The organism is Microbacterium sp. SORGH_AS_0888 (genome assembly GCF_030818905.1).
In the GTDB taxonomy this organism is placed as follows: domain Bacteria; phylum Actinomycetota; class Actinomycetes; order Actinomycetales; family Microbacteriaceae; genus Microbacterium.
In genome coordinates this window covers 1,248,567-1,304,427 of the sequence record NZ_JAUTAZ010000001.1, presented here as the reverse complement: position 1 = coordinate 1,304,427, position 55,861 = coordinate 1,248,567, and the positions used below count along the sequence as shown (strand labels likewise).

General features: G+C 72.0%; 53 protein-coding genes and 2 pseudogenes (2 of these 55 only partly in view). 33 read left to right on the top strand and 22 right to left on the bottom strand.

What is annotated here, in order from left to right; genetic code table 11:
- Both metG and QE381_RS06450 read left to right on the top strand, forming a co-directional pair.
- On the top strand, positions 1-1,163 hold the 3' portion of the coding sequence (gene metG / locus QE381_RS06455) for a methionine--tRNA ligase (RefSeq protein WP_307216521.1). It extends 409 nt beyond the left edge of the window; only the last 1,163 of its 1,572 coding nucleotides appear in the window; the start codon falls outside the window, past its left edge; its stop codon occupies positions 1,161-1,163.
- 101 nt (positions 1,164-1,264) lie between these two features.
- Positions 1,265-2,143, top strand: a complete 879-nt coding sequence (locus tag QE381_RS06450) for a TatD family hydrolase (protein WP_307216519.1) — start codon at positions 1,265-1,267, stop codon at positions 2,141-2,143.
- Positions 2,144-2,271: 128 nt separating this feature from the next.
- On the opposite strand, the gene QE381_RS06445 is transcribed toward QE381_RS06450, so the two are convergent.
- Positions 2,272-3,138, bottom strand: coding sequence for an A/G-specific adenine glycosylase (locus tag QE381_RS06445; protein WP_307216517.1), 867 nt, complete (start codon positions 3,136-3,138; stop codon positions 2,272-2,274).
- Positions 3,139-3,178: 40 nt separating this feature from the next.
- Here QE381_RS06445 and truB point away from each other — a divergent pair, with 40 nt between their 5' ends.
- From truB to QE381_RS06425, 4 genes are read left to right on the top strand one after another with little or no spacing between them, the layout of a single operon-like run.
- Positions 3,179-4,078, top strand: coding sequence for a tRNA pseudouridine(55) synthase TruB (gene truB / locus QE381_RS06440; RefSeq protein ID WP_307216515.1), 900 nt, complete (start codon positions 3,179-3,181; stop codon positions 4,076-4,078).
- The gene (locus tag QE381_RS06435) at positions 4,075-4,443 is read left to right on the top strand and encodes a hypothetical protein (protein ID WP_307216513.1); all 369 of its coding nucleotides are present in this window, start codon (positions 4,075-4,077) and stop codon (positions 4,441-4,443) included. Before truB ends, QE381_RS06435 begins: the two co-directional genes overlap by 4 nt.
- Before the next feature lie 45 nt (positions 4,444-4,488).
- Complete coding sequence (locus QE381_RS06430; RefSeq protein ID WP_307216511.1) at positions 4,489-4,947, top strand: hypothetical protein; 459 nt, start codon at positions 4,489-4,491, stop codon at positions 4,945-4,947.
- A complete protein-coding gene (locus QE381_RS06425) occupies positions 4,944-5,894 on the top strand; it encodes a bifunctional riboflavin kinase/FAD synthetase (protein WP_307220419.1) in 951 nt (316 codons plus the stop codon). Before QE381_RS06430 ends, QE381_RS06425 begins: the two co-directional genes overlap by 4 nt.
- An 85-nt stretch (positions 5,895-5,979) precedes the next feature.
- On the opposite strand, the gene deoC is transcribed toward QE381_RS06425, so the two are convergent.
- Positions 5,980-6,696, bottom strand: a complete 717-nt coding sequence (deoC, locus tag QE381_RS06420; RefSeq protein WP_307216509.1) for a deoxyribose-phosphate aldolase — start codon at positions 6,694-6,696, stop codon at positions 5,980-5,982.
- 80 nt (positions 6,697-6,776) lie between these two features.
- Between deoC and QE381_RS06415 the strand changes: the two genes are divergently transcribed.
- From QE381_RS06415 to QE381_RS06395, 5 genes are all read left to right on the top strand, one after another.
- Positions 6,777-9,065, top strand: coding sequence for a cation-translocating P-type ATPase (locus QE381_RS06415; RefSeq protein WP_307216508.1), 2,289 nt, complete (start codon positions 6,777-6,779; stop codon positions 9,063-9,065).
- A 537-nt stretch (positions 9,066-9,602) separates the two neighbouring features.
- Complete coding sequence (locus QE381_RS06410) at positions 9,603-9,731, top strand: hypothetical protein (protein WP_307216507.1); 129 nt, start codon at positions 9,603-9,605, stop codon at positions 9,729-9,731.
- 219 nt (positions 9,732-9,950) lie between these two features.
- Complete coding sequence (locus QE381_RS06405) at positions 9,951-12,116, top strand: DEAD/DEAH box helicase (RefSeq protein ID WP_307216506.1); 2,166 nt, start codon at positions 9,951-9,953, stop codon at positions 12,114-12,116.
- Positions 12,117-12,232: 116 nt separating this feature from the next.
- Positions 12,233-13,261: an ATP-dependent 6-phosphofructokinase gene (locus QE381_RS06400; protein WP_307216504.1), complete on the top strand. Its 1,029-nt coding sequence runs from the start codon at positions 12,233-12,235 to the stop codon at positions 13,259-13,261.
- Between the two features lie 190 nt (positions 13,262-13,451).
- The gene (locus QE381_RS06395; protein WP_307216503.1) at positions 13,452-14,375 is read left to right on the top strand and encodes a hypothetical protein; all 924 of its coding nucleotides are present in this window, start codon (positions 13,452-13,454) and stop codon (positions 14,373-14,375) included.
- 276 nt (positions 14,376-14,651) lie between these two features.
- Here QE381_RS06395 and QE381_RS06390 read toward each other — a convergent pair whose 3' ends face one another.
- Entirely contained in the window at positions 14,652-16,814 is a 2,163-nt protein-coding gene (locus QE381_RS06390) for a S9 family peptidase (protein WP_307216502.1), read from the bottom strand.
- A 173-nt stretch (positions 16,815-16,987) separates the two neighbouring features.
- Between QE381_RS06390 and QE381_RS06385 the strand changes: the two genes are divergently transcribed.
- From QE381_RS06385 to QE381_RS06365, 5 genes are all read left to right on the top strand, one after another.
- Positions 16,988-18,271, top strand: coding sequence for an inorganic phosphate transporter (locus QE381_RS06385; protein WP_307216501.1), 1,284 nt, complete (start codon positions 16,988-16,990; stop codon positions 18,269-18,271).
- Positions 18,268-18,603, top strand: coding sequence for a peptidase (locus tag QE381_RS06380; protein WP_307216500.1), 336 nt, complete (start codon positions 18,268-18,270; stop codon positions 18,601-18,603). Before QE381_RS06385 ends, QE381_RS06380 begins: the two co-directional genes overlap by 4 nt.
- A gap of 456 nt (positions 18,604-19,059) precedes the next feature.
- A complete protein-coding gene (locus tag QE381_RS06375; RefSeq protein WP_307216498.1) occupies positions 19,060-19,971 on the top strand; it encodes a metallophosphoesterase in 912 nt (303 codons plus the stop codon).
- A 155-nt stretch (positions 19,972-20,126) separates the two neighbouring features.
- The gene (locus QE381_RS06370; protein ID WP_307216497.1) at positions 20,127-21,590 is read left to right on the top strand and encodes an aspartate ammonia-lyase; all 1,464 of its coding nucleotides are present in this window, start codon (positions 20,127-20,129) and stop codon (positions 21,588-21,590) included.
- 85 nt (positions 21,591-21,675) lie between these two features.
- Entirely contained in the window at positions 21,676-22,050 is a 375-nt protein-coding gene (locus QE381_RS06365; protein ID WP_307216495.1) for a DUF4190 domain-containing protein, read from the top strand.
- Positions 22,051-22,135: 85 nt separating this feature from the next.
- On the opposite strand, the gene QE381_RS06360 is transcribed toward QE381_RS06365, so the two are convergent.
- Positions 22,136-22,999, bottom strand: a complete 864-nt coding sequence (locus QE381_RS06360) for a fumarylacetoacetate hydrolase family protein (protein ID WP_307216494.1) — start codon at positions 22,997-22,999, stop codon at positions 22,136-22,138.
- A 39-nt stretch (positions 23,000-23,038) separates the two neighbouring features.
- On the opposite strand from QE381_RS06360, the gene QE381_RS06355 reads away from it, so the two are divergent.
- The 3 genes from QE381_RS06355 to QE381_RS06345 all read left to right on the top strand — a co-directional run bounded on the left by QE381_RS06355 (position 23,039) and on the right by QE381_RS06345 (position 26,737).
- Positions 23,039-24,250 (top strand): PrsW family intramembrane metalloprotease, encoded by a 1,212-nt coding sequence (locus QE381_RS06355; protein WP_307216492.1) that lies wholly within the window; start codon positions 23,039-23,041, stop codon positions 24,248-24,250.
- 130 nt (positions 24,251-24,380) lie between these two features.
- On the top strand, positions 24,381-25,364 hold the full coding sequence (gene add / locus QE381_RS06350; RefSeq protein WP_307216490.1) for an adenosine deaminase: 984 nt from the start codon (positions 24,381-24,383) through the stop codon (positions 25,362-25,364).
- The gene (locus tag QE381_RS06345; RefSeq protein ID WP_307216488.1) at positions 25,361-26,737 is read left to right on the top strand and encodes an NtaA/DmoA family FMN-dependent monooxygenase; all 1,377 of its coding nucleotides are present in this window, start codon (positions 25,361-25,363) and stop codon (positions 26,735-26,737) included. Before add ends, QE381_RS06345 begins: the two co-directional genes overlap by 4 nt.
- A 29-nt stretch (positions 26,738-26,766) precedes the next feature.
- On the opposite strand, the gene QE381_RS06340 is transcribed toward QE381_RS06345, so the two are convergent.
- Complete coding sequence (locus QE381_RS06340) at positions 26,767-27,345, bottom strand: TetR/AcrR family transcriptional regulator (RefSeq protein ID WP_307216486.1); 579 nt, start codon at positions 27,343-27,345, stop codon at positions 26,767-26,769.
- Between the two features lie 174 nt (positions 27,346-27,519).
- On the opposite strand from QE381_RS06340, the gene QE381_RS06335 reads away from it, so the two are divergent.
- Both QE381_RS06335 and QE381_RS06330 read left to right on the top strand, forming a co-directional pair.
- Entirely contained in the window at positions 27,520-27,888 is a 369-nt protein-coding gene (locus tag QE381_RS06335; protein WP_307216484.1) for an FKBP-type peptidyl-prolyl cis-trans isomerase, read from the top strand.
- A gap of 90 nt (positions 27,889-27,978) precedes the next feature.
- Positions 27,979-28,533 carry a YceI family protein gene (locus tag QE381_RS06330; protein ID WP_307216482.1) on the top strand — a complete coding sequence of 185 codons (555 nt, stop codon included), beginning with the start codon at positions 27,979-27,981 and terminating at the stop codon, positions 28,531-28,533.
- A 95-nt stretch (positions 28,534-28,628) separates the two neighbouring features.
- Here QE381_RS06330 and QE381_RS06325 read toward each other — a convergent pair whose 3' ends face one another.
- The 3 genes and pseudogenes from QE381_RS06325 to QE381_RS06315 all read right to left on the bottom strand — a co-directional run bounded on the left by QE381_RS06325 (position 28,629) and on the right by QE381_RS06315 (position 30,158).
- Complete coding sequence (locus QE381_RS06325; RefSeq protein WP_307216481.1) at positions 28,629-28,862, bottom strand: hypothetical protein; 234 nt, start codon at positions 28,860-28,862, stop codon at positions 28,629-28,631.
- A 172-nt stretch (positions 28,863-29,034) separates the two neighbouring features.
- Positions 29,035-29,841, bottom strand: a pseudogene (locus QE381_RS06320) (MFS transporter); the annotation flags it as partial.
- A 95-nt stretch (positions 29,842-29,936) separates the two neighbouring features.
- Complete coding sequence (locus tag QE381_RS06315; RefSeq protein ID WP_307216479.1) at positions 29,937-30,158, bottom strand: DUF167 domain-containing protein; 222 nt, start codon at positions 30,156-30,158, stop codon at positions 29,937-29,939.
- Positions 30,159-30,302: 144 nt separating this feature from the next.
- On the opposite strand from QE381_RS06315, the gene rpsO reads away from it, so the two are divergent.
- Positions 30,303-30,572, top strand: a complete 270-nt coding sequence (gene rpsO / locus QE381_RS06310; protein ID WP_137416542.1) for a 30S ribosomal protein S15 — start codon at positions 30,303-30,305, stop codon at positions 30,570-30,572.
- A gap of 105 nt (positions 30,573-30,677) precedes the next feature.
- Here the strand turns inward: rpsO and QE381_RS06305 are convergent, their stop codons facing one another.
- From QE381_RS06305 to efeU, 4 genes are all read right to left on the bottom strand, one after another.
- Complete coding sequence (locus tag QE381_RS06305; RefSeq protein ID WP_307216475.1) at positions 30,678-31,694, bottom strand: isopenicillin N synthase family oxygenase; 1,017 nt, start codon at positions 31,692-31,694, stop codon at positions 30,678-30,680.
- A gap of 70 nt (positions 31,695-31,764) precedes the next feature.
- Positions 31,765-33,045 carry a Dyp-type peroxidase gene (locus QE381_RS06300; RefSeq protein ID WP_307216473.1) on the bottom strand — a complete coding sequence of 427 codons (1,281 nt, stop codon included), beginning with the start codon at positions 33,043-33,045 and terminating at the stop codon, positions 31,765-31,767.
- A gap of 1 nt (position 33,046) precedes the next feature.
- Complete coding sequence (gene efeO / locus QE381_RS06295) at positions 33,047-34,264, bottom strand: iron uptake system protein EfeO (protein ID WP_307216470.1); 1,218 nt, start codon at positions 34,262-34,264, stop codon at positions 33,047-33,049.
- Positions 34,251-35,858: an iron uptake transporter permease EfeU gene (gene efeU, locus QE381_RS06290; RefSeq protein ID WP_307216468.1), complete on the bottom strand. Its 1,608-nt coding sequence runs from the start codon at positions 35,856-35,858 to the stop codon at positions 34,251-34,253. The genes efeO and efeU overlap by 14 nt, the downstream gene beginning before the upstream one ends.
- A 223-nt stretch (positions 35,859-36,081) precedes the next feature.
- On the opposite strand from efeU, the gene QE381_RS06285 reads away from it, so the two are divergent.
- The 3 genes from QE381_RS06285 (at position 36,082) to QE381_RS06275 (ending at position 38,931) form a co-directional block, all read left to right on the top strand.
- Positions 36,082-36,981 (top strand): alpha/beta fold hydrolase, encoded by a 900-nt coding sequence (locus QE381_RS06285; RefSeq protein WP_307220417.1) that lies wholly within the window; start codon positions 36,082-36,084, stop codon positions 36,979-36,981.
- 82 nt (positions 36,982-37,063) lie between these two features.
- Positions 37,064-38,290 carry an LLM class flavin-dependent oxidoreductase gene (locus tag QE381_RS06280; protein ID WP_373426919.1) on the top strand — a complete coding sequence of 409 codons (1,227 nt, stop codon included), beginning with the start codon at positions 37,064-37,066 and terminating at the stop codon, positions 38,288-38,290.
- On the top strand, positions 38,287-38,931 hold the full coding sequence (locus tag QE381_RS06275) for an FMN reductase (RefSeq protein ID WP_307216464.1): 645 nt from the start codon (positions 38,287-38,289) through the stop codon (positions 38,929-38,931). The genes QE381_RS06280 and QE381_RS06275 overlap by 4 nt, the downstream gene beginning before the upstream one ends.
- Before the next feature lie 91 nt (positions 38,932-39,022).
- Here QE381_RS06275 and QE381_RS06270 read toward each other — a convergent pair whose 3' ends face one another.
- A complete protein-coding gene (locus QE381_RS06270) occupies positions 39,023-39,616 on the bottom strand; it encodes a DedA family protein (RefSeq protein WP_307216462.1) in 594 nt (197 codons plus the stop codon).
- 169 nt (positions 39,617-39,785) lie between these two features.
- Here QE381_RS06270 and QE381_RS06265 point away from each other — a divergent pair, with 169 nt between their 5' ends.
- Positions 39,786-41,738 (top strand): GDSL-type esterase/lipase family protein, encoded by a 1,953-nt coding sequence (locus tag QE381_RS06265; RefSeq protein ID WP_307216460.1) that lies wholly within the window; start codon positions 39,786-39,788, stop codon positions 41,736-41,738.
- Between the two features lie 3 nt (positions 41,739-41,741).
- On the opposite strand, the gene QE381_RS06260 is transcribed toward QE381_RS06265, so the two are convergent.
- The 3 genes from QE381_RS06260 to QE381_RS06250 form a co-directional block, all read right to left on the bottom strand.
- Positions 41,742-42,983 carry a hypothetical protein gene (locus tag QE381_RS06260; protein ID WP_307216458.1) on the bottom strand — a complete coding sequence of 414 codons (1,242 nt, stop codon included), beginning with the start codon at positions 42,981-42,983 and terminating at the stop codon, positions 41,742-41,744.
- Between the two features lie 111 nt (positions 42,984-43,094).
- On the bottom strand, positions 43,095-43,694 hold the full coding sequence (locus QE381_RS06255; protein ID WP_307216456.1) for a response regulator: 600 nt from the start codon (positions 43,692-43,694) through the stop codon (positions 43,095-43,097).
- A complete protein-coding gene (locus QE381_RS06250) occupies positions 43,691-44,956 on the bottom strand; it encodes an ATP-binding protein (protein ID WP_307216454.1) in 1,266 nt (421 codons plus the stop codon). The genes QE381_RS06255 and QE381_RS06250 overlap by 4 nt, the downstream gene beginning before the upstream one ends.
- A 180-nt stretch (positions 44,957-45,136) precedes the next feature.
- Between QE381_RS06250 and QE381_RS06245 the strand changes: the two genes are divergently transcribed.
- Positions 45,137-46,534 (top strand): cation:dicarboxylate symporter family transporter, encoded by a 1,398-nt coding sequence (locus QE381_RS06245; RefSeq protein WP_307220416.1) that lies wholly within the window; start codon positions 45,137-45,139, stop codon positions 46,532-46,534.
- 52 nt (positions 46,535-46,586) lie between these two features.
- Here the strand turns inward: QE381_RS06245 and QE381_RS06240 are convergent, their stop codons facing one another.
- A complete protein-coding gene (locus tag QE381_RS06240) occupies positions 46,587-46,760 on the bottom strand; it encodes a hypothetical protein (RefSeq protein WP_307216453.1) in 174 nt (57 codons plus the stop codon).
- A 391-nt stretch (positions 46,761-47,151) separates the two neighbouring features.
- Between QE381_RS06240 and QE381_RS06235 the strand changes: the two are divergent.
- The 3 genes and pseudogenes from QE381_RS06235 (at position 47,152) to QE381_RS06225 (ending at position 51,292) form a co-directional block, all read left to right on the top strand.
- A pseudogene (locus QE381_RS06235) lies at positions 47,152-49,432 on the top strand (polyribonucleotide nucleotidyltransferase).
- Positions 49,433-49,627: 195 nt separating this feature from the next.
- A complete protein-coding gene (locus QE381_RS06230; protein ID WP_307216451.1) occupies positions 49,628-50,629 on the top strand; it encodes an aldo/keto reductase in 1,002 nt (333 codons plus the stop codon).
- A 60-nt stretch (positions 50,630-50,689) separates the two neighbouring features.
- A complete protein-coding gene (locus QE381_RS06225; protein WP_307216449.1) occupies positions 50,690-51,292 on the top strand; it encodes a histidine phosphatase family protein in 603 nt (200 codons plus the stop codon).
- Between the two features lie 250 nt (positions 51,293-51,542).
- Here the strand turns inward: QE381_RS06225 and QE381_RS06220 are convergent, their stop codons facing one another.
- Positions 51,543-51,998 (bottom strand): GNAT family N-acetyltransferase, encoded by a 456-nt coding sequence (locus tag QE381_RS06220; protein WP_307216447.1) that lies wholly within the window; start codon positions 51,996-51,998, stop codon positions 51,543-51,545.
- A gap of 32 nt (positions 51,999-52,030) precedes the next feature.
- On the opposite strand from QE381_RS06220, the gene dapB reads away from it, so the two are divergent.
- Entirely contained in the window at positions 52,031-52,846 is an 816-nt protein-coding gene (gene dapB / locus QE381_RS06215; RefSeq protein ID WP_307216445.1) for a 4-hydroxy-tetrahydrodipicolinate reductase, read from the top strand.
- The gene (locus tag QE381_RS06210; protein WP_307216443.1) at positions 52,843-53,322 is read left to right on the top strand and encodes a hypothetical protein; all 480 of its coding nucleotides are present in this window, start codon (positions 52,843-52,845) and stop codon (positions 53,320-53,322) included. The genes dapB and QE381_RS06210 overlap by 4 nt, the downstream gene beginning before the upstream one ends.
- Here the strand turns inward: QE381_RS06210 and QE381_RS06205 are convergent.
- The 4 genes from QE381_RS06205 to QE381_RS06190 form a co-directional block, all read right to left on the bottom strand.
- Positions 53,319-54,218, bottom strand: coding sequence for a TIGR01777 family oxidoreductase (locus QE381_RS06205; protein WP_307216442.1), 900 nt, complete (start codon positions 54,216-54,218; stop codon positions 53,319-53,321). The genes QE381_RS06210 and QE381_RS06205 overlap by 4 nt on opposite strands.
- Positions 54,211-54,636, bottom strand: coding sequence for an OsmC family peroxiredoxin (locus tag QE381_RS06200; RefSeq protein ID WP_307216440.1), 426 nt, complete (start codon positions 54,634-54,636; stop codon positions 54,211-54,213). The genes QE381_RS06205 and QE381_RS06200 overlap by 8 nt, the downstream gene beginning before the upstream one ends.
- A 91-nt stretch (positions 54,637-54,727) precedes the next feature.
- Entirely contained in the window at positions 54,728-55,294 is a 567-nt protein-coding gene (locus QE381_RS06195; protein ID WP_307216437.1) for a DUF4395 domain-containing protein, read from the bottom strand.
- The gene (locus QE381_RS06190; RefSeq protein ID WP_307216435.1) at positions 55,287-55,724 is read right to left on the bottom strand and encodes a thioredoxin family protein; all 438 of its coding nucleotides are present in this window, start codon (positions 55,722-55,724) and stop codon (positions 55,287-55,289) included. Before QE381_RS06190 ends, QE381_RS06195 begins: the two co-directional genes overlap by 8 nt.
- A 104-nt stretch (positions 55,725-55,828) precedes the next feature.
- Here QE381_RS06190 and QE381_RS06185 point away from each other — a divergent pair, with 104 nt between their 5' ends.
- Positions 55,829-55,861, top strand: the beginning of a protein-coding gene (locus QE381_RS06185) for a thymidylate synthase (RefSeq protein ID WP_307216432.1). It continues 807 nt past the right edge of the window; only the first 33 of its 840 coding nucleotides appear in the window; it begins with the start codon at positions 55,829-55,831; its stop codon lies beyond the right edge, outside the window.

Below are 55,861 nucleotides of genomic sequence, written 5' to 3'. Positions count from 1 at the left end.
AGCCCGAGTCGGAGATCGTCGACGGCACGGGCGAGTTCGAGGGGCTCAAGGTCTGCGCGATCCACTCCAAGCCGCTCGAGCTGCTGCAGGAGAAGAACTACTTCTTCAAGCTCAGCGAGTTCGCCGAGCCGCTCCTGAAGCTCTACCGCGAGCGGCCCGACTTCATCCGCCCGGAGTCCGCGCGCAACGAGGTCGTGTCCTTCGTGCGCTCCGGGCTCAAGGACCTCTCGATCTCTCGCAGCGCGTTCGACTGGGGCATCAAGGTGCCGTGGGACGACACGCACGTCATCTACGTGTGGATCGACGCCCTGCTGAACTACGCGACGGCCGTCGGCTACGGCGTCGACCAGGAGCAGTGGGACCGCCGCTGGCCGGCGTACCACGTGGTGGGAAAAGACATCCTGCGCTTCCACGCCGTCATCTGGCCGGCCATGCTGATGGCCGCGGGCCTCGAGGTGCCGCGCGGCGTGTTCGCCCACGGCTGGCTGCTCGTCGGCGGCGAGAAGATGTCGAAGTCGAAGCTCACCGGCATCGCGCCCACCGAGATCACCGACGTGTTCGGATCGGACGCGTACCGCTTCTACTTCCTGTCGGCGATCGCGTTCGGGCAGGACGGCTCGTTCTCGTGGGAAGACCTGGCGGCGCGGTACCAGGCGGAGCTCGCCAACGGCTTCGGCAACCTCGCCTCGCGCACGATCGCCATGATCGAGCGCTACTTCGAGGGCATCGTGCCGCCCCCCGCGGCGTACGCCGAGGGGGACATGGCGATCCAGCGGACGGTCGCGCAGGCCGTGACGACGGCGGATGCGGCCATCGAGCGCTTCCGCATCGACGAGGCGATCGCGGTGATCTGGGAGATCGTCGACGCGCTGAACGGGTACATCACGGAGAACGAGCCGTGGGCGCTCGCGAAGGACGACGCGCAGCGCGAGCGGCTGGGAACCGTGCTGTACACGGCGGCGGAGGGGCTGCGCGCGCTCGCGACGCTGCTCTCGCCCATCACGCCGGTCGCGACCGAGAAGCTGTGGGTGGCGCTCGGGGCGGCCGAGTCGATCGGGCGGCTCGCCGACCAGCCCCTGCGTGCGGCGGGGGAGTGGGGTCAGCTGCGCCCCGGCAGCTCCGTCAACGGTCTCGCGCCTCTGTTCCCGCGCGTCGAGGCTTGAGGTCCCACCATGTCCCACTTCGCGCCGGGTGATGTCCCACTTCTGACCGCTTCGGCGCCTGCCGAGCGGTCCGAAGTGGGACACGGCGAGCGGGAGGGCGTATGACCGACCCGTCGCAGTACGTCCGGCAGCGGGAGAAGGGCTCGCGCGACACGTCGTACCCGCCGCCACCGGAGCGGCTCGACATCCCGGTCTACGACAACCACTGTCATCTCGAGATCGAGGATGGCGAGGGCCTGCCGCTGGACGAGCAGCTCGACCGCGCGCTCGCCGTCGGCATCGCCGGTGCCGTGCAGGCCGGCGGCGACGTCGAGTCGAGCCGGTGGTCGGCCTGGGCGGCCACGCAGCATCCCCGCCTCCTGGCGGCCGTCGCGATCCACCCGAACGAGGCGCCGCTGTACGCCGCGGCCGGCCGGCTCGACGCGGCGATCGCGGTGATCGACGAGCTGGCCGAACAGCCGCGCGTGCGGGCCATCGGGGAGACCGGGCTCGACTTCTTCCGCACGGGCGAGGAGGGCCACGCCGCGCAGTTCGAGAGCTTCGAAGCGCACATCGCGCTCGCCAAGAAGCATGCGATCGCGATGCAGATCCACGACCGCGACGCCCACGATGCCGTGCTCGAGACGCTCGCGCGCGTCGGGCCGCCCGACCGCACCGTGTTCCACTGCTTCTCCGGCGACGACGCGATGGCGCGCGCCGCGACCGAGCGCGGCTGCTTCCTGTCGTTCGCCGGCAACATCACCTTCAAGAACGCGCAGAACCTGCGCGATGCGCTGCGCGTGACGCCGCGTGACCGCATCCTCGTCGAGACGGATGCGCCCTTCCTCACGCCCGTGCCCTATCGCGGGCGCCCGAACGCGCCCTATCTCGTGCCGGTCACCGTGCGGTTCATGGCCGCGGAGCTCGGGGTGGAGCTCGACGAGCTGTGCGCGCAGCTCGCCGCCAACACGCTCGCCGTGTACGGGAGCTTCGAGGACTGACGCCCGGGGAGCCTGCATGTCCCACTTTCGACCGTTCGACGGCTTTGTCAGCGGGCGAAAGTGGGACATCGATAGGGGGAAAGTGGGACATCGATAGCGAGAGCGCGCTCGGCGGGGGGATGCGGCGGTCAGCGGGGGAGTCGCAGCTCGCCGTCGATCGCCTCGACCAGCCCGTCGGCGATGAGCGAGTCGATCGCGCGGTCCCGCTGGCGCGCGTCCGGCCAGTCGGCGGCCACCTCGGCCTGCGGCAGCGCGTGCCGGGGCGCGTCGCGCAGCGAGCGCAGCACGGCGCCCCGCGCCTGCCGGTCGCTGCCCTCGTACCGCGCCTGCCGACGGCGCGTATCGCCCGTGTCGGGGAAGCCCGCCGCCCGCCATGCGCAGATATGCGCGATGGGGCATGCATCGCAGCGAGGGCTGCGCGCCGTGCAGACCAGGGCGCCGAGCTCCATCGCGGCCGCGTTGAACACGGCTGCATCCCGGTCGTCCTCGGGCAGGAGCGCCGCCATCGCCGCCAGGTCCGCGCGGCTCGGCGGCCCGGGCTGGGACCGGCCCTCGACGGCGCGCGCGATCACCCGCCGCGTGTTGGTGTCCACGACGGGATGCCGCCCGCCGTACGCGAACACGGCCACGGCGCGCGCCGTGTAGTCGCCGATCCCGGTCAGCGCCAGCAGTGCGTCGACATCGTTCGGCACGACCCCCGCGTGGCGGTCGCGGATCTCGACCGCCGCCCGGTGCAGCCAGATGGCCCGCCGTGGGTAGCCGAGGTTGGCCCATCGGCGCACGGCCTCGGCAGGGGATGCCGCGGCCAGCGCCGCGGGCTCCGGCCACGCGGCGAGCCACTCCTCCAGCCGGGGGATCACTCTCGCCACGGGCGTCTGCTGCAGCATGAACTCGCTCACCAGCACACCCCATGCCCCGAACCCGGGTGCGCGCCAGGGCAGTGCTCGTGCCTCGCGACGGTACCAGTCCAGCAGCGGGGCGGTCAGGTCGGGCACCGATCCAGCGTAGGCGAGCCGTCCGCGTAGGCTGGATCGCATGCCCGCTCCAGACCCGATCGGCGTGCTGCTCGTCGACAAGCCCGGCGGCATGACCAGCCACGACGTCGTCGCACGTGCCCGTCGCGCGCTCGGGACCCGCAAGGTCGGCCATGCCGGCACGCTGGACCCCATGGCCACCGGGCTTCTCGTGCTGGGCGTCGGCGGCGCCACGCGCCTGCTCACCTTCATCACGGGCCTGGGCAAGACCTATGGCGCCACGATCCGGCTGGGCGCCTCGACCACGACCGACGATGCCGAGGGCGAGCCGGTCGAGACGGCGGATGCGGCATCCCTCGCCCTCGTCGACGACGCCGCGATCGACGCCGGGATCAGCCGGCTGACGGGCGAGATCGCGCAGGTCCCGAGCGCCGTGTCGGCGATCAAGGTCGACGGCCGCCGGGCGTACGAGCGCGTGCGGGCGGGCGAGGAGGTGCAGCTCGCCTCGCGCCGGGTCACGGTGTCGCGGTTCGAGGTCGTCGCCCGCCGCCGGGCGGAGGGCTCGATCGAGCTCGATGTCGAGGTCGAATGCTCGAGCGGCACCTACATCCGTGCCCTTGCCCGCGACCTCGGGCGCGACCTCGGTGTCGGCGGCCACCTGACGGCGCTGCGCCGCACCCGCATCGGTGCCTTCGACGTGGCGGATGCGGTGGCGATCGATGAGATCGACGCGTCTGCGCTGCGCAGCCCTGCGGATGCCGCAGCCGCCGCTCTGCCCGTGTTCGCCGTCGACGCGGACCGAGCCCGCGACCTGCGCCACGGCAAGCGGCTCACCGGCCTGGCCGCCGCGCTCCCGGCGCCGCAGTGCGCCGCGATCGACGAGGCCGGGGCGCTGGTCGGGGTCGTCGCCGCACGCGGCGACGACGTGCGCAGCGTCATGAACATGCCGGGGTCGGCATGATCCTCTGGTTCACGCTCGCCCAGGTCGCCATCGCCGCGGCCGGCGGCCTCCTGTGCCTCGTGCTCGGGCTCGCTGGCCGTCGGCCGAGCGACCTGTCGGTCGGAGTCCTCGCCCTCGTCGAGCTGCTGCTCATCGCCCAGGTCGTCGTCGCGGTCGTCGCCCCGTGGGCGGGCAACGCGCCCGCCGGCAACCCGCTGGAGTTCTGGGTCTACCTCGTCTCCGCGGTCCTCCTGCCGCCCGCGGGCGTGGCCTGGGCGCTCATCGAGCGAAGCCGGTGGAGCACCGTCATCATGGGAGTCGCTGCCCTCGCGGTCGCGATCATGGTGTGGCGCATGGAGGTCATCTGGACGCTGCAGGGAGCCTGAGGCCGCCTCCGTCGGGGCCGCGTCCCGAACTAGGATGGGGTCGTCATGTCCACCCCTGCACCTCGCCGCCGCATGACCGGTGTCGGCCGCGTCCTCGTCGTGGTGTACGCGATCATGGCCCTCGCCGCGACCGGACGCTCGTTCGTGCAGATCGTGAGCGAGTACGCCGATGCGCCGCTGGCCTACTCGCTCTCCGCCGTGTCGGCGGTCGTGTACATCGTGGCGACGCTCGCCCTGGTCTTCGCGGACTCTCGCGTCTGGTACGGCATCGCCTGGGTCGCCATCGTCTTCGAGCTGGCCGGCGTGCTGGTCGTGGGCACCCTGAGCATCGTGCTGCCCGACCTGTTCCAGCATCCGACCGTCTGGTCGCTGTACGGCGACGGCTATCTGTTCATCCCGCTCGTGCTGCCCGTCGTCGGACTGCGCTGGCTCTGGGTCACGCGCCCGGGGCGGCCGGTCGCGGCCGACGAGCCCGAACCCCTCGGATCGAGGTCGTCATGGTGACGGTGTTCCGCAGCCCGGAGGACGTGCCGGAGGGCTTCGGCCCCTCGGTCGTCGCGATCGGCAAGTTCGACGGCGTGCACGCCGGACATCGAGCGATCATCGAGCGCGCGCAGGTCGATGCCGCCGACCGCGGCGCGCGCGTGGTCGCGGTCACGTTCGACCGCAATCCGCTCGCGCTGCTGCGCCCGGAGATCTGCCCCCCGAGCCTGATCGGGGTCACCCAGCAGATCCGCCTCCTGGCCGAGACCGGCGTGGACGCGGTGCTGATCCTCACCTTCGACGAGGCCCTCGCGCAGCTGTCGCCGCGGGCGTTCGTCGCCCGCGTGCTGCAGCCGCTCGGCACGCGCGCCGTGCTCGTCGGGGGCGACTTCCGCTTCGGCGTGGGCGGGGTCGGCACCCCCGAGACCCTCCGCGAGCTGGGCGAGGAGTTCGGCTTCCGCGTCGACGTGATCGACGACGTGCGAGCGGTCGACGAGGGCCGCCGGGTCTCGTCGACCTGGATCCGCGAGCTCCTGGCCGCGGGCGACGTGGAGCGGGCGGCGCGACTGCTCGGCCGCGCGCCCTCGGTGTGGGGCGAGGTCGTGCACGGGCTCAAGCGCGGGCGCGAGCTCGGCTTCCCGACCGCGAACCTGTCCGCGGATCTCGAGGGGTTCGTGCCGGCCGACGGCGTCTACGCGGGCTGGCTCGTCGACGAGGAGTCGGGGCTCCGGCCCGGGGTGCGCTACCCCGCCGCGATCAGCGTCGGCACCAATCCCACCTTCGGCGATGTGCCGGTGCGTCAGGTAGAGGCCTATGTGCTCGACGAGACCGATCTCGACCTCTACGGACACCGGGTCGACGTGCAGTTCGTCGAGCGCGTGCGCGGGATGGCGGCCTTCGACTCGATCGATCAGCTGACGACGCAGATGGCGGACGATGTGCGCCGCGTGCGCGAAGCCCTCACCTGAGCGCGAGCGCGAGCGGTTAGCCGGACGCGGGGCGCGACGGCGTCGCGCCCCGGCCGGCGAGGAGGGGTACGGGGTGCGCGGTGAGTCAGTACGAGGACGTGTCGACGGCGCCGGCGGCCTCACCGCCCGCGAGGATCGCGCGCAGCTCGCCGAGGATCGTCGCGCTCGCGCTCGTGCCGAGACGGGTGGCGCCGGCATCCCGCATCTCGAGCGCCGTCGCGAGCCCGCGCACGCCACCCGACGCCTTGACCTGCACCGCCGGCCCGACGCTCTCGCGCATGAGGCGCACGTCGGCCACGGTCGCCCCGCCGCCGCCGAAGCCCGTCGAGGTCTTGACGAAGTCCGCACCCGCGGTCTCCACGAGCCGGCTTCCGCGGGCGATCTGCTCGTCGTCGAGGTAGCTGGTCTCCAGGATCACCTTGACGATCCGCCCGTCCGCGGCATCCTTCACGGCACGGATGTCGTCGGCCACCGTGTCGTCGAAGCCCGAGCGCAGTGCTGCGATGTTGACGACCATGTCGAGCTCGCTCGCGCCGTCGGCGATCGCCTGGCGGACCTCGGCGACCTTCGCCTGTGTGGAGGTCGTGCCGTGGGGGAAGCCGATGACGGTGCCGACGGCCACGTCGCTGCCCGCGAGGTGTGCGACGGCGTGCGCGATGTCGGAGGGGCGCACGCATACGCTGAACACCCCCCACTCCCGGGCGATGTCGAGCTCGGCGTCGACCTCTGTGCGGGTCAGCTCGGGCTTGAGGATCGCGTGGTCGATCATGGCGGCGAGCTCGGCTTCGGTGATCTGCGGCATCCTCCCAGCCTACGGCGTCGATGCCGGCGATGATCGGCGGAACCGACCCGCGTTATACCCCAGGGGGGTATTATGACCGCATGGCCGTTGACACCCGAACCTCTGTGCTCGACATCACAGGCATGACGTGCGCCAGCTGCGTCGCCCGCGTCGAGCGCCGCCTGCAGGCGATCGACGGGGTCCACGCGCAGGTGAACCTCGCGACCGAGACCGCGCGCGTGACGCATCCGGCGGATCTCGACCCCGCGTTGCTGACGCGGGCCGTCGGCTCGGCGGGCTACGACGCGCGCGTGCGTCCGACACCGGGCCGCGGCCCGCGGGACGGGCACGGGGCGGCGATGGCCCCCGAGGCCCACCTGCACGACGGTGCGCACGAGAAGCACGAGGGCCACCACGCGGCGGTCGCATCCCCTGTGCGGGTCGTGGTCACGGCGCTGCTGGCCCTGCCGGTGGTCGCCGTCGCCATGGTGCCGGCCTGGCAGTTCCCCGGCTGGCAGTGGATGAGCCTCGTGCTCGCCACCCCCATCGTGCTCTGGGGCGGCTGGCCGTTCCACCGCGCCACGCTCGCCAACCTCCGCCACGGCGCCGTGACGATGGACACCCTCGTCACCCTCGGCACGCTGGCGGCCTATCTCTGGAGCGTCTGGGCGCTCGTGTTCGGCACCGCCGGCATGATCGGCATGACGCACGGCTTCGAGCTCGGGGCCGACCCCGCCTCGGCGATCTACTTCGAGGTCGCCTCGGTCGTCACGGTGTTCCTGCTCCTCGGCCGGTACATCGAGGACCGCGCACGACGGCGGGCCGGGCGGGCGCTGCGGGCGCTGCTCGAGCTCGGCGCGCCCGAGGTGGAGCTCGCGTCCGGTGCGCGCATCCCCACGGACCGCCTCGCCGTCGGCGACGAGTTCCTCGTGCGCCCCGGGCAGACGGTCGCAGCCGACGGCGTCGTCGTCGAGGGACGCGCCGCGCTCGACGAGAGCATGCTGACCGGCGAGTCGCTGCCGGTCGATGCGGTCGTCGGCACCGAGGTCACCGGCGGCACGGTCGCGCAGGGCGGCGTGCTGCGGGTGCGGGCGACCGGTGTCGGCGCCGACACGCGCCTCGCGCGCATCGCCGCGCTCGTCGAGAACGCGCAGCTCGGCAAGAGCCGGGCGCAGCGCCTCGCCGACCGCATCTCGGCGGTGTTCGTGCCGGTCGTCATCGCCCTCTCGGTGCTCACCCTGGGCGCCTGGCTCCTGGCCGGACAGCCGATCACCGCGGGGTTCACGGCCGCCGTGGCGGTGTTGATCGTCGCGTGCCCCTGTGCTCTGGGTCTTGCCACCCCGATCGCGATCCTGGTCGGCTCCGGACGCGGTGCGCAGCTCGGCATCCTGCTGACCGGGCCCGAGGCGATCGAGAACGCGGACCGCATCGATCTCGTCGCGCTCGACAAGACCGGGACGCTCACGACCGGCCGGATGTCGCTGATCGCCGCGGTGCCCGCGCCGGGCGTCGACGAGGCCGAGGCGCGGCTGCTCGTCGCCTCGCTCGAACACGCGAGCGAGCACCCGATCGGTCGTGCGATCGCAGCGGCGACGGACTCGCTGCTGCCGGTCGCCGACGTCGATGCGCTCGCCGGCCACGGACTCACGGGCGTCGTCGACGGCCGTTCCGTGTTCGCCGGGTCGCCGGAGTTCGCGCAGCGTCACACCGGAGCGCCGCTGCCGGCGGCGCTCCGCGCGGCGATCGAGGCCCACGAGCGGACCGCCACGGTCGTCGTCGGCGGGTGGGCCGGGACGGGTGAGGAGCCCGAGGCTCGGATCGTCCTCGCCGTGGCCGACACGCTGCGGCCCGAGGCCGCGCGCACCGTGGCCCGGCTGCGGGACGACGGACTCGAGGTCGTGATGGTGACCGGTGACGCCGAGCCGACGGCGCGTGCCGTCGCGGCGGCCGTCGGCATCGAACGCGTGCAGGCACGGGTGAGCCCGGAGGGCAAGGTCGCGCTCGTCGAGCAGCTGCGCGCCGAGGGCCGACGCGTCGCGATGGTCGGTGACGGCGTCAACGACGCCGCGGCGCTCGCAGCCGCCGACCTGGGGATCGCGGTCGGCGGGGGCACGGATGCCGCGGCCGCGGCGGGCGACATCGCCCTCACCGGCACCGACCTCGGCGGGGTCGTCACGGCGCTGCGGCTGGGCCGCCGCACGATGCGCGTCATCCGCGGCAACCTCTTCTGGGCCTTCGCGTACAACGTCGCCGCGCTGCCGCTGGCGGCGTTCGGCCTGCTGAACCCCATGATCGCCGGGGCGGCGATGGCGTTCTCCAGCGTGTTCGTCGTGCTCAACAGTCTGCGACTGCGCCGCGTGGGTACGGGCGCGGCGGACCGGGCCGGTTAGGGTCGGAGGACCGCCGCCGAGCCGAGGGAGAGATCGTGAACCTGCGTCCGGGACGAGCCGCCGTCCTTCTTCTCGCGCTCGGAGCCCTCTCCGTCGGGACCGCCGGCTGCGTTCCGGAGCCCGCAACCCCGACGAGCTCCGGAACGCCCTCGAGCACCGCTACCGCGTCCGCGGCGCCCACGACGACCCCCACCGCCTCGGCGACCCCCGTGCCCGGCATCGCCCTTCCTGCCTCGTGCGAACAGCTCTATTCGCCCGCGATGCTGCAGTCCCTGGAGGCGACGCGGACCCTCAACGATCCGGGGATCACGCTCTACGCGACGCAGGTCGTGCCCGCCCTGGAGATCCTCGAGTCCGGGATCCCGACGCTGCGTTGCACCTGGGGGGACCCCCGGTGGACCGGGGCTCGCGACGCAGGTCTCCATCGTCGACGCCGCGCAGGCCGCCCAGGTCCAGGACGCTCTGACCTCGAGCGGCTTCTCCTGCGAGGCGCTGTCGGGCGGAACGGTCTGCCGCACCCAGAGCCGCACAGTCGACATGGATGACAAGGTCGTCACCCGCGGCGAGACGCACTTCCTCCGCGGCAACGGCTGGATCACGACATCCTGGGTCGACGATCAACCCGACGGCTACACCGAGGACATCGTCGCCACGCTCTGGCGCTGAGGCGCACCGCGGCCGGCGTCGCCTCCTCGCGGGCGGACGGACACGTAGCTGCGCTACACTGTTCGCGGTCGTCGCAGTTGCACGGAGGCATCCCACGTGCTGACGCGCCCGACGACCCGCCCGCGTTCGTCCCGGCACCGAGCCGCCCGCGGGCATCGCCGGCCCCCGCGAGGGATCAGCCGGTGACGGAGGAATCCGGAACCGACGCTCAGGAGGAGCATGCCGACCACGGCACCCGCCGCCCGCACCAGCACCGCGCGGCGCACCCGTACCTCGTCCGCCCGACGCGATGACGAGGCCCCCCTCATCCCGATCCTCGCCCGAAAGGTCCGCGAGGTCGAAGCCAAGGCGCAGCGTGGCAAGCTGGGCCCGACCAATCGGGTCAAGTTCCAGGTCATCGCCTTCCTCGTGCGCGAGGAGCGTGCCCGCGTCAAGGCCGACGCCGAGCTCACCGATGGCGCGCGCAGCGAGCTGCTGAAGCGCCTCGACGGCGTCGCGACGATCCTCGCGAAGACCGCCGCGCGCGACACGTCCCTCATCCAGCTGCTCGAGGTCGACCAGGCGACCTCTCCGGTCGCGAAGCGCATGCGCCGCGACTGGCTGCTCGAGTCGGGTGCGGAGCTCCCCGCCGACGAGCTGATCATCACGGATGCGGCCCCGGCCAAGGCGACCGCGGCGCTCGTGCCGCCGCAGCTCGCCGAGCGCCAGGTGATCCCGCCGCAGGTCGAGGCGCGGCAGATGGCGCATCCCTTCCTCGCGCCCGACCTCGCGCTCCGCGCGCCCCGCGAGACCCCCCGCCGCCGTCTGGACGGCTGGGAGCTCATGGGCCCGCTGTACAAGGCGTTCGAGACGGGCGCCGGCGGCGGCTCCGCGTGCATGGAGCTTCCGCCCGTGCCCGAGTTCGACCGGCTCTCGCCCAAGGGCCTCGAGATCATGCCGCACCAGTCGCGGTTCCTGGAGGCGGTTCGCGAGGGGCACCGCTCGTTCCTCCTCGCGGACGAGCCGGGCCTGGGCAAGACCGCCGAGTCGGTGCTGGCAGCATCCGTCGCCGACGCGTATCCGCTGCTGGTGGTCGTGCCCAACGTCGTGAAGATGAACTGGGCGCGCGAGGTGGAACGCTGGACGCCGCAGCGCCGCGCGACGGTCATCCAGGGCGACGGGGAGGACATCGACGCCTTCGCCGACGTGTTCATCGTCAACTACGAGGTGCTGGATCGGCACCTCGCCTGGCTCGGCGAGATCGGTCTCGCGGGCATGGTCGTCGATGAGGCGCACTTCATCAAGAACCTCACCTCGCAGCGTTCCCGGAACGTGCTGGCGCTCGCCGCCGGCATCCGTGAGCGCATGAGCCACCCGCTCATGCTCGCGCTGACCGGCACCCCGCTCATCAACGACGTCGAGGACTTCGACGCGATCTGGCGCTTCCTCGGCTGGACCAACGGCACGAAGCCCGAGCCCGAGCTGATGGAGCGTCTCGACGAGACCGGTCTGACCCCGGCCGACAAGGCGTTCTACCCGGCGGCGCGGTCCGCGGTGATCTCGATGGGCATCGTCCGCCGACTGAAGACGGATGTCGCGAAAGACCTGCCCGACAAGCTCGTCGCCGATCTTCCCGTCGAGCTCGACGACGAATACGGCCGCTCCATCCGGCAGGCGGAGCGCGAGCTCGCGCAGCGTCTGGCCGCGCGCTACCGTCGCATCGTGGAGGCCCGCGGCGACCGGGGGCTCGCGATCGGGGAGATCGACGAGGATGTCGTGCGACTCGTCGCGCAGCATGAGCTCGACGAGTCGAAGGCGGCGGGCTCCGGCGAGGACAACGTGTTCTCGATGGTGCGCCGCATCGGCCAGGCAAAGGCGCTGCTCGCCGCGGACTACGCGGTGCAGCTGCAGCGCTCGGTCGGCAAGGTGGTCTTCTTCGCCAAGCACATCGACGTGATGGACGCCGCGGAGGCGCACTTCGCCGCGGCCGGGCTGCGCACCGTGTCGCTGCGCGGCGACCAGAGCGCGACATCCCGCCAGGCGGCGATCGACGCGTTCAACAACGATCCGGGCGTCTCCATCGCCGTCTGCTCGCTGACGGCAGCCGGTGTCGGGGTGAACATGCAGGCCGCCTCCAACGTCGTGCTGGCCGAGCTCAGCTGGACCGCGGCCGAGCAGACACAGGCGATCGACCGGGTGCACCGCATCGGGCAGGACGAGCCCGTGACGGCGTGGCGCATCATCGCGGCGCACACGATCGACACCAAGATCGCCGAGCTCATCGACTCGAAGCAGGGCCTCGCGCTCCGCGCCCTCGACGGTCACGCCGTCGAGCCCGGTTCGAGCGACTCCGTGCAGCTGTCGGCGCTCATGCACCTCACCCGCAGCGCGCTCGGCGCGGCCTAGGCACGGCCGCGCAGCTCGCCGCCGCACGGTGCCCGTGTGGCGGCGAGGTGCGCGCGGCGATAGTCTCGGTCTGGCAGCGTCGCCGGAATCTTTTGCACAGCTTTGAGGACCCACCCATGAAGATCGGCATCCTGACCAGTGGCGGAGACTGCCCCGGACTGAACGCGGTGATCCGCGGCGTCGTGCTCAAGGGCACGACCGTGCACGACATCGAGTTCGTCGGCATCCGCGACGGGTGGCGCGGCGTCGTCGACGGCGACTTCTTCCCGCTGACCAGGCACGAGGTGAAGGGCCTGTCCAAGGTCGGGGGCACGATCCTCGGCACGAGTCGCACGAACCCCTATGAGGGGCCGCGCGGGGGCGCCGAGAACATCTCGAAGACGCTCTACGGCCACCACATCGACGGGATCGTCGCGATCGGCGGCGAGGGCACCCTGGCCGCCGCCAACCGGCTCTTCCACGACGGCGTCAACGTGCTGGGCGTGCCCAAGACGATCGACAACGACCTGCGTGCCACCGACTACTCCTTCGGCTTCGACACGGCCGTGAACATCGCGACCGATGCCATGGACCGCCTGCGCACGACCGGCGACTCGCACCAGCGCTGCATGGTCGCGGAGGTCATGGGGCGTCACGTCGGCTGGATCGCGCTCCACGCGGGCATCGCCGCGGGCGCGCACGTGATCTGCATCCCCGAGGTGCCGATGTCGATCGACGAGATCGTCGAGCAGGTCAGCCGCGCCCACGACCGTGGTCGCGCGCCGCTCGTGGTGGTCTCGGAGGGCTTCACGCTCACCGGGATGGACGAGGCCTACAGCGACAAGGGACTGGATGCGTTCAACCGCCCCAGGCTCGGCGGCATCGGCGAGGTGCTCGCCCCGGAGATCGAGCGCATCACGGGGATCGAGACGCGCGCGACCGTGCTCGGCCACATCCAGCGCGGGGGCTCGCCCTCCGGATTCGACCGCGTGCTCGCGACGCGCCTGGGCCTGCATGCCGCCGACGCCATCGTGGACGGCGCCTGGGGGCAGATGGTCGCGATGCGCGGCACCGACATCGTGCGCGTCCCGTTCGAGGAGGCGCTGGGCGAGCTCAACACCGTCCCGCTGTACCGCTACGAAGAGGCCGCCGCCCTCTTCGGCTGACCCCCCCTCTGCATGTCCCACTTCGGACCGCTCGGTGTCCCACTTTCGACCGGTGAGGGGCATCGCTAGCGGTCACAACTGGGACATGCCTCGGCGGCGGGGCTCCTCCACAGGGCGGTGATGGATGCGGCGCCTCCACAGATCGGATCGGAGTCGTCGTCGCGCGCGGTGAGTCGAAGATCCTGGCGGGATGCCGCATCCGTCACCGCTTCCGAGCGAGCTCCCCGACTACTTCGCCGTCGCGCAGGCGCGAACGCTGGGCGTACCCGCTCAGCGTCTGGGGCGTCGCGACCTGCATGCGCCCTACCGGGGTGTTCGCGGTCGCGGCTCCGACACCGCCTCCGGGGACCTCCGCGACCAGTGCCTGCGTTATGCGCCGCGCCTGCGTCCGTGGCAGTTCTTCAGCCACGAGACCGCGCTCTCGCTCTATGGTGCTCCGACGCCGGACTGGCCGTATCGCCCGGCTCTGCACGTGTCGGCGCATCGACCGGCGCGGGAGCCCCGCATCGCGGGCGTCGTCGGACATCGCCTCCAGCTTCGCGAGCCGTTGACGGCGAGGGATGCCGCGGGCTTGCCGATCGAGCACGCCGTACGGGCGTGGCGGCAGTGCGGAACCCTGTGGGGACGGGATGACCTGATCGCCGCCGGCGAGTTCCTGGTCTCTGGCCCGCGCCCGCTCGCGACGGTCGAGGAGCTGCGCGACGAGGTGCAGGCCATGGGCGACACGACACGTGGCCTGCTCCGCCGTGCGCTCGCCGAGATGCGCGTCGGCGCGCGCTCGCCGCGAGAGACGCGGTTGCGGCTGCTGCTCGTGCGGGCGGGCCTGCCGCATCCGGAGATCAACTGGAATCTCCACGATCCCGACGGGCGCTTCGTCGCGGAGCTCGATCTCGCGTATCCGCGTTACCGGGTGTGCCCCGAGTACGACGGACGGGTCCACGCGGAGGATCCGGCGCAGTTCGCGCGCGATGCCGATCGCTGGGACCGCATCCGTGCGGCGGGGTGGGAACACGTCCGGATCCTCAACCACCACCTCCGCGGCTCAGGCGCGGCCGCCGTCGAGAAGGTCGCACGTGCGCTGCGCGCGCAGGGCTGGCGGCCCGGCCGCCTCTGATGCCGCGCGCCGTGCTGCGCTGTCTCGCGCTGTCTCGCGCTGTCTCGCGCTGTCTCGCGCTGTCTCGTGCTGGTCTTTGCGCCAGTCCGGCGTCGCTCTGCGCCGGCCCCTCTGTACCCATGTCCCAGTTTCGACCGGTTGCGGGCGCTCTGTGCGGCACGAACTGGGACATGCCCCGGTCGGAAGTGGGACATGCCGACGGGGGACAGCGCGCGGGGGAGAGGCGGAAGAGGGAGAGGCGGGATGTCGCGACTCAGGCCGAGGCGGTCTCGCGACTCAGGCCGAGGCGCCCTGGCCACCCGCCGAGGCGGCCTCGGCACCCGCCGGGGCGACCTCCGCGACGCCCAGCACGTCGAACAGCCACGCCAGCTCGAAGGCGCGCTCGCGCCACGAGTCGTAGCGTCCGCTGACGCCGCCGTGACCGGCGACCATCTCGCACTTCAGCAGGGCGTCCGCGCCCACCTCACGCAGCCGCGCGACCCACTTCGCGGGCTCGACGTAGAGCACGCGGGTGTCGTTGAACGAGGTGACCGCGAGGATCCGGGGGTAGCGCACCCCTTCGCGGACGTTCTCGTACGGCGAGTACGACCTCATGTACGCGTACACCTCGGGGTCGTGGAGCGGGTCGCCCCACTCGTCCCACTCGATGACGGTCAGGGGCAGCGAGGGGTCGAGGATCGTCGTCAGGGCGTCCACGAACGGCACGTCGGCGAGGATGCCGGCGAACAGCTCGGGCGCGAGGTTGGCGACCGCGCCCATCAGGAGCCCTCCGGCGGACCCGCCTTCGGCGACGAGCTGCGAGGCGGTCGTGAAGCCGTTGTCGATCAGGTGCAGCGCGCAGTCGACGAAGTCCGTGAACGTGTTGCGCTTGGTCAGCGTCTTGCCGTCCTCGTACCACTGCCGCCCCATCTCGCCGCCGCCGCGCACGTGGGCGACGGCGAAGATCACGCCGCGATCGAGCGCCGAGAGGCGGGCGACCGAGAAGCCCGGCTCGATCGAGTGCTCATAGGAGCCGTAGCCGTAGAGGTGGACGGGGCGGGGGGATGCCGCGGGGTCGCCGAACGAGCGCTTCCACACGAGCGAGATCGGCACCTGGGTGCCGTCCTGCGCGGTGGCCCACGCGCGCGCCTGACCGTAGTCGGCGGGGTCGTAGCCGCCGAGCACCGGCTGGCGCTTGCGCAGCAGCAGCTCGCCGGAGGCGACGTCGTAGTCGTACACGGTCGACGGCGTCGTGAACGAGCCGTAGCCGAGACGCAGGAGCGGGGGCGCCCATTCGGGGTTGCCCGCTGTGCCCACCGAGTACAGCGGCTCGTCGAAGGCGATCTCGGAGACCGCGCCGTCGGCGTAGTCGAGCATGCCCAGCCGGGCGAGTCCTTCGCGGCGGTATCCCACCACGGCCCAGTCGCGGAAGGTCGAGACCCCGAGCAGCCGACGTCCGGGCTCGTGCGGGAGCACGACCTCCCGGTCTCCCTCCGGGTCCTCGGCGGACACCCGCACGAGCTCGAAGTCGAGCGCGCCGTCGTTGTGCAGGACGAACAGCACGTCCCGACCGTCGATCACGGCATGCGAGGAGTCGTATTCGACCCCCTCCTGCCGCGGCCAGACGACGCGGGGCTCGCCACGCAGGTCGTCGGCATCCAGCAGCCACTCCTCGCTCGTGATCGACGAGCCGAGCCCGATCACGAGGTACCGGTCGCTGCGGGTGAACCCGGCGCCGACCCAGTACCGCTCGTCGGGTTCGTGGAACAGCTTCGTGTCCTGGTCGACCGGCGTGCCGATCTCATGCAGCCACACGGTGTCCGGTCGCCAGGCGTCATCCACGGTCGTGTAGACGACGAATCGCCCGTCGGGGGAGAGCGTGGCGCCCGCGAAGGTGCCCTCGATGACGTCGGGCAGGCTCTCGCCCGTGCGGAGGTCCCGCAGCCGCAGGGTGTACCGCTCGTCGCCGTCGAGGTCGACGCCGTACAGCAGGAGGTCGCCGGAGGTGGAGACCTCGAAGGATCCGAGCGAGAAGAACTCCTCGCCGTCCGCCTCCTCGTTGCCGTCGAGCAGCACCTGCTCGCCGGGCACGGGGGCGTCGGGCGACAGCTGCGGCGGCGTCCAGTCGTCGGGGGAGGCGAGGGGAGCGCGGCACTGGATGCCGTACTGCCGCCCCTCGACGGTGCGGCCGTAGTACCACCAGTCACCGCGACGCGTGGGGACGGACAGGTCCGTCTCGAGCGTGCGTCCCTTGATCTCGTCGAAGATGCGCTCGCGCAGGCCTGCGAGGTGCGCCGTGCGCGCCTCGGTGTAGGCGTTCTCCGTCTCGAGGTGCTCGCGCACGCGCGGATCGTCCTTCGCGCGGAGCCATTCGTACGGGTCGGTGAAGTCGTCGCCGTGGTGCGAGCGCACGCGGGGCTCACGGGCGGCGGGAGGGGGGACGGGGATGCTGCCGGTCACCCTCCCACGCTAATGGAGCGCGCCGGTCGTGGCCGCGCCGAGTTGACCCTCGCGGACACCGGTGCGAGGATTTCCCCGGCCCGGTTACCGGATGCTGAAATCACGGTGAACTGTTCGTTCGCACCGCCGATCCCGTCGGCATCCTTCTTGCCCTTCTGATCCGAAAGCGAACGGTGGACACCGCAGCCCTGATCGTCGTCCTGGTCATCGGCCTCGCCCTCTTCTTCGACTTCACCAACGGCTTCCACGACACCGCCAATGCGATGGCGACGCCCATCGCGACCGGCGCGCTCAAGCCCAAGGTCGCGGTGATGCTGGCGGCCGCGTTGAACCTGGTGGGCGCCTTCCTGTCGACGGAGGTGTCGAAGACGATCTCGCACGGGATCATCCGTGAGGACCAGATCACCCCGGCCGCGTTCCTGCCCCTGATCTTCGCCGGGCTCATCGGCGCGATCACGTGGAACATGCTGACCTGGCTCCTGGGACTGCCCTCCAGCTCGTCGCACGCCCTGTTCGGCGGCCTCATCGGCGCGACGATCGTGGGCGTGGGCGTTCTGGCGATCGACTTCGGCGTCGTGCTGAGCAAGGTCGTGCTGCCGGCGGTGATCGCGCCGTTCACGGCCGGCGTCATCGCGTTCGTCACGACCAAGGTCGCCTACGCAGTCACGCGCCGCTACGACGGCAAGCCCGACGGGCGCGACGGCTTCCGCTGGGGCCAGATCTTCTCCTCCTCGCTCGTCGCGCTCGCACACGGCACCAATGACGCGCAGAAGACCATGGGCGTCATCACCCTCGCGCTCATCATGGCGGGATGGCAGGATCCCGCGCACGCCGATCCGCAGCTGTGGGTGATCTTCGCCTGCGCGTTCACGATCGCCCTCGGCACCTACATGGGCGGCTGGCGGATCATCCGCACGATCGGCAAGGGCCTCACCGAGGTCAAGCCCGCCCAGGGGTTCTCGGCGGAGACGTCGACCGCGGCGACCATCCTCGCGTCCTCGGCCCTCGGCTTCGCGCTGTCGACGACCCAGGTGGCCTCGGGGTCGGTCATCGGCTCGGGCCTGGGCCGCCGCGGCTCGAAGGTGCACTGGCGCACGGTGGGGCGCATCGCGGTGGGCTGGCTCCTGACCCTTCCGGCCGCCGGCGCGGTGGGCGCGGTCGCGGCGCTGCTGGTGGCCTGGCTGGGCATCTGGGGCACCGTGATCGACGCCGTGCTCGCGATCGCGGTCGTGCTGGCCATCTTCGTGCGCTCGCGCCGCAACGAGGTCACGGCGGCGAACGCCATGAGCGAGGTCGCCGAGTCGGCGCGTGCCGTGGACCTCACGAGCGACCCGCCGCCCACGCGTCGTCAGCGGCAGGCCCTCCGTGCCCAGGCGCGGGCTGCGCGCAAGGCCGATCGACGTGAGCACGACAGGGATGCCGCGGCATCCCGCAAGAACGACCAGGAGCGGCGATGAACATCCAGATCGACTGGCTCGCGTTCGTGCACGTGTTCGTCGCGGCGTTGGCGGGTGCGGTCGTCGTGGTCGGCTCCTATGCGCTCGGCCTGCGGATGCTGGTGCGTGCCGGGCGCGCCCCGGTCGTCGCGCCGGCGGAGTTCACGGACGCCATCACGGTCATGTCGGAGAAGGCGCGGGCGCGGGCTGTGAAGGCGGCGGCGAAGGCGGCGAAGAAGAGCCCCCTGACGCCCGCTCAGCGCCGGCTCGCCCTCGTGGCCGCGTACGCGTCGTTCGCGCTCTGCGGGCTCGCCGTGCTCGGCGGGCTCGCGCTCATCGTCCTCGGTCGCTGACCCCGGCCCTTCTCCGCCCTTCCCGGGCCTGACCCCGGTCCCTTCCCGGGCCTGACCCCGGTCCCTTCCCGGCCCTGACCCCGGCCCCTTCCCGGCCCGGCCCTGACCCCGGCCCCTTCCCCGCCTGGTGGCATCCCCGCCACGTGCCCCGGGCGGCGGCATCCCGATCATGTCCCACTTCCGACCGGTGCATGTCCCAGTTCAGACCGCTCACCCGCGCGCCGAGCGGTCTGAAGTGGGACATGGGTCGGGTTGCCCGCGCGCCGAGCGGTCTGAAGTGGGACATGGGTCGGGTTGCCGGCGCGTCAGGCGGTCGGAAGTGGGACATGGGTGGGAGAGCTGGGACATGGGCGGGAGAGCTGGGACATGGGTGGGAGAGCTGGGACATGGGTGGGGGGAGGAGGACATGAGGGGAGAGAGGACAGGGGTGGGGGAGGGGGCGCCTAGGCTGGCGGCATGAGCGTCACGTCCGCGCGGTTCGGCCAGTACCCAGCGCCCCGGCGGGTGCTGCTGCACCTGAGTGACACCCACCTGCTCGCCGGCAACCCGCTTCTCGGCGGTCGATACGACACCGCCGAGAACCTCCGTCGCACGCTCGAGCGGGTGGAGCGGATGCGGCTGCGCCCCGACGCGATCGTGTTCACCGGTGATCTCACCGATCTCGGCGAGCCCGCCGCCTACGCCGCATTGCGCGCCGCGGTCGAGCCGGTCGCCGAGCGGCTGGGCGCACCTGTGGTCTGGGTCGCCGGCAACCACGACGAGCGGCCCGCGCTGCGTGCAGGACTCCTGGACGGCGAGCCGACGCAGGAGCCGGTGACCGGGGTCTGGGACCTCGGCGGGCTGCGCCTCATCGCCCTCGACACGACGGTCCCCGGCTGGCATCACGGCGAGCTCGACGACGCGCAGCTGCGCTGGCTCGTGGATGTCCTGCGCACACCGGTCGAGCTCGGAACGCTGCTCGCGATGCACCACCCGCCGGTGCCGAGCCACGTGCCGCTGTTCGACATCCTCGAGCTGCGCGATCAGCCACGGCTCGCGGCCGCGATCGCCGGCAGCGACGTGCGGGGCATCCTCGCGGGCCACCTGCACTACTCGACCAGCGGTCTGTTCGCCGGCGTCCCCGTGAACGTCGCGGCGGCCACCTGCTACACGATGGACCTCGCCCTCCCACCCGAGGAGGTCAACGGGATGGATGCCGGACAGTCGTTCCACCTGGTCCACGTGTACGACGACACCATCACGCACGCCGTCGTGCCGGTGACCGGGGCGGAGACCGCCGACTTCTTCAGCGCGGCGTGGGTCGAGCGGATGTCGGCGCTCTCCCCGCAGGAGCGCCTCGAGGCGTTCTCCCGCAAGCGACCGCGCTGACGCCGCCGCATTGACGCCGCGTCGCACGCCGGCGGCCCGCACGCCGCTCGCCGACGCGGCCGGTGGCTGGGCGTGCGGTGTACGGCGCGGCCAGCCGCCGGCGGGCGGGGCCCGACGTAGGCTCGAGGCATCCCTCGCACCGACAAGGATGACGCATGGACACCCACGCAACGACGCGCACCCGTACTGAGACCGACTCGCTGGGATCGCTCGAGATCCCCGCCGGAGCCTACTGGGGCATCCACACGGCACGAGCGCTCGAGAACTTCCCGATCGCGAAACGGCCGATCTCCGTCTATCCCGAGCTCATCACGGCGCTCGCCATGGTGAAGCAGGCGGCGGCCCGTGCCAACCGCGACATCGGGGTGATCCCCGCCGACAAGGCCGAGCTCATCGATCGCGCCGCGCAGGAGGTCATCGACGGCCGCTTCCACGACCAGTTCGTCGTGGGCGTCATCCAGGGCGGGGCGGGCACCTCGACCAACATGAACGCGAACGAGGTCATCACCAACGTCGCGCTGGAGCTGGCCGGGCGTCCCAAGGGCGACTACGCCTTCCTCTCGCCGATCGACCACACGAACCGCAGCCAGTCGACCAACGACGTCTATCCGACCTCCATCAAGGTCGGGCTCTCGCTGGCGCTCGGGAGCCTGCTGAGCGAGCTCGCTCAGCTGCGGCAGGCATTCAGCGCCAAGGCGGTCGAGTTCCACGATGTGCTCAAGGTCGGGCGCACCCAGCTCCAGGACGCCGTGCCGATGACACTGGGGCAGGAGTTCCACGGGTTCGCCACGACGCTCGGCGCCGACGAGCAGCGGCTGCGGGAGAACGCACAGCTGCTCCACGAGATCAACCTGGGGGCGACCGCGATCGGAACCGGGATCACGACCCACCCCGACTACGCCGCATCCGTCGCCGGGCACCTCCGGGCGATCTCGGGGCTCGACCTCGAGACGGCCGCCGACCTCGTCGAGTCCACGAGCGACACGGGCTCGTTCATGTCGTTCTCGGCATCCCTCAAGCGCAACGCGATCAAGCTGTCGAAGATCTGCAACGATCTGCGTCTGCTCTCCTCCGGCCCGCAGGCGGGCCTGGGCGAGATCAACCTGCCGGCCCGCCAGGCGGGGTCGAGCATCATGCCCGGGAAGGTCAATCCCGTGATCCCGGAGGTCGTCAACCAGGTCGCCTTCTCGGTCGCCGGCGCCGATCTGACCGTGACGATGGCGGTCGAGGGCGGCCAGCTGCAGCTCAACGCCTTCGAGCCCGTCATCGCGCACTCGATCTTCCAGTCGATCACCTGGATGCGGCAGGCCATGTGGACGCTGCGGGTCAACTGCGTCGAGGGCATCACCGCGAACCGCGACCGCCTGGGGGCGATGGTCGGCTCCTCGGTGGGCGTCATCACGGCGCTCACGCCCTTCATCGGCTACGCGGCGGCCGCGGCTCTCGCGAAGACCGCGCTGCTGACGGGGCACAACGTCGCCGACCTCGTCGTGGAGGCGGGGCTCATGTCGCGGGAGGAGGTCACCAAGCAGCTCTCGCCCGCGCGGCTGTCGGGCCTCGAGGCCGTCACGGCCGCGATCCCGGTGGTCGGCGCGCGATCAGCGCGCGACCAGATCTGAGCGATATCCCACACCTGGGGAGCCGGACCCGCTACGGTCGTGTCTGCACGAGCGGCAGCCGCCGCGTCCACGAGAGGGGAAACCGATGACCGAGCCCGCCGCCTACCCGCCGCCACCCGCCAACCAGCCCGTCACGAGCGCGGACGGGCCCGTCCCGGGCAAGACGCTCGGGATCGTGGCGTTCATCCTGTCGTTCTTCATCCAGATCGTCGCCCTGATCCTCGGCATCGTCGCCCTCGTGCAGAGCCGCAAGGCCGGCGCGAAGAACGGCTGGGCCCTTGCCGCGATCATCATCAGCGCCGTGCTCCTCGTGCTCTCTGTGGTCATCGGCATCCTCATCGGGGTGGCGACGGCAAGCTTTGCCGCCGCCGCGATCGACGCCTGCCGCCAGGTCGACTTCACGGGATCCGTCACGGTCAACGGCGTCGTCGTGCAGTGCACGTCGTCGATGGCGGGCTGAGTCCGGCAGATCGTGTGAAGCGCGATGCGCCGGATCATCGAGGACCCGGCGCATCGCGCTTCTGCGCATCATGCGCACGCAGGCGTCAGTCCAGGATGCGGCAGTGCGTCGTGAGCTCGCCGATGCCGTCGATGCCGACCGTGACCGTCGAGCGGTCGCGGAGGAAGATCTGCGGGTCGCGGGAATAGCCCGCGCCCCCGGGGCTGCCGGTGGAGATGAGGGTCCCCGGCAGCAGGGTCACCGACTGCGACAGGTGCGAGACGAGGGCGGCGACGCCGCGGATCATCTGGCCGGTCGACGCATCCTGCACGCGATGTCCGTCCACGACCGTCCAGATGTGGAGGTCCTGCGGGTCGGGGATCTCGTCGGCCGTGACGACGTAGGGGCCGGTGGGGGTGAACCCGTCGAAGGACTTGCAACGGCACCACTGCGCCTCGGAGAACTGGATGTCGCGGGCCGTGATGTCGTTGACGACGGTGTAGCCCCACACGTGGTCGAGCGCCTCGTCGACGGACACGTCCTTGGCGGGCCGGCCGATGATGACGCCCAGCTCGGCCTCGTAGTCGACGGACTCGCTGAGCGAGCGCGGCCAGGAGGTCGTCCCGTCGTGGCCGGTCAGCGAGTTCGGCCACAGCACGAACACGGTCGGGGTCTTGTCGGTCTTCAGCCCCAGCTCGCCCGAGTGCGCCGCGTAGTTCAGCCCGACGGCGAGCACGACCGGCGGCGTCCGGCTGGCGGAGGCGAACTCCGCCGTCGCGAGGTCGATCCCGCCGGACACGCCGGCGGCCGCGTCGCGGACGCGCTCGCGCAGCTCGTCCCCGCCGGCGATCAGCTCCTCGAGCGCCGCGGGGGCGCCGGGGAAGAGCTCGTCGACATACACCGCCTTCCCGGGTTCCGTGACCAGCACCAGTCGTGGTGCTCCCTCCGAGCGGATGTGGGCGAAGCGCATCTGACCAGGCTACCGGCGTGCTCCTCGTAGGCTGTCGATATGAGCGATCACGGGCGCGATCGATACGACCGATATCCCCCTGCGCAGGGGGCGTACCCCTCGCCGCTCGCGCAGCCGCTGCGGCCCGACGCCCCCGGCGTGGCGCCTGCGCCGGGGGCGACCGCAGGCATCCCCACGGTCCGGGTGCGTCGCATCGGTGCGGCGGCGATCTGGGGCCTCGCCGTGCTGGCCGTGCTGCTCGCCGTCCTCGTCGCCTACTTCCTCGCCGCCCTCGGGGTGGGCGCCTCGATCGCGGGGATGGTGCTGGCGCTCGTTCCGCTCACGGTCGTGCTGCTCGCGCTGCGCGCGGTCGACCGCTGGGAGCCGGAGCCGCGGCTGCTGGTGGTCCTCGCGGTGGCGTGGGGCGCGATCGGTGCGGTCGCCATCGCGCTGGGGGTCGATCTCGTCCTGCGGCTGGCGTTCGGACCCGGCGACTCCGCGGCGGCGGATGCGCTCGGCGCCGTCGTGCAGGCGCCCGTCGTCGAGGAGCTCGCGAAGGGGCTGGGCGTGCTGCTCATCCTCCTCGCGGGGCGGCGCGCCTTCGACGGCCCGGTCGACGGCATCGTGTACGGGGGACTCATCGGCGCGGGGTTCGCGTTCACCGAGAACATCCAGTACTTCGGGATCGCGCTCATCGAGGGCGGCGCGACCCAGACGACCGTCACGTTCTTCCTCCGCGGCATCCTCTCGCCCTTCGCGCACGTCATGTTCACCGCCGTCACCGGCTTCGCGGTCGGGCTGGCGGTGCGACGGGGGCGTGCCGTCGCGGGTCCCTGGTTCGCCGGGGTCGTGGGGGCGATGGCGCTGCACGCGCTGTGGAACGGCTCCTCGGTGCTCGGCGACTTCTTCGCGCTCTACCTCGTGCTGCAGGTGCCGCTGTTCATCCTGTTCGTCGTCGGCGTCATCGCCTTGCGGGCAGAGGAGGCGCGGCTCACCCGGGAGCGGCTGGGGGAGTTCGCGGCCGCAGGATGGTTCACGGCCGAGGAGGTGCGATTGCTCGCGACGGGCTCTGGCCGCCGCGCGGCTCTGGCCTGGGCCGGGCGCCTGCGCCCGGACAGGCGCCCGCAGATGCGGGCCTTCATCCGCGAGGCGACGGCGCTCGCCGCGAGCCGGCAGCGGGTGCTGACCGGACGCGACCCCGGAGCGGCGGCCGAGCAGCAGGCGTTGCTCGCCCGCACGCAGGCGGCTCGGCGCGCACTGTTCGCGGCCTGACCCGTTCGACATCCGCTGTGCGCCCGTCCGTCCGCGGCGGGGACGTCTGCCGGGAACGCGGCGGGGACATCTGCCGGAAACACCGTGCCCCTACTGTGTGAATCGATCAGTTCACTCAGGAGGCAACGCGATGACCGTCCGTGACCTGGTGGCCCTGCCGAAGGGCCACCTCCACATCCATCTCGAGGCCGCGATGCGACCGGAGACGCTCGCCGAGCTCGCGGACGTCGCCGGTGTCGTCGTGCCCCCCACGACCGGCTTCGCGGGCTTCGCGGCGTTCGCCGGGATGTATCAGGGGCTGCTGGCGGTCCTCGCCTCTCCCGCGAACCTGGAGCGGCTGATCGACGAGGCGGTCGCGGATGCCGCTCGCGACGGGGTCGTCTACATCGAGTTCGGGGTGAGCCCGCAGCTGTACGACGCGTCGTTCGGCTCGGCGGCCGCGGCCCTCGACGCGCATCTCTCGGCGGCAGGGGCGGCCGGCGCGCGGCACGGCGTCGAGGTGGCGCTCATGGTGACCGTCGACCGCACGCAGAGCCCTGAGGAGGCGATCGCCCTGGCGCGACTGGCGGCATCCCGTGCCGACGCCGGCGTCGTATCGCTGGGGCTCGCGAACGAGGAGCGCGGCTACCCGGCGGAGCTCTTCGAGGAGGCCTTCGCGATCGCCCGTGCCGCAGGGCTCCAGTCGGCGCCGCACGCCGGCGAGCTCGTCGGCGCGGAGTCGGTGCGTCAGGCCGTCGAGGTGCTGCGCGCCGATCGCGTGCTGCACGGTGTCCGTGTGATCGAGGACCCGGAGCTCGTCGCGCTCGTGGCGGAGCGGGGCGTCTGCCTGGATGTGTGCCCCACCTCGAACGTGCTGCTCGACGTGGTCGGCGAGCTGGCCGGCCATCCGCTGCCGCGGCTGCTGGATGCCGGGGTGCGCTGTTCGATCAACGCCGATGACCCGATCCTGTTCGGTCCCGGCATCCTCGAGGAGTACACCGCCGCCCGCGAGGTGATCGGCCTCTCGGACGAGCAGCTCGCCGCATGCGCGTGGAGCTCGATCGAGACGACGCGGGCTTCGGCGCAGACCAAGGCGCGTGCGCGCGCCGGCATCGACGCGTGGATCGCCTCGTGAGCGGCGGGCTGCGCTTCGGCGTCTTCGAGGTCTACGCGCCGCAGGTGGGCGGCACGTACAGCTGGGCTCATCCCGAGTGCGACGCCGTGGACTACCTCGATCCCGAGCGGTGGGTCCGCATGGCCCGCATCATGGACCGCACCGGCTACGACTTCCTGTTCTTCGCGGACGGCTTCGGCTACCCGATGCAGGACGGCGACATCAGCCGCGCCTGCCTCACCGCCGCGATCAACTTCTCGGGGCTGGACCCGTCCACCGTCATCCCCGTGCTCGCGCGCGAGACCGAGCGGCTCGGGTTCGTCGTGACGGCGACGACCGGAATGGACCACCCGCTGCCGCTCGCGCGCCGCTTCGCGACGCTCGACCACCTGACGGCCGGCCGCATCGGCTGGAACGTGGTGACCGGCGCCTCGCAGAACGCGGTGGCCGAGCTGTTCGGGCACGACGGCATGCGTGCACACGACGACCGCTACGCGATGGCGAACGAGTACGTCGAGCTCGCTCGCACGTACTGGGAGCAGGTGTGGGACGACGACGCGCTGGTCGCCGACGCGGAGCGCGGCGTCTACATCGAGCCGGACCGCATCCATCGGGTGGACTACCGCGGCGACCACTACCGGTCGCGCGGCTACTTCGGGGCGCCGCCGTCGCCGCAGCGCACGCCCGTCATCTTCCAGGCGGGCACCTCGGCCCAGGGCAAGGCGCTCGCCGCGGCGCACGCGGAGGCCGTGTTCATCCAGGGGACGACACCGGAGCTCACGGCTCGCAACGTCGCCGACATCCGCCGCCTCGCCGCCGAGGCGGGGCGCGACCCGTCGAGCATCCGTATCATGGCCGGTCTCACTGCGATCGTCGGCGAGACGGCGGCGGAGGCGGAGCGGCTGTGGGGCGAGTTCTGGGCCATGCAGTCCGATGAGGTGGTCGCGGCGCTCTACGCGGGCAACACCGGCATAGACCTGCTGCAGCTGGACCCGGACGGCACGCTCGAGCAGGTGCTCGGCACCGGCGTCGTCGGCCAGATGGGGACCAGCAACATCGAGCGCTTCCTCGGGACGCCCGACCGTCCGGCGCCCACCGTGCGCGAGATCCTGGAGGAGCTGCGGGGGAGGGGCACTCGCGGGTTCCGGCTGGTGGGCGACCCGGACGCCGTGGCCGAGGGCGTCGCGGACCTCGCCGAGCGCACGGGACTGGACGGCTTCCTGCTCGAGCCCGTCTTCGGCACGCGTGACGTCGCGGCGTTCGGCGAGCTCGTGCTGCCGCGCCTCCGTGAGCGCGGGCTCGTCCCGGAGCCGGCGGGCCCCACGCTCCGTGAGCGGATGTCGGGCGTCGCCGGCGGTGCACGCCTTCCACGTCCGGCGTCGAGCCGTCACTAAACGCACGAAACGGCGCCGCGGAAGCGCGTTTACTGACGGCTCGGCGGGAAGAGCGTCCCCACGGCGGCGTCGTGTGCCGCATCCAGCTCTGCGGGATCGCCGCCCGTGAGCAGCTCCGCCTGCAGGCCCCGCCACAGCGCGAGGACCTGCAGGGTCGCGAGCCGTGCCTCGGGCTCGCCCCAGCCGTGTGCGACGAACGCGGCCTGGATCCCCGCAGGCCAGTGCCGGTGCAGCACGTCGAGCTGCGCCGGGTGCTGAGCCGGCTCCCGGATCGTGAGGGTCAGCATGTCGAAGAAGAGTCGCAGATAGGGCACGTTCTCCGGCGCGCGCAGCCGGCGCCACCCCGCGCACAGCAGGGGGCCGAGGGGCGTGTCGCCCTGCAGGGAGGGGATGAGACCGGCGAGCTCGGGGAATCGCTCGTATGCCCGCTGCACGGCGGCCGTCAACAGCCCGTCCTTCGAGCCGAAGTAGTAGAGCAGCATGCGGTTGTTCGAGCCGATCGCGCGGGCGAGCGCCGACAACGACAGGCCCCACAGGCCGCGCTCGAGGATGACGTCGACGGCCGCGTCGAGCAGTCGCTGCGCCTCCGGGGTGTGTTCGGCGGACATGCGTGACAGCCTACGGACAGACTCAGCGCCCGGTGCAGCGGCGATGCCTGCGTGTCTACCGGGCGCTGAGTTGGCCTGGGATCAGGATGCGTCGAACCGCTGCCGGTGTCAAGACCCGTCGCGGACACGCCCCGGGGCAGGCGCGTGTCCGGGCGGCATGCTTGGATGGGTCGCATGACTGACAACCGCACCAAGCCCGAGATCGACGCGCCCACCGGAGACGCGCCCGCAGACCTCGTCATCCGCGACCTCATCGTGGGCGACGGCGCCGAGGCGAAGCCCGGCGACACCGTGACCGTGCACTATCTCGGCGTCGAGTTCGAGACCGGCGAGGAGTTCGACTCGTCGTGGAACCGTGGCGAGAGCATCCAGTTCCCGCTGCGCGGGCTCATCCAGGGCTGGCAGGACGGCATCCCCGGCATGAAGGTCGGCGGACGTCGTGAGCTCGTCATCCCTCCCCACCTCGCCTACGGCCCGGCCGGCGGCCACTTCCTCGGCGGCAAGACGCTGATCTTCGTGATCGATCTCATCTCCGTCGGCTGACAAACCTCCATTCGAAGGAATAGACTTCTCGCGCCGCCGGTTGTCGACATCGACAGTCGCGACGTGCGCGACCAACGACCTGGAGAAAACATGACCACCACGATCGACGTCCCTGGTTACAAGTCCGGCACCTGGGTGCTCGACCCCGCGCACAGCGAGGTCCGCTTCTCCGTGCGCCACATGATGATCTCGAAGGTGCGCGGCTCCTTCGGCTCCTTCAGTGCCACGATCACGGCTCCCGAGAACCCCCTCGAGGCCACCGTCACGGCGTCCGTCGAGACGGCTTCGGTCAACACGAACGACGAGGGGCGCGACAACCACCTGCGTTCCGCCGAGTTCTTCGACGCCGAGAACTACCCGACGCTCGACTTCGTGTCCACGGGTGTGCGCTACGAGGGTGGCGACTTCTTCGTCGACGGCGACCTGACCATCAAGGGCATCACCAAGCCGGTGACGTTCGAGGTCGAGTTCGGCGGCTTCGGCACCGACCCGTGGGGCAACTACAAGGCGGGCGCGACGGCCAAGGCCGTCATCGACCGTGAGCAGTTCGGCCTCACCTGGAACGCGGCGCTCGAGACCGGCGGTGTGCTCGTCGGCAAGGACGTCACGATCGAGCTCGACCTGCAGGGCTCGATCCAGGCCTGACCGGCCGGTCTCCCGAACGGGGCGGATGCTGCGGCATCCGTCCCGTTCGTCGTTGCGGTGCGGCGTCCCCGCCCGTCTCGGAGCGCATCTGCACGTCAGGGAACCGGGTGGTCCGCGTCGTAGGCGCGGAACCCGGGGGAGAACCTCACGAGCACGCCCACGATCGCGATGATCAGCAGTCCGCCCAGGAGTGGCGGGAACCACAGCGTCGTGAAGGTGGCGAGCGCGCCCGCATAGAGCGCACCGATCCGCGGGCCGCCCGCGACGACCACCATGAACACCCCCTGCAGCCTGCCGCGGATGGCGTCCGGGACGGCAGACTGCATCATGGTGGAACGGAAGATCGCGCTCACGTTGTCGGCCGCACCCGACACCGCGAGTGCGACGCAGGCGAGCGCGATCAGCACCAGGTTCGGGGCTGTTCTCGTCGACGACGGCCGGGGCGAACCAGCCGAGCTGCGCCGCGACCAGGACGAGCCCGAAGATCGCGATCGCCGCGCCGTAGACCTGCACCGATCGCTGGATCCCGACGCCGTGGTGGCGGATGCGCCCGAGCGGTCCGGAGAAGGCGCTGCAGAGGAACGCGCCGAGGGCGACGGCGGCCGTCAGCACGCCGGTCGTGATCGCGCCGCCGCCGAGGAGGACCGCTCCGATGCCGGGGAACAGGGCGAGCGGCTGGCCGAACGTCATCGCGATGATGTCGATGACGTACTGGAGCCGGATGTTGGCGGCGCGGCGGAGGAAGCGCATGCCGTCGCGGAGGGACTCCCATCCGGGCTTCACGATCTCGCCCTCGGGGCGGATCGAGGGCAGCGTCCAGAGCCCGAGGAACAGCGATGTCATGAGGACGACGTCGATCGAGTACGTCCAGGCGTAACCCGCTGTCGCGACGAGGACACCAGCGAGAGCGGGCCCGGCCATCACCATGATCCCGATCGTGATCCCCTGCAGCGCGGCGGCCGCCGGTAGCAGCTCGCGGGGGAGCAGCCGCGGCGTGATCGCCCCCTTGGTCGCGCTGACGATCGAGTTGGCGCACGAGTTGACGATGCTCAGGGCGTAGAGCCACCACACCGTCTCCGCGCCCGTCCAGGTGAGAGCGGCGAGCAGCGCGGTCGAGGCGAAGGTGACGAGCGCCGCGGTGAGCGCGACGGTGCGGCGGTCGAACGCATCCGCCAGCATGCCGCCGTAGAGCCCGGCGATGACCATGGGCACGAGGCCGGCGACGGCGACCATCGCGACCGCGAAGTCGGAGGCGGTCAGCGCGTACACCTGGAGCATGACGGCGACGATGGTCAGCTGTCCGCCCATGCCCGACAGGGTCGAGCCGATCCACATCCGTGCGAACGCGGGGCTCGCGCGGAACGGACGCAGATCGATGAGATGGCGCGCGCCGAGCAGGGCCATCAGCGGATGACCTCGACGCGTTTGACGCGCGAGGCATGGCCGCGCCGGATCACGACGTCGCGTCGCGGGACGCCGAAGTGTGCGGCGAGGGCGGCGATGACGCCCTCGTTGGCGGCTCCCTCCGCCGCGCGTTCGCGCACGTGCACGACGAGTCCTTCGGCATCCTCTTCGACGACCGGCCCTCGCCGGCTGCCGGGCTTGACGCGGATGGTGAGGAGCACGCATCCGAGAGTAGTCCTCTGCGCTCGCCACGGATGCCGTTCGCTGGTAGGCTATCGAGGTTGCCGTTAGATCGGCCGCGGATAAAGAGAGCTCACGCAGAAGGCGTCGGGCGCCGCGCAATGACGAGAAAGGGGATCCCATCTATGGCACTCGAGAACGACGTCAAGAAGGCGATCATCGAAGAGTACGCGACGCACCCCGGTGACACCGGATCCCCCGAGGTGCAGGTCGCGATGCTTACTCAGCGCATCAAGGACCTCACCGAGCACCTGAAGGAGCACAAGCACGACCACCACTCGCGTCGTGGCCTGTTCCTGATGGTCGGTCAGCGCCGTCGCCTGCTGGGCTACCTGCAGGACATCGACATCAACCGCTACCGCTCGCTCATCGAGCGTCTGGGTCTGCGCCGATAAGCCGCACCCGCGTATATCGCGCAAAACATTCTTGGAGGGCCGTCCCACGGTGTGGGGCGGCCCTCGGTGTTCCCCGCCTCGAGTCTCGCGGTCGAGCGGGGCGGGTCAGGCGGTCGCGGCGCGGGCGGCGACCAGGTCGGGGTGGTGGATCGCCGCGACGTCCGGGTGAGCGCGCAGCCGCGACTTCAGCGCGTTCTCGCCGTAGCGGCCGTGGATCGGGTTGTGCGGGTCGGCCGTGATGCCCTTCGCCTCGGCCGCGAGCTCGGCGGGCAGCTCCACGAGCGGCAGCCGGGCGTCGAGCCCGGGATTGAAGAAGAACGGCACCGAGATGCGGTCGTCGGGGAAGCGCGGCGAGATCACGCGGTGGTTCGTCGCTATCAGGTAGCCCTGCGTGGCGTATTCGAGCAGTTCGCCGATGTTCACGACGAACGCGCCGGGCACCGGCGGCGCGTCGATCCACGCACCCTCGTGCTCGACCTGCAGGCCGCCCTTGCCCGGCTCGACCCACAGCAGCGTCAGGACCCCGGAGTCCTTGTGCGCCCCGACGCCCTGCTGCGGTTCGGGGGCGTCCGTGCCGGGGTAGCGCACGATCTTGATCAGCGTCTGCGGGTCGGCGAAGGAGGCGTCGAACAGCTCGGCCGGTGCGCCCAGAGAATCGGCCCAGGCGTGCAGGAGACGGGAGGCGACGGCCGTCAGCGTCGCGTGCCACTCGGCGACGACCGTGCGGAGCCCCGGGAGGGCCTCGGGCCAGAGGTTCGGGCCGGTGAGGATGTCGTAGTCGTGCACGCGGTCGGTGACGGCCTCGCGCTCCGGGCCGATGTCGATCTGCTCCCGCCAGTCGACCCGGCCGCCGGTGAGCTCACCTCCCACGCGCGTGTAGCCGCGGAACTGCGGGCTCCGGACGTTCTCGATCGCGAGCTTGTCGGCCTCGGGCAGGGCGAAGAAGTCCCGGGCCGCCCGGAGCAGGCGCTCCTCCAGCTCAGGGGTGATCCCCGTGCCCACCAGGTAGAAGAACCCGACCTCGTGCGTCGCCTCGCGCAGCTGCTCGCGGAAGCGTGCGGCGGCATCCGGGCCCTGGTCGAGCAGGGAGAGGTCGAGGACGGGCAGAGAGGTCAGGCTCATGCTCCGACGGTAGGCCGGATGCGGCGGCCGTCGCCCGTTTGTGACGAATCGCGACGGCCGCCGTGCCCCGTCAGTCGAACAGCCCCGCGGCGAGATAGGACCCCTCTGCGGGGGCACCGGGGACGAAGAAGATCCCGGATCCGACGTGGCTGATGTACTCGTTGAGCAGGTCGGAGGCGCCGAGCCGGGACTGCAGCGCCTCGAAGCTCGCGGGGTCGTTCTGATAGCTGATGAACAGCAGACCCCCGTCGAGCATCCCGTACTGGTTGATGCCGTCCGTGTAGTTGTAGCCGCGGCGGAGGATCTTCACCCCGCCGTTGTTCTCGTGGGCGGCGAGCCGCACGTGCGCACGGGCGGGGATGACGGGCGCACCGGTGTCGTCGGTGGCCGCGAAATCGGGGGTGTCGAACTCGTCGGTGCCGCCGAGGGGGGCGCCGGAGGTCTTGTGCCGCCCGAAGACGTTGTTCTGATCGCTGATGCGGTCGGTGTCCCAGTTCTCGATCCGCATCTGGATCTTGCGCACGACCTGGTAGGTCCCGTGCTGCGTCCACGCGGGTCCGCCGCTGACACGTACGAAGGTCTCGTAGTCGTCGTCCGTGAAGATGTTGCGGGTGCCGTCCTTGAACCCCATGAGGTTGCGCGGCGTCGCCTGCCCGGCGCCGGCCGCGGCCCGGCCGAAGCCGACCACGGTCCACCGCGTGGCGGCGGTTCCCGCATCCTTGCCGGCGCGGGCGAGCGCCCGCACCGCGTGATACGCCACCTGCGGGTCGTCGGCGCACGCCTGCACCGACAGGTCGCCGCCGGTGAGCGCCGGGTCGAGCCCCCCGGTGGGGAGGGTGAGCTCGCGCAGCAGCGGGGGCTTCTGCGACGCAAGGCCCAGGCTGTCCCCGAACAGGCGCGGCCCGAGGCCGACGGTCACCGTCAGCGAGGCGGGGTCGAGGTCGAGCGCCTCACCCGTGTCGCCGCCGATCGCGTCGCCGCGCGACGGCTCGACCTGGCCGACGGTCTTGCCCGCCATGAGCTGAGCGATGTTCGCCGACCACCGGGCCAGGAGCACCTGAAGATCCTTCGCGGTCGAGCCCGTGAAGTCGAACGTCATGAAGACGCTGTGCCGCTGCACCGGGGTGCGGATGCCGGCCTGCTCGGCCGATCCGTAGAACGGATGCGTGCGCGAGAGGTCGATCACATCCCCCTCGGTGTCGGCGGCGGCCCGCACGGCATAGCCCGCGGCGCCGCCGCCGATGCCCCCGACCAGCAGCCCGCCCGCGGCGGCGGCCGAGAGCATGAGTCCGCGGCGGGACACCCCCGGGGCGGGGGCCTGGGCGTCCGGAGTCTGGTCGGGGGTGCTCATCTCAGGCCGTCGCCACCTTCTCGGCGATGCTCGACAGCGGCTCCTGCAGGGCCTGCACGGCCTTGCTCAGTGAGGCCGCGTCCGAGGCCTTCAGCTGCTCCGTCCACAGCTTGTAGCCGCCGAGCTGCGACGGGTCGCGGTAGGTGTCCAGGAGCGCCGTGACGGTGTCGAACTGGGTCTGCACCTGGGAGGCGAGGTTCGCGTCGATCTCCTTCAGCCCCGGCTCGAGGGCGGCGAAGGCCTGCTGCGCGCCCTCGACGTTCGCGGCGAAGTCGACGAGGTCGATGTGGCTGTACGCCTCCTCCTCGCCGCTGATCTTGGTCGCCTGCACCTCCTCGAGCAGGCCTGCGGCGCCGTTCGCGAGGTCCTCGGGGGCATAGGTGAGACCGCCGAGCACCGTCACGAGCTGGCCGGTGTGGGTCACCAGATCCGCCGCATAGGTCTTCGTCTGGTCGGTGATGGCCTGGTTCTGGAACAGGTCGCGTTCGATCGCGTGGAAGCCGGACCAGCCCACCGCCGGGTCGACGGGGGTCGACTCGCGCATGTCGATCAGGTAGTCGAGGTTGCCGGCGTTGTCGGTCGCGTCGAACCCCGGCAGCACGAAGCCGTCGACGTCCGTCTCGATCTTCTCGTAGAAGGGGCGGGCCTTCGCGTACGCGTCCTGCGCGGCGGCGAGGTCGCCGGAGTCGATCGCGCTCTTCAGGTTGCCCACGGCCGTGACCATGTCGTTGGCGACGTTGTTCGCGTAGGTCGCGTAGTCCGCGGCTCCCTGTTCGAGGAGGCTCTGCACGGTGCCGCCGGTCGCGGAGGCGGCCGTGCCGGTGACCGTGAACGGGATCTTCTCGGTCTCCGCTCCGGGGCAGTAGACCTCGTAGCTTCCGCCGTCCAGCGTCAGGGTGAAGCTCACGGGGTCGAGACCGGGGGCGAGGTTCTCCTTCTCGCCGAGGATGCGGTTGCTGCTCATGAGCTCGACCTCGGTGATCGCGGTGGAGCTCTTGTTGGTGACGGTGAAGGTCACGGGCCCCGCCGGCACGCTGTCGAAGTCGAGGGCGCAGGCGTCCTTGTCGCCGCCGGTGACGGTGATGTTCACCTTCGAGGCGCCGCCGGAGCTGGTCGGGGCGGGGGTCGCGCTGCCGCTGCAGCCGGCGAGGGTGATGGCTCCTGCGGCGAGGACGGCCAGGAGACCGGTTCGGGCGACGGATCTGTCAATCGATGGCATTGCTGTCTCTTCTCGGTTCGGTGAGGCGGGATTCTTCGGGTGGGGTCGTGGGCACGCCGAGCGCGACGCTGCGCAGGCGGCGGCCGGAGACGATGGCGGCGGCGAACAGGATGCCGGCGGCCAGGGCGAGCGCGAGCGGCACCTGGACTCCCCAGAGCGTGCGCTCGTCGAGGAACGCCTCCGCGGCGTCGAGGTGCATCGCGCGCGACTCGACGTCGGCAACCGTCCATCCGGCGGGCTCGCCGGAGCGGGGGTCCGTGCCGCCGACGGTGACGGTGCGCGGGGTCGTGAGCCCGCCGCCGCTCAGGGTCACGACCGCCTTCTCCGTCTCGGTGACCTGCAGCAGTGCGCCGCCCGCGACCCACGCGCCGCGCGTGAGCGTCACGTGCCAGGAGGCGGTGAAGGGGCCCGGCTGCTGGGCGCGGTTCAGCCCGATCGGCAGGGAGCCGCCGTTGAGGGCGGTGAGCTCGGCCAGCGTGAGGCTCGCGGGGGCGGCCGCCGCATCCGTGTCCTCGCTCCACTGCCACCCGAGTGCGTCGACGCCGGCCTGCTGGCCGGGCGTCGCGGCCGCCGGGTCGAGGGTGCGGGTCTCGGGCGCCGCGCCGTCCAGGGCGACCGTCAGCTCATCGCCGGACAGCGTCGCCGCGCCCACCGTCGACCCGGCGGCGTTCACGAGAGTCGCGTGGCGGAGGTCGTCGGACGCGGGCACGGCGAAGCCGACGGCGAGCGCGACGGCCGCGAGCGCCAGCACGCCGCCGAGTGCGGCCTGGAACACCGGAACCGCACGACCGCGCGGGCGCAGGCGTCGCGGCGCGTAGACGTACAGCGCGACCGGGACGAGGAAGGCGACCCAGCCGATCACCTCGATGAGCCGTGGATCGGCCGGGATGCCGAGCACGCCCGTGAGCAGCGCGGCCGGCACGGTTCCCGGCCGCACGAGCCAGGAGAGATCGGCGACCTGCTGCTGGCCGCCGAGGATCCATCCCGCCTCGTGGGCCGTGCGAAGCGTGGAGACGACGAGGCCCGCCGCGACGAGGATGAGGAACGCGCCGGTGATGCGGAAGAACCGCGAGAGGTCGAGCTTCACGCCTCCGTAGTAGATGCCGATGCCGATCGCGACGGAGGCGAGCACGCCGAGCACCGCGCCGAGGGCTGCGAGCGCGGTGTCGGAGGAGGCGGTGAAGGTCGCGAGGAGGAAGACGCTCGTCTCGAAGCCCTCTTTGAGGACGGCGAGGAAGGCCATGATCGCCAGGGCGAGCGCATGCCCGTCGCGCAGCGCGTCGCCGGCCTGCTCCTCGAGCTCCGCACGCATGCGACGCGCGTGGCCGTTCATCCACACGATCATCCCGGTCACGAAGAACACGGCGACCGCGCCGATGATCGCCTCCATGCCCTCCTGGGCCGCCTGGGGGAGTGCCTGCTCGACGAGCGCGAGGCCGACGCCGACGGCGAGGCTCAGGGCGACGGCGAGGGCGACGCCCACCCACATCGCCGTGAGACGACGGCCGTTGCGGCGCAGGAACGCGGCGATGATGCCGACGATGAGCGCTGCTTCGAGGCCTTCGCGCAGACCGATGACAAAGGTTGCGAGCACGGGGGTCCTGTCGGGCGACGGATGAAAGCTAGGTAAGGATAACCTATTCACCGATCCGATCCCGGTCGGGTGTGCGGCCGCATCCGTAACCGTGCTGCGGGGATTCCGGCCGACACGCCGCGACCGTCCGGGCGTGGTCGGTGTGTCGCCCACGATCCCCGCGGGTGCGGATGCGGCGCACGTCGGCGGGGCGGGGATATCCTGGCGTCCCGAGGGGAGGCCGATGGTCGTGATGGATGACGCGCGCGAGCGCGACGAGCACATCCCCGACCTGGACTGGCGCGTGTTCCCGCCGGGAACGCGGCGCGACGTGTTCCCGGCCCCCAGCGGCGGGCTCGCACGGGTGGTCGCCGGGCCGGAGGAGGCGCCGCGGGTCCTGCTCGTTCCCGGCGCCACGGGATCGAAGGAGGACTTCCTCCTCATGATCCCGCTGCTGGTCGCGGCCGGCTACCGGGTGGAGTCCTACGACCTCGCCGGCCAGTACGAGTCGGCGGGCGCCGGTCCCGAGAACCTCGTCCCGCCGCGCCCGCACTACGACCATCGGCTCTTCGTCGACGACATGGTCGCCGTCCTCGAGTCGGGGCGCACTCCCGCCCACGTCCTGGGCTACAGCTTCGCTGGCCTCATCGCGCAGCAGGCGCTCGTGGAGCGGCCCGAGCTCTTCGCGAGCCTCACCCTGCTCACCGCGCCTCCCGCGACGGGGCAGGTGTTCCGCGGCGTCAAGAGGATCGGGCGGCTCTCGGATGCCGCGGGTCCCCGGACGGGCGCGACGCTCATGCTCTGGGGAATCCGCAACAACCTCAACCGGGTGCCGCGGCAGCGGCTCGCGTTCGTGCGCGAGCGGTTCGCGCTCACCCGGAGATCCAGCGTCGTGGACATCGTGGGGCTCATGATGACGATGCCCGACATCGTGGATGCGGTCGCTGTCGCGCCCGTGCCCAAGCTCGTCGCCGCGTCCGCGCACGACCTGTGGCCGGAGGCGCAGTACCGCGAGTACGCGGCGCGGATCGGCGCGGCGGTCGCGGTCTACGACACGGGGCACAGTCCGTGCGAGACGGCGCCGCATCAGCTCGTGCGCGACATGCTGGCGCTCTTCTCGCGCGCCGGCGACGGGCGGGAATAGAACTGGCGCTCGCGCGTTACACCAGATACATTCATACGCATACAAACGGATGCGAGCCGCATCCGGGAATCGGGAAGACATCGTGAGTGACACGACCACTACGGCGCCCCAGGTCCAGTTCGGCCTGATGTCGGTCAGCGACATCACGCAGGACCCGACGACCGGCGTCACACCGAGCGAGGCCGAGCGGATCCAGGCGACCGTGACGATCGCGAAGCACGCCGAGGACGCGGGGCTGGATGTCTTCGCCCTCGGCGAGCACCACAACCCGCCGTTCTGGTCGAGCTCGCCCACCACGACGCTCGCCTACATCGCGGCCCAGACCGAGCGCCTCATCCTCTCGACCTCGACGACGCTCATCACCACGAACGACCCGGTGAAGATCGCCGAGGACTACGCGATGCTGCAGCACCTGTCCGGAGGCCGCATGGACCTCATGATGGGCCGCGGCAACACCGGGCCCGTGTATCCCTGGTTCGGCAAGGACATCCGCCAGGGGCTCCCGCTCGCGATCGAGAACTACGCGCTGCTGCGTCGCCTGTGGACCGAGGACGTCGTGGACTGGGAGGGCAAGTTCCGCACTCCGCTGCAGGGCTTCACCTCGACCCCCCGTCCCCTCGACGGCGTCGCGCCCTTCGTCTGGCACGGCTCGATCCGCACGCCGGAGATCGCGGAGCAGGCCGCGTACTACGGCGACGGCTTCTTCGCGAACAACATCTTCTGGCCCGCCGAGCACTACCAGCGCCTCATCGGCCTCTACCGTCAGCGCTGGGAGCACTACGGCCATGGTGCGCCCGAGACGGCGATCGTGGGGCTGGGCGGCCAGGCGTTCATGCGCAAGAACTCGCAGGACGCCGTGAACGAGTTCCGCCCCTACTTCGACAACGCCCCCGTCTACGGCCACGGCCCGGCCATGGAGGACTTCACGCAGATGACGCCGCTGACGGTGGGCTCGCCGCAGCAGGTCATCGACCGCTACGCCGGCATGCGCGAGCTCTTCGGCGACTACCAGCGTCAGCTGTTCCTCATGGACCATGCGGGTCTGCCGCTGAAGACGGTCCTGGAGCAGATCGATCTGCTCGGCGAGGAGGTCGTGCCGGTGCTGCGTCGCGAGTTCGCGACGAACCGCCCCGCGAACGTTCCCGACGGCCCCACCCACGCCGCCCGCGTGCGCGAGGTCTACGGCGACGGCCCGGCTCGCGAGGCCCGTCCCCGCGCCAACCGCGGCGACAACCTCACCGCCGGCTCGCCCTACCAGGACACCCCCACCCCCGCGGGTGCGGCGTTCGGCCTGGGCGGTGTCCGGTGAGCGCGCGTCGGATCGCCGTCGTCGCGGCGGGGCTGTCCAACCCGTCGTCGACGCGGATGCTGGCCGACCGGCTGCTGGCCGCGACCGCGCGCGAGCTGGGCGAGCGCGACATCCAGGTCGCCGCCGACACGTTCGAGCTGCGCGACTACGCGCACGACATCACGAACAACCTGCTCACCGGCTTCGCGCCCACCCCGCTCGAGTCGATGATCAACACGGTCGTGTCGGCGGATGCGCTGATCGCCGTCACGCCGATCTTCTCGACGAGCTACTCGGGGCTGTTCAAGTCGTTCATCGACGTGCTCGACCCCGACGCACTGCGCGGCAAGCCCGTCCTGATCGGGGCGAACGCGGGAACGCCGCGCCACTCGCTCGCGATCGACTACGCCATCCGTCCGCTGTTCGCCTACCTCCACGCCGACGCGATGTCGACGGGCGTGTTCGCGGCCTCCTCGGACTGGGGCGGCACGGGCGACGAGGTGGCGCCGCTGTCGGCCCGTATCGACAAGGGGGCGCGCGAGCTCGCCGAGGCGATCGCCCGTCGCGACCCCGCCACGTCCTCCGACCCCTTCGACCCGGCGAACTACCTCGGTGAGGGGCGCTCGTTCGGGCACCTGCTCGGCGGCCTCGCGGGGGAGTAGGCCACGACGCCGCGGGCGTCGCAGATCCACACGGATGTCGCCGCATCCGCGAAGGATCGTGCGACGCCCGCGGCGTTTCGCGACGGCGCGCTCAGGCGCGGCGCCGCGCTCGTCGCGCGAGCACCCGGTCGAGACCGAGCCCGATGAGCAGAGCGACCGCGACGGACACCACGATCGCGACGACGGGTCCGCCCGGCAGCACGGCGGCGACGACGGCGCCGATGACGGCCTGGTACGCGCTCCACGCGAGGGCGGCGCCCGCGGCGACGCCGAGGAAGCGGGGTGCCGAGACCCTCGTGGCTCCGGCCGTCAGGTTCACGGCGAGCCGTGCGAACGGGATGAACCTCGCCACGAACACGGTCGAGGCGATGCGGGCGTCCAGGCGGGCACCGGCCCACGCGAACGCGGCGGCGACACGGGGATGCCGCATCCACCGCCATCTGCGGATCCCGACGCGGCGGCCGACCAGGTAGCACAGCGCATCGCCGCAGAAGGCGGCGGTGCCCGCGACCACGATGACGGCCGGCAGCGCCGGCGCGCCGGTCGAGACCGCGAGCGCGCCGGCGGCGGTGACCGCGACCTCGCCGGGCACGATGACCAGGAACGAGTCGGCGAACACCAGGACCGCGACGCCGATCAGTGCCCACGGCCCCGTGGCGAGCGCGGCGGCGATCTCATCGGACACGCGGCGAGCCTCGCATTCCCGGGTGAACGGCAGCGGAACGAGCGGCCGCGACGGCCGCGGCAACGCGCGGGCGCACGGTCGGTGACGCATCGCGGAGCGTTCGGTTAACTCTCCGCGATCCGACGCCGCCGCCCCCACGGCGGGAGCGCGCGAGCGTCACGCTGGGAGAGTGAGAGTCGCGCTGATCGCCGAGTCCTACCTGCCCCACATGAACGGGGTCACCAACTCCGTCCTGCACGTCCTGCGCCACCTCGCCGAGAACGGGCACGAGGCGCTCGTCATCGCTCCGCGGAGTGCCGGCGCCGAGCCCGATGTCGGCGCGCGGACGGCGCTTCTGACCTCGCTGCCCTTCCCCTCGTATCCGCAGGTGCGGGTCGTGTTCGCGCGGGTCGCGCGCATCGCGGGGATCCTCCGCGAGTTCGGGCCCGACGTCGTCCACCTCGCCTCGCCGTTCGTGCTCGGCTGGCAGGGCGTTCTCGCGGCGGACGTCCTGCGCATCCCCTCCGTCGCGATCTACCAGACGGATGTCGTCGCCTACACCGAGCGCTACGGCCTCCCGCGGGCGACCTCGCTCGCCGCCGCCCACGTCGGCCGGCTGCACCGTCGCGCGACCCTCACGCTCGCGCCCTCCGCCGCCTCGGTCGCGCAGCTCGAGCGGCTCGGCGTGGACCGCGTCCGCCGCTGGGGCCGCGGCGTGGACGGCGACCTGTTCCACCCCGACCGCCGCGACGAGGCCTGGCGTCGCGCGGTCGCCCCCGGGGAGCGCATCGTCGGGTACGTGGGCCGGCTCGCACCGGAGAAGCAGGTGGAGGACCTCGCCGTGCTGCAGGAGCTCCCCGGCACCCGGCTCGTGATCGTCGGGGACGGGCCCTCGCGGCCGGCACTCGAGCAGGCGATGCCGCGTGCGCTGTTCCTCGGCCACCTGTCGGGCGCGGCGCTCGCCGGGGCGCTGGCCTCCTTCGACGTCTTCGTGCACCCGGGCGAGAGCGAGACGTTCGGGCAGACCATCCAGGAGGCGCACGCGAGCGGCGTCCCGGTCGTGGCGACGGGTCGTGGCGGCCCGGTCGACCTCGTGCGCTCCAGCGTGGACGGATGGCTCTACCGCCCGGGCGACCTCGGCGACCTCCGCGATCGGGTGAGCGACCTGCTGGGCGACGACGCCAAGCGCGCGGCGTTCGCGGCGGCCTCCCGCGCGGCCGTCGCGGGGCGCACCTGGCGGGCCCTGTGCGCCGAGCTGGTCGACCGCTACCGCGAGGCGTGCGCGCTGCGTCCGCTGGATGACGCGCTCCTCGTGCGCGGCGGCACGCGGCCGGAGCCGAACCCGCCCGCCCCGGCGGTGGGTCTCACCAGCTACGTCGCCCTCGGCGACTCGCTGACGGAGGGCCTGTGCGACGCCTCACGCATGCCGCACGGCGCGTACCGCGGATGGGCCGACCGGCTCGCGGGGCTGCTCGCGCAGACCTCGCGCGGGGCCGGGCCGTTCCGCTACGCCAACCTCGCGGTCCGCTCGCGGCGCGTCCGCGACCTCACGCTCACCCAGGTGCCGCGGGCGCTGGAGCTGCGTCCGCAGCTCGTGTCGATCCTCATGGGCCACAACGACCTCGTCGGACACCGCGCGGACCCGATCGCGCTGGCCGCCGAGCTGGAGCGCAACGTCGCACTGCTGCGGCGGGCCGGCTGCGAGGTCCTGCTGCTCACGCTGTTCCTCCCGCGCCGCCGGGCCTCCGCGCTCTTCGCGCGCCGCATCGCGGTGTACAACTCGCAGCTGCGCCGCATCGCACGCGCCCACGGATGCCGCATGCTCGACGTGGAGGCGCTCGCCGCCATCCGCGATCCCGACATGTGGGCCGACGACAGGGTGCATCTGCGCTCGCGCGGGCACCGCCTGATCGCCTACCGGGCGGCCGAGGTCCTCGGAGTGCCGGACGCCGAGGCGCTGGGAGACCTGGACGCGGCGCTGCACGACGACGAGCCCCACCCGGCCGGCTGGCTGCGGCGTGACGCGCTGCCGTGGGTGTGGCGACGGCTGCGGGGACGCACGGCGGGCGACGGGCTCGCGGCGAAGCACGACGGCTACGTCGAGCTGCCCCGTCCCGGCACGGCGCACCGGACCCGCGCGTAGCGGTCAGTACCAGCCGGTCGCCTGCGAGTGGCCCCAGGCGCCGCAGGGCGAGCCGTAGACGTCCGAGATGTAGGCCAGACCCCAGTCGACCTGGGTGTTGCCGTTGGTCCGCCAGTCGGCACCCGCGGAGGCCATCTTGTCGCCGGGCAGCGACTGCGGGATGCCGTAGGCGCCGCTGTCGGGGTTGTAGGCGTCCGCCCGCCATCCCGACTCGCGGTTCCACAGCAGGAGGAGGCAGGAGAACTGGTCGCCGCCCCAGCCGTAGCGCGACGCCATCGCACTGCGGGCGTAGGCCTGCGCGCCCGCCGGGTCCACCGTGACGCCGGTCGGCGCGCTGCCCCCGGAGTCGCCTCCGCCCGAGCCGCCCGAGCCGCCCGAGCCGGAGCCGCCCGAACCCGAGCTCCCCGCGCCGGAGCCGCCCGAGCCTGCGCCGCCGGACGCGGCGGCCGCCGCCTGCGCCGCCGCCTGTGCCGCGGCCGCCTGCGCGACCTGCTGTCCGAGCCGGTACTGCCGCTCGGTGTCGGCGGTCGTGTTCTTCAGGGCGGCCAGCTGCGCGTACATCGTCGAGACCTGGCCGCTGAGCGCCGCGACCGTGGTGGCCTCGCCGTCCGCCGCGGCCTGGGCCTCGGACGCGGTCCGGGCGGCCGTCTGCGCCGCGTCCCGGCGCGCCGTCTCGGCGACGACCGCCTGCTCCCGCAGCGATGCGGCGGTCGCGGCCGTGCGCTGCGCCTCGGCGACCTGAGCCGCCCACGTCGTGCTCAGCCGGTCCATCAGGCCCAGTCGGGTGAGGAGGGTCGCCGGCTCCGCGCTGGTGAGCAGCCGCGCGATGAGCGCGCTGTCCGCGCGGGTGCGGTAGAGGCCCGCGGCGATCGCGCCCAGCTGCGCGTGCGTGCGAGCGAGCTCCGCATCCGCCGCCGCGCTCTGCGTGTCGAGCGCGGTCGCGCGGGCGGTCGCGTCGTCCGCGGCGGCCCGGGCCTGCTCGGCGACCGCGGCCTTCTGCAGCGCCGTGGCCGACAGCGTCGCCGACTGCGCCTGCGCCTGGTCCAGCGCGCTCTCGATCCGGGTGACGAGCGCCTGCGTCGCGGCCTGGTTCGACCGGGCGTTCTGCACGTCGGTCCACGAGGGGTAGTCGTCCGCGGCGGCGGGGCTCGCCGGTGCGAGCAGCGCGAGTGCGAGCGCGACGCCCACGAGAGCCGCGAGACCGCGTCCCGTGCGGCGGTGGCGCAGCGGCGTGCGGGCGGTCATCCCGTCACGTTACCCGGCCTTGCCTGGGGTGTCCCACCGGTACTCGATCTCGGGGCGCCCGGGGCGACCGTGGCGGGGATGCCGCGTGGCCGTGCCGGTGTCGCACAGGTGCTAGAGATAGCGGCGCGCCACGACGCGCGACAGGCCGGTGGACGCCGCCGCCTCGCTCGCCGTGAGGGGACGTGCCCGCAGCGCCGTGCCGACGAGGTCGAGCGTGTCGCCCGAGAGGCCTTTGGGGAGCGGGGCAGGGGCGGGGGAGCGGCCCGTGGACAGCAGGCGGTCGATCTCCTCCTGCGTCGCGCTGCCGACCGCGTGCGCGGCGCGCTCGTGCAGTGCGCGGTACTCCGTCATCCGCTCGCGGAAGGTCGCGAACGTGAACGGCTTCACGAGGTACTGCACGACCCCGAGGCTCGCGGTGGCGCGCACGGTGGCCGCGTCGCGCATGCTCGTGACCGCGATCACGTCGATCGTGCTGCCCGCGGCCCGCAGGTGCCGCAGCACGTCCAGACCCGTTCCGTCCGGCATCGACATGTCGAGCAGCACCAGGTCGGCGGCGATCGCGGGGTCGGCGAGAGCGGTGAGGGCCGCCCGCGCGCCGCCGCACTCGGCGACGACGGCGAACCCGTCGAGACGCTCGACATAGGACCGGTGCAGCTCGAGGGTCAGAGCGTCGTCGTCGACGAGCGCGACGCGGACCGGCGTCGCGGTCATTCGAGCCCCCGCGCGGGGAGCGTGACCGTGAACCGGGTGGGGAGCCCGGGCCGGAGCCGGATGCTGCCCCCCGCCGCCGCGACGATGTCGGCCACGAGGCCGAGCCCGACGCCGCGCCCCTCCGCGGGGGCCGGCTTGGTCGAGAAGCCGCGCTCGAAGATCCGCTCCCGCAGATGCTCGGGCACGCCCGCTCCGCTGTCCGTCACGCTCAGCTCGAGCCCGCCCTGCGCCGCGGCGGCGAAACGGACATCGACCCGGCGCGGCTGCGGACCCGCGGCGGCGGCGTCGATCGCGTTGTCGATGAGGTTCCCCACGACCGTCACCGAGTCCGTGGGTGTGAGCACCGAGCGCGGGGCGGACGGCGACATGTCCACGTGCAGGGCGACCCCGACCTCCGCGGCCTGCGACGTCTTGCCCAGCAGCAGGGCGCCGACCGTGGGGTCGCCCTGCGCACGCGCGGTCAGCTGGTCGACGAGCTCCTGCGAGCTCCGGCTCGTGTCCGTGAGGAGGGTGACGGCCTCGTTCGCCCGCCCGAGCTCGATGAGCGCGACGGCCGTGTGCACGCGGTTGCCGTGCTCGTGGGTCTGGGCGCGCAGCGCCTCGCCGAGCGTGCGCATCGACTCGGCGGAGGAGAGCGTGTCGCGCACCTCCGCGGCGGCGAGGTCGCCCGTGACCCGTCGCGCCTGCCGGCGGGCGATCGCGGCCCCGACCAGGCCGGCCGCGACGAGCGCCAGCACCACGAGGGCCGCGAACGGCAGGCGGGGGAGGATCCCCGCCGTGATGCTGCCGAGCGTCACGCCGGTCGAGACCCACCCGACCAGGCGCCCGTCCTCGTGCACGGGCACGATCGTGCGCACGGAGGGGCCGAGCGTGCCCGTGTACTGCTCCGTCAGCGCCTCGTCGTGCGCGGGGATCGTGCCGAGGTAGGTCGCGCCGATCTGCGCGGGGTCGCGGTGGGTGAGGCGACGACCGTCCGGGGTCATGATCGTCACGAAGTCGATGTCGGCATCCGTCATCACCGCCGCCGCGTACGGCTGGAGGACGGCGGATGCGTCGGGCTCGCCGATCGTGCGGGCCACGAACGGGTCGTCCGCGATCGTGCGGCTCACCGCCGCGGTCACCCGCTCCGCCTCGGAGCGCTCGCCCTGCTGCGCGTCGACGACGAGGGCGACCGCGAGCGCGGCGGCGATCACCACGACGGCGACGGCGATGCCGGCGAAGAGCCGGGTCGCCGCGCTCGTCCGACGTCTGGAACCTCGCACGTGCACTCCCTCGTGTCGGTCTCCATCTTCGCCGTCCCGTCCGCCCCGCGCACGGGAGCAGGCGCGATCAATACGACCACAAGTCGTGCGCGGCGTCCGAGCGGCGCATCCTCTGTGACACGAGAACGGCGCACCGGCTGCGTCGCAGTGACACCGACGTTCACACCCCTGGAGGCGATGATGGCTCTTCCCCACCCCCGGACCACGAATCTCCGAGCTCCCGGACGCCACGGCCCCGGCTCCTGGGACAAGCACACCTGGCTGTACGTCGCGGTCATCATCGCGGTCGTCGTCGGCGCCATCGTCGGGCTCGTCGCCCCGCAGGCGGGCGTCGCGCTGAAACCGCTCGGCACGGGCTTCGTCGAGCTCATCAAGATGATGATCGCGCCCATCATCTTCTGCACGATCGTGGTGGGCGTCGGCTCGATCGCCAAGGCCGCGACGGTCGGCAAGATCGGCGGCCTCGCGCTCGTGTACTTCCTCGCGATGTCGACCTTCGCGCTCGCCATCGGACTCGTGGTCGGCAACCTCATCCACCCGGGCGAGGGTCTGAACATGACGGGCGCGACCTACGAGGCGACGGGCGAGGCCACGGACACGGTCGAGTTCGTGCTCGGCATCATCCCCACGACGCTGTTCTCCGCCTTCACCGGCGAGAGCGTGCTGCAGGTGCTCTTCATCGCGCTGCTGGTCGGCTTCGCGCTGCAGGGGCTCGGTGCCAAGGGCGCGCCGATCATGAGCGCGATCAAGAGCCTGCAGATGCTGGTGTTCCGCATCCTCGGGATGATCCTGTGGCTCGCCCCGATCGGAGCCTTCGGCGCGATCGCGGCGGTCGTCGGCTCGACCGGCGCGAAGGCGATCCTCAGCCTGGGCATCCTCATGGTCGCGTTCTACATCACGTGCGCGGTGTTCGTCTTCGGCGTTCTGGGAACCCTGCTCTACGCCGTCACACGGGTCAACATCTTCCGTCTCATCGGCTACCTGGCCCGCGAGTACCTGCTGATCGTGGGGACGTCCTCGAGCGAGTCCGCGCTGCCGCGGCTCATCGCCAAGCTCGAGCACCTCGGCGTCTCGAAGCCCGTCGTGGGGATCACGGTGCCCACGGGGTACTCGTTCAACCTCGACGGCACGGCGATCTACCTCACGATGGCGTCGCTGTTCATCGCGAGCGGGATGGGGCAGCCGATGTCGATCCCGGAGCAGATCGGGCTGCTCGTGTTCATGATCATCGCGTCCAAGGGCGCGGCGGGCGTGACCGGCGCGGGGCTCGCGACCCTCGCGGCGGGCCTCCAGACCGCCCGCCCCGACCTCGTGGGCGGCGTGGGCGTCATCGTCGGCATCGACCGTTTCATGTCGGAGGGGCGTGCGGTCACGAACTTCACCGGCAACGCGGTCGCGACCGTGCTGATCGGCACGTGGACCCGCCAGTTCGATCGGGAACGGGCGCGCGAGGTGCTGGCCGGCCGGCTGCCGTTCGACGAGAGCTCGCTCGACGGCGTCGATGACCATCACGGCGAGTCCCCGCGACCGGTGACGGGAGCGGGCGAGGCGGCACCCGCGGCACGGAACGCCGCCTAGCCGTGCGCGTGACGGGAGGGGCGGGGAACACCTCCCCGCCCCTCCCGCGCGGTCAGCCCTGGAAGCCCTGCTCGAAGGCGTCGAACTCGATCTCGCGCTCGAGCTGCTCGCGCTCGATGCGCTCCTCCGGATCGATCGTGGCGGGTGGGAGCTCCAGCTCCTCCTCGTCGTCGATCGGGACCTCGCGTTCGTCGTCGTTCGTGGTGGGGATGTCCGGGTCGCTCATGGTGTCGCTCCTCCCGTTCGTCGTGGAGCCACCCTAGGTCGGATGCGTCGACGACGCCACGGCTTGCGCGCATCGCCTCGCGGGTCCTCGCAGATTCCCCGATCAGGGGCGCACTGCTAGGCTGGCGAAGGCTGCCGTTCTGGCAGTCGCTCAAATACATACGAGCTCACGGAGCAGGCCGGCAGGAAGCTGGTCCCCTGTGGTGGGTTCCCCGTCGATGGATGCCGCGCCCGGCGCGCCGCCTCATCCCGCCGGGTGGTCTTCTACTGGTGGCCAGCGCGGGCGTTCCGCGCAGCGGTGCTGTGCGCCCATATCTGCCTGTTCCTGCTCCTTCGCATGTCGCTCGTCGCCCACACGGGGCGGCGAGCCTAAACAAAGAAGGAGGGACCTCTTGGAAGGTCCGGAAATCACCGCCGCCGAAGCCGTTCTCGACAACGGCCGGTTCGGCACCCGCACGGTTCGCTTCGAGACGGGCCGGCTCGCGCAGCAGGCGCAGGGCTCGGTCGCGGCCTACCTGGACGAGGAGACGATGCTCCTGTCCGCCACCTCCGCGGGCAAGCACCCGCGTGAGGGCTTCGACTTCTTCCCGCTCACGGTCGACGTGGAGGAGCGTTCCTACGCTGCCGGCAAGATCCCCGGCTCGTTCTTCCGGCGTGAGGGCCGTCCCTCCACCGAGGCGATCCTGGTCTGCCGCCTGATCGACCGCCCGCTGCGTCCGTCGTTCGTCGACGGTCTCCGCAACGAGGTGCAGATCGTCGTCACCGTGCTCTCGATCGCCCCCGGCGAGTACTACGACGCGCTCGCGATCAACGCCGCGTCGCTGTCGACCCAGATCTCGGGCCTGCCCTTCTCCGGGCCGATCGCGGGCGTCCGCCTCGCGCTCATCCCCGGCCACGGCGAGCACGCCGACCAGTGGGTCGCCTTCCCCAACGCCGCCCAGGTCGAGGAGGCCGTCTTCGACCTCATGGTCGCGGGCCGCGTGCTCGAGGACGGCGACGTCGCGATCATGATGGTCGAGGCCGAGGCCACCGAGAACAGCTGGAACCTCATCAAGGCCGGCGCCACCAAGCCCAGCGAGGAGGTCGTCGCACAGGGCCTGGAGGCCGCGAAGCCCTTCATCAAGGAGCTCGTCGCCGCGCAGAACGTCGTCGCGAACACCGCCGCGAAGGAGATCCAGCCCTACCCGGTCCTTCCCGGCCTACGCGAAGGAGACCTACGACTTCGTCGCGGGTCGCGCCTACGACCGCCTGGTGCCGGTGTACCAGATCGCCGACAAGATCGAGCGTCAGAACGCCGACGATGCCGTCAAGGACGATGTCAAGGCACAGCTGGTCGCGGCCGTCGAGGCGGGCGAGCTGCCCGAGAGCGCGCTGGGCGAGTTCGGTGCGGCCTACAAGTCGGTGACCAAGCTCATCGTGCGCGGTCGCATCCTGACCGAGGGCGTGCGCATCGACGGTCGTGGCCTCGCCGACATCCGTCCGCTGGATGCCGAGGTCCAGGTCATCCCGCGCGTGCACGGCTCGGCGATCTTCCAGCGCGGCGAGACCCAGATCCTGGGCGTCACGACGCTGAACATGCTGAAGATGGAGCAGCAGATCGACTCGCTGTCGCCCACGACCAGCAAGCGCTACATGCACCACTACAACTTCCCGCCCTACTCGACCGGTGAGACCGGTCGCGTGGGATCGCCGAAGCGTCGCGAGATCGGGCACGGCTTCCTCGCCGAGCGCGCGCTCGTGCCGGTGCTGCCCAGCCGCGAGGAGTTCCCCTACGCGATCCGTCAGGTCTCCGAGGCCCTCGGCTCCAACGGCTCGACGTCGATGGGCTCCGTCTGCGCCTCGACCCTGTCGCTGCTGAACGCGGGTGTGCCGCTGCGCGCCCCCGTCGCCGGCATCGCGATGGGCCTCGTGTCCGACCAGGTCGACGGGCAGACGCGCTACGCGGCGCTGACCGACATCCTGGGTGCCGAGGACGCCCTCGGCGACATGGACTTCAAGGTCGCGGGCACGAGCGAGTTCGTCACGGCGATCCAGCTCGACACGAAGCTCGACGGCATCCCGTCGTCGGTCCTGGCGGGCGCTCTCACGCAGGCGAAGGAGGCACGTCTCACGATCCTGGGCGTCCTCAACGCCGCCATCGACGGCCCGGACGAGATGGCTCCGACCGCGCCCCGCGTGATCAGCGTCCAGATCCCGGTCGACAAGATCGGCGAGCTGATCGGCCCCAAGGGCAAGACGATCAACGCCATCCAGGACGAGACCGGCGCGCAGATCTCCATCGAGGAGGACGGCACCGTCTACATCGGCGCGACCGACGGCCCCTCGGCCGAGGCGGCCCGTGCGCAGGTGAACGCGATCGCCAACCCGACCAACCCCGAGGTCGGCGAGCAGTTCCTCGGCACGGTCGTCAAGATCGCGACTTTCGGCGCGTTCGTCTCGCTCCTGCCGGGCAAGGACGGCCTGCTGCACGTCAGCGAGGTCCGCAAGCTCGCCGGCGGCAAGCGTGTCGAGAACGTCGAGGACGTGCTCGGCGTCGGCCAGAAGCTCCTCGTGCGCATCACGAAGATCGACGACCGCGGCAAGCTGTCCCTCGAGCCGGTGCTCGAGGAGGCCGCGGACCAGGAGGGTCGCGCGGCGGCCAGCGAGGGCCCGGAGGCTCCTGCCGAAGGCTGATCGGCATCGTGCGAACGGCCTCGCCCCCTGGGGCGGGGCCGTTCCCGTTCGTTGATCGTGATCAAACAGTTATGCGATGTTCTCGGCGTGTTCCCATGATTTCGGCCCGAACCGGATGCCGTCACCTACGCTCGTACTAACGCGTCGGCGACGCGAGAGATCGCACCTCCGGCCATGACCGTCGAGGGGGTGCGCATGAAGATCTTCGGGATCGGGCCTGCGGCGCCCGCGGCCGTCCATCCCTCGGCTCCCATCCCCGTGCAGGGCCCCGGCGTCGGCACGGGCGTCCGGGTCGCGCTCGGAGAGGGCGGGCCCTCGATCTTCCCACTCGTCCTGGGCGGGGCGGACTTCGGCTGGAACGTCGACGTCGAGTCGGCCCACGGCATCCTCGACGCCTACGTCGAGCTCGGCGGCAACGCGCTGCACACGGCCGACAGCTTCGCCGGCGGGCGCAGCGAGCACGTCATCGGCAGCTGGGTGCACACCCGCGGTCTGCGCGACGACGTCGTGCTGGCGGTGCGCGTGGGGCACCACCCCGATCACCCCGGGCTCGGTCCCGTGAACCTCGTGCGCGCCGTCGAGGCGTCGCTGACGAGGCTGCGCACCGATCGCATCGACGTGCTCTACCTCGACGCGACCGCCGATCTGCCCTCGCTCGAGCACGCGCTGGCGACGGCCGCCTGGCTCGTGGAGACCGGCAAGGTGCGCCACCTCGGCGCGTTCGGCTTCCGCGCCGAACAGCTGGTCGAGGCCCGCATCCTCGCGGCCGCCGGCTACCCGCACTTCACGATCCTGGACGTCCCCTACAACGTGTTGCGGCGCAGCGACTTCGACGGCGACCTCCGGCTCGTCGCGGGTGCGCAGGGCATGGTCGTCACTCCCTCGCACGCGCTCGAGCACGGGTTCCTCGCCGGAGCGGTGCGCCGGCGAGGCCCCGTCCGCTCCGTCCGCGGAGCGCAGCTGGCGGCCGGTCTCACCAAGCGCGGAAGCCGTACGCTGCGCGCGATGGACACGGTGGGCGACGAGCTCGGCGTGCCCACCGCCGCGGTCGCGGTGGCCTGGCTGCTCTCGCAGCGGATCGTGGCGGCGCCCATCGTCAACGCCTACGCCCCCGAGCACGTCGCCGAGCTCGCGCAGGGCGTCGGCGTGCGGCTCACCCGCTCGCAGCTGGCCGAGATCGCCCGCGCGTCGGAGTAGCCGGGTAGGCTGAGAGGTGTCCGCCGTGACGGATGTCTCCCCCCGACGAAGTGAGATCGAGTGACGCATTATCTGTATCTGGTGCGTCACGGCGAGCATCAGGATGCCGAGCACGGCCTCACCGACGGCCCCCTGTCCGCCCGGGGTCGCCGTCAGGCCGAGGCGATCGCCGATCGCCTGTCCGGAGTCCCGATCGACGCCGTCTGGCACTCTCCGCTCGTCCGGGCGGCCGAGACCGCGCGGGCCGTCGCCGAACGTCTTCCTTCCCTGTGCCCGGAGCCGTCGTCGCTGCTGTTCGACTGCATCCCCACCGGGATGACCCCGGAGACGCCCGCCGTCTTCGAGCCCTTCTTCGGCGCCGTCACCGAGGCCGAGATCGAGGCCGGCCGAGCGCAGATGGCCGATGCGCTCGCGGCGTTCCTCGTGCGCAAGCAGGGCGACGTCCACGACCTGCTCATCACCCACAACTTCGTGATCTCGTGGTTCGTCCGCGAGGTCCTCGAGGCGCCCGAGTGGCGATGGATGACGCTCAACCAGGCGCACTGCGGCCTCACCGTCCTGGCGCAGAAGCCGGGACGTCCCTGGACGATGGTCTCGCACAACGACCTCGCGCACCTGCCGTTCGAGCTGCGCACCGGCCTCCCCGAGCTCCCGCCGGTCTGAGGCGGAAGCCCGCCCGCACCGAGCGCGCGTCGGCCACGGCGCCGGCCAGGATGGCCGACGTCCCCGCCTCGAACAGAGCCATGATCCGCAACCGGTCGAGATCCGGCCCCCGTTCGTGACGAGCGCGTCGGCCGTGCATGCGGGGCGTCAAGAGCTCCTCGTCGACCGGATGTCGGTCGGCGCCAAGGCCGCAGCCGGCGCTGCGGTTCCCGATCTCGTGTCGGCTACGGCGCTCGGCTGGCGTCCGCGCTCACAGGGCCTTGCGGTACCAGCGTGTCGCGTTCGGGTTCTCGTTGTAGGGCTCGATCGACTCGAACCCCGAACGCGTGTAGAGGGACGCCGCGGCCTCGAGCGTGTGGTGGGTGTCGAGCACGAGCTCGGCCGCCCCGGCATCCCGCGCGTGCTGCTCCAGCTCCTCGAGGATCAGCCGGCCCCAGCCGCGACCGCGCCCGGCCGGCCGCACGTACAGGTGCTTCACCTCGTAGCGCCGGTCGGAGAGCCGGCGGATGCCGCCGCATCCCGCCGCCTCGTCGTGATCGCCGTCGAGCAGCAGGAAGACGCCCGATCCGGGGGCGAACGCCGCGGGATCGGGGAAGACCGTCCGGTAGTCGCCGCCGGGGAAGGTGGCGGCGCGGATGGCGAAGTACTCCGCCAGCAGGGCGTGCGCGTCGGGATCTTCGACCGAGGCGAGGCGCGTGCGGACCATGCTCCCGACCCTACGCCGCCTAGGCTGGGGGTATGACAACGCGCGTGGCCATCGTGGGCGGCACCGGCAAGCTCGGCGGCATCATCCGTGCCGTGGTCGAGGCCGAGGACGACTACGAGGTGCACGCCGTCCTCGGCTCCCGTGACGAGCTGAGCGCGATCGACGGCGCCGACCTCGTCGTCGACGCCTCGATCCCCGCGGTGTCGATCGACGTCGTGCGTGCAGCCGTGGAGCGCGGGCTCCCCGTCCTCGTCGGCACGAGCGGCTGGTCGGCCGAGCGCATCGCCCTCGTGCGTCCGCTGGTGGATGCCACCGGCACGGGCGCCGTGTTCATCCCCAACTTCTCGCTCGGCTCGGTGCTCGGCACGGCGCTCGCGGCGGCCGCCGCGCCCTACTTCGCCTCGATCGAGATCGTCGAAGCCCATCGCGAGACCAAGGTGGACTCGCCCAGCGGCACGGCGGTGCGCACCGCCGAGCTCATCGCCGCGGCCCGCGCCGAGGTCGGCCCCGTCGAGTCCCCGCACGTCGATCAGCGTGCACGGGGGCAGCAGGTCGCCGCCGTGCCCGTGCACTCGCTGCGCCGACCGGGGGTCATCGCCCGACAGGACGTCATCCTCTCGGGCCCGGGGGAGTCGCTGACGATCACCCACGACACCGTCGAGCCGTCGCTCGCCTATGCGCCCGGCATCCGCCTCGCCCTCGCCGGTGCGCGCGAGGCACGCGGCGTGGTCGTCGGTCTCGACGCGTTCCTCGACATCGGGATCGGCGCTGCGGGCACCGGGAGCGAGACCGCGCCGGTCCGCGACGACGCCGTGCCCGGCCAGGTCGCCCGCGCCACCGGGGCATGAGCGCGCGCGTCGGGGTCGCGGTCATCGCGGCCTGCCTCGCCCTCTACATCGTGCTCGTCGCGCAGCGGGCCTGGCTGTTGGTGACGACGGGAGAGCCCGTGGGCATCGCGATGGGCGTCGCGCTCATCGTGCTGCCGCTCATCGCGGCGTGGGCGCTCGGACGCGAGCTGCTGTTCGGGTTCCAGGCCGCGCGGCTGGGCAGGCTGCTCGCGTCCGAGCGCTCGCTTCCCGACGAGGAGCTTGCGGCGCGGCCGAGCGGTCGCGTCCTGCGCGAGGAGGCGGACGCGGTGTTCCCCCGCTACCGGGCAGAGGCGGAGGCCGCGCCCGAGAGCTGGCGTGCCTGGTACCGGCTCGGCCTGGCGTACGACGGCTCCGGGGACCGCCGCCGCGCCCGCGCAGCCGTGCGTCGCGCGATCCGCTTGGAGCGCGCATCGCGCGGCGGGCGAGCGGGACGCGCCGGCGGCGGAGCGGGCTAGGGACGCGGGAGCGCGGCGGCCACCGCATCCTCCACGGTGGGCTGGCGGAAGGCGAATCCGGATGCGGTGAGCACGGCCGGTTCGACCTCGAGGTCGCACGTCAGCAGCGCCTCGGTCGCGTCGGCGCCGAGCACGAGCTTCATCCCCCAGGCGGGCGCGCGCACCAGGAAGGGGCGGTTCATGCGCACGGCGAGGGCGAAGCCCAGGTCGTTGGCCGTGGCCCGTGCCGGGCCGGTCAGGTTCACCGGACCCGCGATGTCCGCGTCGATCACATGTCGGATGGCGCGGACCTCGTCCTCGAGCGAGATCCACGGCCAGACCTGCGTGCCGCGGCCGATCGGGCCGGCGAGCCCGAGGCGGGTCAGCAGCAGGAGCGGCTTGAGAACGCCCTCCGCGTGCACGACGGGTGCGGTGCGCAGCATCGCGACGCGCGCGTGCTCGCCCGCGCGCAGGGCCTCGCGCTCCCAGGCGGCACAGACCTCCGCCAGGAAGCTGCTCCCCGCCGGCGCGTCCTCTCGGAGGCCCCGGCCACGAGAGCCGTAGTAGCCGACCGCGGAGGCGTTGACGAAGGCCGGTGCGTCGGCGCCGAGCACCCGGATCGCGCTCGCCAGCGTGCGAGTGGGCGACAGGCGTGACCACAGCAGCGTGCTCTTGTAGCGGGGAGTCCACGGGAAGTGCCCCACGCTCGCCCCGGAGAGCCCCACGACCGCCGTCGCGCCGCGGAGGATCTCCGGGTCGAGCGCTTCCTCGCCCGGCGCCCACCGCGCCTCGTCCGGCGCGGACACCGGCCGCCGGACGAGGCGGGTGACGGTGAACCCGTCGGAGCGCAGCGAGGCCGCCAGAGCGGTGCCGATCAGGCCGGACGCGCCGGCCAGAACAACACGACGATCAGGCAAGCGTCGCCTCGAGCGTGATCTCGATGCCGCTCAGCGCCTGCGAGACCGGGCAGCCGGCCTTCGCCTCGGCGGCAAGACGGTCGAAGTCCTCGGCCGAGAGCCCGGGCACGACGGCGTTGACGTTGAGGTGGCTGCCGGTGATGCCGGTGCCGGGGACGAAGGTGACGGACGCGGTCGTCTCGATGCTCTGCGGCGGCGTCCCGTTCTCGGTGAGCGCGTGCGAGAAGGCCATGCTGAAGCAGGACGAGTGCGCGGCGGCGATCAGCTCCTCGGGCGTGGTGACCGCATCCGACCCCTCGCTGCGTGCCTTCCAGTTGACCGCGAACGGCCCCTGGTTCGAGCTCTCGAGGGCGATCTCGCCCGAACCGTCGGTGAGGCTGCCGGACCAGGTGGTGGTCGCTTCGCTGGTAACGCTCATCGGGTGCTCCCTTTCACGCGGGCGCAGGCCGTCTGCGCGCCGTCGGGGACAGGTTATCCCGTGCCGATGACACGATCCACGGGTTGACAGCTCACGCTGCCGGACGCGCCCGCCCGACGATGCCGGCCCGCTGCAGCAGCAGGTACAGCTGGCACCCCAGGCACAGGCCGAAGGCCGCGTTGAGGAATGCGGCGACGAACGCCGCGGCCGCCGCGATCGGAAGTCCCCACGGGACTCCCGCCAGCTGCAGCACGAGCCCGACCACCGACACGAACAGTCCGACGCCCTGCGCGAAGCGAGGCGGCCGGGGATCCTCGAACTCGGTCGCCGGTCGCAGCCGCGGCTGCACGACGCGCCGGTACAGGAGCCCCCACGGCGCCGTCCGCGGCGCGAGCACGCTCCACGCGAACAGCGCGGCGATCACGAGGAGCAGCAGGAAGGCGGGATCGAGCACGCGTGCGAGGAGCGAGGCGTCCTGAATGGCCCATCCCCTCGTGGAGTCGAGCGTCGCCGCCAGCGGCTGGTAGGCGAACCATCCGAACCCGCGCGCGGTCGACAGACCTGTGAGGCCGAGGAACACGTCGACGAGCAGGAGGACGGCGGTGATGGATGCCGCGAACCGCGGTCCGCGGACGTCGATCCGTGTGGGCTCAGGCATGTGCGGCCTCCTCGGTGATGCGGGTCAGCTCCAGCTCGATCACGTCGCGTCCCGGCGTGCCGCCGAAGCGGGTGCGCACGTGGCCGTCGCGGTCGAGCACGAGGGTCGTCGGGGTCTGCAGCACGTGGAAGTGGCGCGCGATGTCGGGGCGATGCGTGAGATCGACGTCGAGGTGGCGCACGCCGGCACGCGCGTCGGCGATCGAGGAGAGGACGCGATGCATCCCGGGGCACCGGCTGCACATCTCGGTGCTGAACTGCAGGAGCGTCGCGGTCTCGCCCAGCGCGTCGGCGCCGAGCCGAGTCGGATCCACGACCTCATCCGAGCTGACCGCGCGGCGGTGCGTGCGATCGCGCCGCAGCGCCAGGCCGATGACGACGGTCACGACGAGGAGGGCGACGACGATGATGAGCGCGAGGAACGGGTCCACAGCAGTACAGGCTAAGCGCTCCCCGGACGCCCGCGGCCGGATCCGGCGAGAATGACGCACGCGACGTAACAATCGTCGGCGCGCGGTGTGCGGCATCCGTCCGGATGTCCGGAGGCGCAGGTATCGTGAGGGCCGTG

Excerpts from the sequence above, each read along its gene's own strand:
- QE381_RS06450 (WP_307216519.1), top strand. The coding sequence starts at position 1,265 with ATGACCGACCCGTCGCAGTACGTCCGGCAGCGGGAGAAGGGCTCGCGC.
- QE381_RS06255 (WP_307216456.1), bottom strand. The coding sequence starts at position 43,694 with ATGACCGCGACGCCGGTCCGCGTCGCGCTCGTCGACGACGACGCTCTG.
- QE381_RS06360 (WP_307216494.1), bottom strand. The coding sequence starts at position 22,999 with ATGCGCTTCGCCCACATCCGCTCGGAGGGAGCACCACGACTGGTGCTG.
- QE381_RS06260 (WP_307216458.1), bottom strand. The coding sequence starts at position 42,983 with ATGACCGCCCGCACGCCGCTGCGCCACCGCCGCACGGGACGCGGTCTC.
- QE381_RS06405 (WP_307216506.1), top strand. The coding sequence starts at position 9,951 with ATGCCGACCACGGCACCCGCCGCCCGCACCAGCACCGCGCGGCGCACC.
- QE381_RS06200 (WP_307216440.1), bottom strand. The coding sequence starts at position 54,636 with ATGAGCGTTACCAGCGAAGCGACCACCACCTGGTCCGGCAGCCTCACC.
- QE381_RS06430 (WP_307216511.1), top strand. The coding sequence starts at position 4,489 with ATGTCCACCCCTGCACCTCGCCGCCGCATGACCGGTGTCGGCCGCGTC.
- QE381_RS06230 (WP_307216451.1), top strand. The coding sequence starts at position 49,628 with ATGAAGATCTTCGGGATCGGGCCTGCGGCGCCCGCGGCCGTCCATCCC.
- QE381_RS06400 (WP_307216504.1), top strand. The coding sequence starts at position 12,233 with ATGAAGATCGGCATCCTGACCAGTGGCGGAGACTGCCCCGGACTGAAC.
- QE381_RS06285 (WP_307220417.1), top strand. The coding sequence starts at position 36,082 with ATGGTCGTGATGGATGACGCGCGCGAGCGCGACGAGCACATCCCCGAC.
- QE381_RS06220 (WP_307216447.1), bottom strand. The coding sequence starts at position 51,998 with ATGGTCCGCACGCGCCTCGCCTCGGTCGAAGATCCCGACGCGCACGCC.
- QE381_RS06415 (WP_307216508.1), top strand. The coding sequence starts at position 6,777 with ATGGCCGTTGACACCCGAACCTCTGTGCTCGACATCACAGGCATGACG.
- dapB (WP_307216445.1), top strand. The coding sequence starts at position 52,031 with ATGACAACGCGCGTGGCCATCGTGGGCGGCACCGGCAAGCTCGGCGGC.
- QE381_RS06325 (WP_307216481.1), bottom strand. The coding sequence starts at position 28,862 with ATGATGCAGTCTGCCGTCCCGGACGCCATCCGCGGCAGGCTGCAGGGG.
- rpsO (WP_137416542.1), top strand. The coding sequence starts at position 30,303 with ATGGCACTCGAGAACGACGTCAAGAAGGCGATCATCGAAGAGTACGCG.
- QE381_RS06240 (WP_307216453.1), bottom strand. The coding sequence starts at position 46,760 with ATGAGCGACCCGGACATCCCCACCACGAACGACGACGAACGCGAGGTC.
- QE381_RS06340 (WP_307216486.1), bottom strand. The coding sequence starts at position 27,345 with ATGTCCGCCGAACACACCCCGGAGGCGCAGCGACTGCTCGACGCGGCC.
- QE381_RS06370 (WP_307216497.1), top strand. The coding sequence starts at position 20,127 with ATGGACACCCACGCAACGACGCGCACCCGTACTGAGACCGACTCGCTG.
- add (WP_307216490.1), top strand. The coding sequence starts at position 24,381 with ATGACCGTCCGTGACCTGGTGGCCCTGCCGAAGGGCCACCTCCACATC.
- QE381_RS06435 (WP_307216513.1), top strand. The coding sequence starts at position 4,075 with ATGATCCTCTGGTTCACGCTCGCCCAGGTCGCCATCGCCGCGGCCGGC.
- QE381_RS06380 (WP_307216500.1), top strand. The coding sequence starts at position 18,268 with ATGAACATCCAGATCGACTGGCTCGCGTTCGTGCACGTGTTCGTCGCG.
- QE381_RS06300 (WP_307216473.1), bottom strand. The coding sequence starts at position 33,045 with ATGAGCACCCCCGACCAGACTCCGGACGCCCAGGCCCCCGCCCCGGGG.
- truB (WP_307216515.1), top strand. The coding sequence starts at position 3,179 with ATGCCCGCTCCAGACCCGATCGGCGTGCTGCTCGTCGACAAGCCCGGC.
- QE381_RS06245 (WP_307220416.1), top strand. The coding sequence starts at position 45,137 with ATGGCTCTTCCCCACCCCCGGACCACGAATCTCCGAGCTCCCGGACGC.
- QE381_RS06355 (WP_307216492.1), top strand. The coding sequence starts at position 23,039 with ATGAGCGATCACGGGCGCGATCGATACGACCGATATCCCCCTGCGCAG.
- QE381_RS06210 (WP_307216443.1), top strand. The coding sequence starts at position 52,843 with ATGAGCGCGCGCGTCGGGGTCGCGGTCATCGCGGCCTGCCTCGCCCTC.
- QE381_RS06375 (WP_307216498.1), top strand. The coding sequence starts at position 19,060 with ATGAGCGTCACGTCCGCGCGGTTCGGCCAGTACCCAGCGCCCCGGCGG.
- QE381_RS06365 (WP_307216495.1), top strand. The coding sequence starts at position 21,676 with ATGACCGAGCCCGCCGCCTACCCGCCGCCACCCGCCAACCAGCCCGTC.
- QE381_RS06410 (WP_307216507.1), top strand. The coding sequence starts at position 9,603 with ATGGATGACAAGGTCGTCACCCGCGGCGAGACGCACTTCCTCCGCGGC.
- deoC (WP_307216509.1), bottom strand. The coding sequence starts at position 6,696 with ATGCCGCAGATCACCGAAGCCGAGCTCGCCGCCATGATCGACCACGCG.
- QE381_RS06195 (WP_307216437.1), bottom strand. The coding sequence starts at position 55,294 with ATGCCTGAGCCCACACGGATCGACGTCCGCGGACCGCGGTTCGCGGCA.
- QE381_RS06395 (WP_307216503.1), top strand. The coding sequence starts at position 13,452 with ATGCCGCATCCGTCACCGCTTCCGAGCGAGCTCCCCGACTACTTCGCC.
- QE381_RS06330 (WP_307216482.1), top strand. The coding sequence starts at position 27,979 with ATGACCACCACGATCGACGTCCCTGGTTACAAGTCCGGCACCTGGGTG.
- efeO (WP_307216470.1), bottom strand. The coding sequence starts at position 34,264 with ATGCCATCGATTGACAGATCCGTCGCCCGAACCGGTCTCCTGGCCGTC.
- QE381_RS06335 (WP_307216484.1), top strand. The coding sequence starts at position 27,520 with ATGACTGACAACCGCACCAAGCCCGAGATCGACGCGCCCACCGGAGAC.
- QE381_RS06305 (WP_307216475.1), bottom strand. The coding sequence starts at position 31,694 with ATGAGCCTGACCTCTCTGCCCGTCCTCGACCTCTCCCTGCTCGACCAG.